A 47,603-nucleotide genomic window follows, 5' to 3' on the forward strand; every position below is an offset into this window, starting at 1 on the left:
GCAACGATTTTTCAATTTCTCACATTGAACCCCGTCTAATCGCTCAAAAAATTCAGGAGCTTTTATGATTGCCTATCGCCTTTTTTTAGCCGTGGATACCCTGTTGATGTTCTTTCCCCACCGGTGGCGCAAACGATTATTTACGGCTCTGGCTTCATTAGCCCATAAACTTGCCATCAAACGCAATCAGGTCATCCGCCAAAACCTCTCTTTCGCCTTTGAAGAAACCCTGAAGGAAACGGATCAACGGGAAATTGAAGAGTATTGCTACCGGAATCTGGCTCTCAATTTGCTGCAAGTGATGGAAAACCGCCGCAATACTCCCGAAGATTTGCACTCCAAAGTAACCTTCAAAAACCGTTCACCGGTCGATGCCATTTTAGCCAGAGGCGGGGGAATTATTTTTGTCTCCGCCCATTTTGGGAATTGGGAACTCGGCGGAGCTGCCCTCTCCTCGCTGATCACCCCCGTTACCTCGATCTACAAAGGGTTCAGCCGGAGCGAATTTGATCCCTATCTCCTAGAAGCCCGAACCCATCACCGAATGGAACTCGCTGAAAAAAACGGTGCCCTCAAACATATTGCCAAAGGGCTTAAAAACAACCGCTCCGTTTTGTTGATGATCGATCAGGCAAGCAATGAACGTTACGGAGTCAATGTCGATTTTTTCGGTCATAAAACCTACCACTCCTCTAGCGCTGCACAGCTGTCGGCAAAATTCAATGTTCCGATCGTCGGAGTTTACATTACCGGAGAGGATGAAGAGCACTACACGATCCGCTTTGAAGAACCGATCGAGGTAAAGAGTGGCGATGACGCTTCGATCCTTGAAGCGACACAGCGTCAGGTTGTGGGACTCGAAAAAGCGATTCGGGCAAATCCGGAACTGTGGTTCTGGTGCCACAAAAGATGGAAGGGAGAATATCCTGATATTTATGCGGGATAAGCTTTTTTCAGCACTTCATAGAGTGCCTCAGGTGTTAAATCGGGATCGTTTTCCCAGGCCAGTTTCATTACCGCGTTATCTTCTTGCCCGTTCCAAATTTTAATGTAATGTCCCTCCTTATACCCGTGATCTTGACGAAATTGATTAAGAATATTCTTCCCAACATACAAACGGTACAACTGGGTTATATTCAATCCCCCCAAATAAACTAGCTCAAAAAATTCTTCAATCATAGCGCCGATCATCTCAGGAGATATCGGAATCAGCGAAAGACGCATAACATTTTCGATTTTCACCATCAAAAGGTCATCACTCCCGAAAGAAAGCGATTTATCGGTGCTTAATTTCGTATACTCAGGGGTCTGTGAAATTCTTTTGGCCAGTTCCTCGATGGTTTCCGCACCGTTATTATGGGTAAACTCCAGAACCAAACTCATAATAAAATGCCACACATCGACAATTTCGATTTGTAAATTGTCATAATCGGTCGTCTGGGCAATACTTTTCCAATGTTTCCATCCGAAAGAGTCAATCATCTCGGCCGATTCCATCGTGATACAGCGGCGCCAGTTGATTTTTTTACCATGTTTGGTCACCCCTTTTTCCCAACCCTCGCCGTTGGTCGCATCATTAAGCTTCTGCTGAAGTTCAAGCATACATAAAAGTTTATTCATTATCTCTATCCTTTAAAAAGTTTCGAATTATACGTTAAATTAAAAAAAATGTTACGCCGCTCGCTGTTGATAGAGATATTTTTGAAAGTCGATAAACAGTGAGCTGATTGTTGCGACTTCGCCCAACTCCTCCTGCGCATCTTGCAGGGATTGGTATTTGTTCGTAAGGAGAATCGGCAGTTTCTCCTGATCGAGTTCATCCACCCCCGTCTCGATGTATTTGCTGAGGACGAATTCGATGAACTCTTTTTGTTTGTCGCTCAGAAGTGCAAAAATCGTCGCTTGGGCGGCGGCGACACGTGCTTCGCGTGACATCGGGACAGTATCGCTGTTAAAGACATATTCCAACACATCGAACAAATCGCTTTTCTCCGCATCGATGAGTTTTTGAAGCGTCCCCAACTCTTCTCGCCCGAAACCTGCTTCACCCAGTTTTTCGAGCAAAATTCTCCGCGTCAGAGGATTGCTCCACAGCGTTCGCAGCTCCTCTTCGGTTGTGAAAAACTCAGGGAGTGCGCCGAAGAGGTTTTCTAAAAACTCCTCCACTGAGATCGGCTTGCCATCCGCACTCCAAAACGAGGTGGACATCATGTGCTGAATTTCCCGCTCTTTGTCGTCGCGCAGTTTGATTTTGATTTTTGTGCGTCTCTCACCTGCTTCCCCCACATCAGCATTACCCGTAGATTCTTGAGGCTCACTCGGCTCTTTAGGAGGTTTAGGGACTGACGGAGATTCCGGTTCCAACGGTTCACCGTCCCATTCGGGATCGGCGAAATGGTGATACGCATCGACGAAATCATAAATCGTAAAAAACTCTTTCCCCTCAAACAACCGTGTACCCCGCCCGACGATTTGTTTGAACTCGATCATCGAGTTGACGGGACGCATTAACACAATATTGCGGATATTACGTGCATCGACCCCCGTGGAGAGCTTTTGGGAGGTGGTCAAGATGGTGGGGATCATTTTCTCGTTGTCTTGAAACTCTCGTAAAAACTGCTCGCCGATAGCTCCATCATTGGCGGTGACACGGACGCAGTAGTTCGGTTCTTTGCTCTTTTTCATCTGATTGACCAAATCGCGAACCGCAGCCGCGTGATCTTGGGTGGCGCAAAAGATAATCGCCTTTTCGTTTTGGTTCGCTTCGTCCATGTATATCTTAATTCGCTTCGCTTCGCGCGCGGTTATCTCGATAATCTTGTTAAAATCGGGTTCAGTATAGAGTTTCCCCTCTTCGATCTCCCCTTCGATGATTGTGTCGTCGCTCGTGTAGATGTAGTCATCGAGGGTCGTTTTGATCCGTTTGACTTTAAAAGGGGTGAGGAAACCGTCGTTGATCCCCTCTTTGAGTGAGTAGATATAGACGGGTTCGCCGAAATAGCGGTACGTGTCTACGTTGTCTTTACGTTTTGGTGTGGCGGTGAGTCCCAGCTGAACCGCAGGGGAGAAATACTCCAAAATCCCTCTCCAGTTCCCCTCATCGTTCGCACCGCCGCGATGACACTCATCGATAATGATAAAGTCAAAATAGTCTTTCGGATACTCCCCGAAATAAGGAGCCGCCCTCCCCTCGCTATCCGTTCCGCTCATGAAGGTTTGAAAGATGGTGAAAAAGATACTCCCGTTCGTCGGTGCGCGTCCATTGCGGCGTATTTCATCGGGTTTGATCCGCACGAGGGCATCGTCGGGAAATGCCGAAAAAGCATTGAACGCCTGATCTGCTAAAATATTACGGTCAGCTAAGAACAGGATGCGCGGTCGTCGGCTCCCATCACGGCGAAGATTCCAACGGGTTTGAAAAAGTTTCCACGCGATCTGAAACGCGATAAAGGTTTTCCCCGTCCCCGTAGCAAGGGTGAGCAATACGCGCGGTGCGTTGTTAGCAACCGCTTCGAGGGTTTTATTGACAGCAATCTCCTGATAGTAGCGCGCCCCCTTCGTCCCACCGACATTCTCAAACGGTACGGCACTAAACTTCTCCCGCCAATCGTTTTGCTCCGCGTACGTTTTATTCCAAAGCTCTTCAGGGGTCGGATAACGTTCCACCAGAGCTTCCGCACCGCTCTTCATACAGATGCTGTAAATCTCTTTGCCGTTGGTAGCATAGGTGGTGTCGAGTTTGAGCTTATCGGCGTACTGTTTGGCTTGCGCCACCCCTTCACCCACACTTAGTCCGCTTCGTTTGGCTTCGATAACGGCGAGTTTGATCCCTTTGTACGAGAGGACATAATCGGCGCGGAGCAGTTTGCTACGAGTGCCTCCCGTTTGGATTTTACCGGCAGTTATGGGATGATTTCTAAAAACTCGTGAACCTTCAACTACTCCCCATCCCGATGCGAGAAGCATAGGATCGATCAGTTCGGCTCTCGTTTCGTCTTCGTTCATCCACTTCCCTTTAGTTATTCTTTAAGAAGATTAATAAAACTTTTACAAGGAACATTTACTTCAGCCAAAGCACATACAGCAGGAATTTTATAATTTGATTTTTTTGGAGGTAATATAAGTTGTCTTGCTTCTTCAGTAATTAAAATGGAATTATAGATTTTCGCAATTGAAATAATAAAAAGGTCATTTTCACCAACACCTTTTGTATATGCTTCTTCTTCTATTTCTAATAATATTTTTATGGCTTGTGCGTGCAATATAGCATCAGCGGACAATGGATGTATCTCTGCATTATGACTTTTAAGCCATTCGCCACATTCTGGGATTTTATTATTTATTTCAACAAATGCAATTTGTGAAAAAACAAAGTTTTTTTCTTGAATTTGCTCTGCAAACCATTCCCATAAGGCGTTAAAATGTGGATTTTCAATTGGGTAGTTATCCCATGCATGAATCATTGACGATGCATCAAAGCTATACATATTGCTCCAGTTTTCGCACATCGGTAATTTTTAGATTGTCCAAATAAGTACTGGCTTTGGCTAGAGTAATAAGGTTATTGTGAAACGCATCAAGCACGGTACAAACATATGGCTTACCAAACATATTGATAGGTTCTCTGTGTCGGTACTGTCTTGGAATTGGTTTTGATTCAAGTTGTTGTATTTTTTCGCTTTGTTCTTTTTTGTAATTCCTGTAATCTTGATAAGCTTTTTGATGAATCATATTGTTCGTCAACAATCTCATTAAGATTGCCTCACCACTTACACACCACTTTTTTTTAAACCCATCCAAATAGCTATCATAACTTACTATTTCCATGCGCAAAAGCGTACCAATATCTATTTGATTTAAAAAGCTATCAGGTATTAATAGATTACCCGCAAATTCATTTGCCTCTTTTTCTCTTCCTTGGTAGTGGTAGAAGTTTTCTTCATTATCAATAGAACTCTCTTTGTGCAACAGTAGATGCGCTAGCTCATGCATGAGGGTAAATGCCTGTGCGCCGTCACTTTGCTTTTTGATAACAATGATTGGCATAACATCGTAGTAAAGAGAAAAACCTCGCACATGCTCGCTTTTTTCAATCTGCCATTTACCGTTATAGCCATTAGATACAAAAACCAGTATCCCTTTGTTTTCAACTGCGTGACGCAACTCATCAAAACCATATTTTAGAGGCAAATCTAGCCATTGGCGTATATTTGCACTGATTTGTTTTATATCTTTTGTATTTAACGCAAGTTTGGAATGCCAATTTTCTTCGACAGGTTCTTTCAGGTCTTCTAATAGATCGAGATAAACCCGTCTTTGTTTTTCAATACGCTCAATAAATGCTCTTAATTTAGGAGAATGTATAGGGGCTTGATTATTAATAGTGCGAAATTGGACAGAATAAATTTTCTCTTCTTGAATGTCGGATGGATCGATAAAAAACAATAAGCTTCGCTTAAAAAAATTAGCTATTTTTTCCAATTGCTTAACACTCAAAACGGCTTGGCTTGCCATAGCTTGTTCAAGTGTTTGGTGGGATATGCTGATATCTTTAGATAAACTATCAATATCTATGCCTAATGTATCACAGCACCATTGTAAACGCTTTGGATTGATTTGTATTTTTTCCATAATGTAAATTGTATCTGATTTTGGATAATTTACTTCTGTATTTCATCACAACTCCCCGTTAAACGCTTTTTGCAATATACTTTTTTTTAATTCCTCTAAGTTATCTATTTTCTGCTGATAAATCGCTTCGAGGCGTTTGGTTTCGGTGGAGAGGAGATCGAGTTTTTGGACGATGGTTTGTTGTTCAGATAATCCTGAAAGATTATATATTTTAAAAGCTCTGATGTCTTTCATATTAACATGTTCAACCGTTGCCCCTGTGGAATGAGACAGTAATTGTTCCTGCACATCCTTCGAAAGAATTAAATACGCTAAAAACTTAGATACCAATTTAGACTTTTTAGGTCTAATCAGTACGGTTCTTTGCCCTAAACATACTTTAATATTTTCTGGAATTACGGCAATATTTCCGGCTGGAGCTTCCCTTGCTAAAATCAAATCATCTGCTTGCGGTATTGCTCGCCTTGTCCATGCATTGTATGTTTCTTCAGACACCCTATTTACATTATCTAAAATTAAAACACCTTTACCAATATTTGGAGTTCGAATCGAGGGATAGCCAGTATCTTGAGTAGGTGCAGTTTTATGCTCACAATCAACTATTAACTCACAAAGACTATCCAATGTTTCAAATAGAGAACCATGTACTTTATTTTCAAACACACTTTGCAAATAAGAGTCGAAAAGCTCTTTTGCATTTTTAAGGTTCTGCTCTGCATTGGCTTTTGCACGCTCTATTGCGCTAAAGGCTTCATCTAAAATGGCGACGATTCGTTGTTGTTCGGGGAGTGGGGGAAGAGGGATTTCAATAGCTTCAATTTGTGCTTTATTGATCGAATTAAAAACTGCACCAGTATTTCCAATAATTTCATTTTCGTGTTTCAATAAAAAATTAAAGAGAAATTCTTTATCTATCAATTTTCCTGCTCTGATAGCGGCAAGACCACGACCGATACAAATTTTTTGAGTTGAAAAATTTATTGGACCAACTGGAGCACGAACAGACATTAAAATATCATTCGCTTCTGCTTCTTTTGTTATTTTAGTAGTCCATGTCGTTGGTTCACCAATAAATTTGTCAGAAAATTCTTTCTTGCCTTGATAAAATGCTAAGCCTTGCGCTTCAGAATTATAATATTTGCCCTCAGGCGATTGACCAGCAATTACCTTACAAATCTCACCCAGCTTTTTTACTTCCCACCCCTGCTTCATCCGCAACTCTTTACTTTTGAATAGTTTTGCGTTAGAATACTCTCATAATTTCCTTCGGGACGCCCTTTGGTTCTGCCAAGGGGAGAAAATCTACACATCTAACAAATCCTTGATTCTCAACTTTATGTTTTCAAAATCCTCTTTGCTTATCATGCCGATCCGGTTTTCTAATCTTCGCGTATCAAACAATCTCCCCTGAACAACCAAAGCAGTACTTTTTTCTCCGTTCAATTCAAAACCGTAAAAAAAGCTCCCCTCTTTTGGCTGAGTCGATAACGGAACACCAAAAAAGATATTTTTTGAAAATCTTTTTACGATCAAAACAGGGCGTGAAAAAATATCCCCTTTTCCATTTTGTTCAAAACCAATATTTTCACCGATACTAGCCCAATAAACTTCTCTCTCTTTTGGAGTAATATATTTCTCTTTGCAATCAAGTTGTTTTTTAACTTCGTTCCACTCGTTGAATTTTTTCATAGTAGTTCCAAAACCCTGCCCAAAATCTCCGCACTCTCATCATCGAGTGCTTTCATCTCTTCGAGTATCTCTTGCGGTTTTCGCAATGCCGCTTCTTCTTTTTTATTCGGATTTTTAGCACTCAGATCAAACGTGCTTTGGTCTATGTCGCGGACATCAACACTCCACGAGTTCTCAGACTCCCCGAACGACTTTTGAAGCTCCACAAACTCCGCCAAATCTTTCTCATTGAGCGCGTTCGTTTTCCCCAGATTGCGATCCAAATTCAGCTGATAAAACCACACCTTGCGTGTCGGAGCACCTTTTTCAAAAAACAAGACGACAGTTTTAACCCCCGCCCCCGTAAACGTCCCACCCGGCAAGTCGAGGACACTGTGAAGGTTACACTCTTCGAGGAGTTTTTTACGCAGTGCGACAGAGGCGTTGTCGGTGTTGCTCAAAAAGGTGTTTTTGATAACAACCCCCGCGCGACCCCCAGCTCGCAGAATCTTGATGAAATGTTGTAAAAACAGCGATGCCGTCTCTCCCGTTTTGATCGGGAAATTTTGCTGTACTTCGGCGCGCTCTTTTCCTCCAAACGGTGGGTTGGCGAGTACGACGTCGTAACGGTCTTTCTCTTGGATGTCATCGAGGTTGATCGCCAACGTGTTAGCGTGAACGATGTTCGGGGCTTCGATGCCGTGGAGGATCATGTTCATCGTCCCGATGATGTAGGCAAGGGATTTTTTCTCTTTGCCGTAGAAGGTCGTTTTTTGGAGGGTGAGCGTATCGCTCGTGGTGAGTTTTTTGCTGTGTTTTAGGTACTCGAACGCTTCGACCAAGAATCCCGCACTCCCTACGGCACCGTCGTAGATTTTTTGTCCGATTTCGGGGGCGACGACGCGGACGATGGTTTTGATGAGGGGGCGGGGGGTGTAGTATTCGCCGCCGTTGCGTCCTGCGTTCCCCATGTTTTTGATCTTGTCCTCATAAAGGTGGCTCATTTCGTGTTTTTCGGCATGGGTGCGGAAACGTAGCTCGTCGATGCGGTTGATCACTTCACGGAGGTTATAGCCGCTTTGTACGCGGTTTTTGAGTTCGCTAAATATCTCACCGATCTTGTACTCGATGGTGTCGGCACTCTCGGCGTCGACTTTGAACTTTTTGAGATAGGGGAAGAGTTTATGATCGACGAAATCTTTGAGATCATCGCCACTCAATGCGGCATGATGATCGAGTTTGCCGTCCGCATCTTTGGGAGCTGCCCAGACATTCCAAAGAAATTCCCCGCTGATGATAGGGGTATAACTTTTGCCGCTCAATGCGGCGGCGGTGGCTTTATCTTTTTCCAAATCGTCGAGGTATTTGAGAAACAACACCCATGAGGTTTGCTCAACATAGTCGAGTTCGCTCCCGCATCCGGCGTCTTTGTGGAGAATATCGTCTATATTTTTAAAAGTTTGTTCAAACATGAGTTAGCGGATCCCTATGGAAATTGGGCGTATTATACGCTAATATTCCACGTATGGAAAAGATAAATTGTCATAAATGTATTTACTATTTTGTCACGTGGGAAGCCCATCAGCCTCATGGATGCAGAGGGTACGGCTTTAAATCAAAAGCCATCCCTTCGCAAGTCGTACTCAGCAGCAGCGGCCGGCCCTGCACCCTCTTTAGTCCGAAAACTCCCGCCGCCACATAATCTTTTTCCCGAAGCCGAGGGTGTTGTCGGTCATCTTGCACCGATGAATCCGGATGCGCCACAGTATCGGGTCCATAATACGGGCATAGGGGTATGCCTGCAAATAAAGCTCCCGCTCCCGCCGATCAACGCTACGGCTCATTTCGCCTGCAAACTGTATTCCCTGTATCTTTCCGACCGTTTTCGTTTCCAAGGCAACCGTCCCCGCGACATCCGGGTGATCGGCTACATTTCCCATGTGTTCGGTTTGCGGATCCGAAGCGACGATAAAAGCAACCTCTTCGGGATCATAGGCATAAAAAAGGGAACAACACCATAGAGCCTCCCCCTGTGTTGCAAGGGTGAGAAGGTGGTGGTGATCGATAAAGCGCTCAATTTTCTCTAAGGTATCGCGCACGGCTACAACGACAATGCTATGGTCAAGGTTAAAAGAGAGAGGCCGCTGAGTGCGATCAAACTCATCCTCCCCGTTTTTGGCGATCCCAAAAAGAGTGCCGCAAGCCCCTTGAAAATATTATTGCTGGCGATGGCGATTAAAATCGCCGAAACTACCGCCTGTTGCGAAATCGCAAAACTTCCGTTAATCAGCGAAAGGATAAACGGGTCAATATCGGTAAACCCTACGATAAAGGCCAGAATATTGAGCCCTGACGTTCCGTAATCGGTAATAAAATAGCGTGTAATGACTGTCATCACGACGAACATTGCCGCGAATACCAAAGCTACCCCCAACTCCATCGGATTGACATTGCTCGGCTTTGTTTCGGATGACGTTCGGGGTGATTCTTGTTTGAGTCTTGAAATTCCGAATCCGGTCAACAAGGTGAGTCCGGCCAACGCTCCCAAGGGAAGAGCCAGCGACTGCAATAATGTAAAATTGAGAAAACCGATAATCGCCATTAACCGTAAATACATCATACCGGTTGCCAGAACGATTGCGGCAACAAACGTATATTCATTGCTCTGAAGCGTTTTGGATTGTCGTGCCAGAACCACCGTTGTGGCGGTAGAGGAGTAGATACCGCCGATCACACCGTTGATCAAAAACCCTTTCTCATGGAAAAAATAGCGCTGAAGAATGTATCCGATATAGGAGATTCCCGAGACAACAATCACCGCAATCCAAATCTTGCTCATCGACATCGGTATCCACGATGAGATCGGTGTTGTCGGCAAAAGGGGCCAGATTACGACACTGAGCAGTACCAGTTTAGAGAAGGTGACCAACTCGGTCGTGTCCACCGTCTCCATAATCATTTGCACCTGACTTTTTGCATTCACGACAAAAATGATGGAGACAAAAATCATGGCAGTAAACCAAAGGGGCTGCGTTATAATCAGCGGCGCATAGGTATAGACCAACAATGCCGCCAATAAACTGATAATCCCTTTTTGTTCCGCTTGAAGCTTTTGGTGGTAAAACAGGGCGAAAAAGATCGCCAAAACCCCCATCCCCGCTAAATACAGTTGCCACGTCGGGTCCAATTTATAGAGGATATATCCCAACATCCCTATCAGAATATACGTACGCACCGTTCCGATAAAATAGGCATTGCTCAAGGTATGTTTGTAGGCACGAAGCTCCAACCCCGTCAAAAAACTCAAGGCGACCGTTAATAGAAAACGAAAATATTCCATTTCGTAAAGACGTAAAACCGTATCATACATACCCACTCCTTTGTAAAGCGTTTTCTATCTTCTCCAATGCTTCCTCAAGAATTGCTGAAGAGACGGCGAAATTGAGTCGCATAAATCCCGATCCCTCTTTTCCGAAACCAAGTCCGGCACTCAGCCCCAATCCGGCTTCACGGGCAAAAAACTCCCGTAACTGCCGATCTCCCAGCCCCAGTGAACGGCAATCCAGCCATGCCAGATAACTCCCCTCGGGTGAGTAGTGGGAAATAGGAGGGATTGACGCACACCATGCGGCCATCATCGAGCGATTCACCCCCAAATGGAGCATCAGTTCCCGATGCCATGTTCCGCCGTCTCGGTACGCCGATTCAAAAGCGACATGCGAAAGTGCCGCACCGTCTCCGAAATGGACCCTCATGCGTTCGTGATTGAATAGATCGCGCATCCTCTCATCGCCGATACAGACGGTAGAGATCGAAAATCCCGCCATATTAAACGTTTTTCCCGGTCCCATCAACGTGACCGTAGAGGCAAAAAGCTCCGGGGAGAGAGAGGCGAAAGGGGTGTGTTTGTGCGGAGGGTAGACGATATCGCAATGGATCTCGTCGCTGACAATCCGGATCCCATGTTCCAGACACACCTCTCCCAAGGCCCTTAATTCCTCCGGGCTCCACACCCTCCCGACAGGATTGTGCGGTGAGCACAAAAGAAGGAGTTTGGTTTTGGGGGTGATTTTGGAACGAAGGTCATCGAGATCGAAACGATACATGCCCTCACGGTCGCGGTGAAGAGGATTAAGGAGTAATGTCCGTTTATTGATCCTCACCATATCGTAAAAAGGGGGATAGACCGGAGACTGGACGATCACCTCGTCCCCCTCTTCGCTAAAAGCGCGAATCGCGCATCCGATCGATGCGACGACGGAGGGGGAGTAGCTGAGCCATTCGGGCGAAATCTCCAAACCGTGATGCGATTTAACCCACGCACATTGGGCCTCAAACCCGCTGCGCTTCATGATTTCATACCCCATCACCGGGTGTTCCAACCGCTCTTTGAGCGCATTCAGGACACATGCCGGGGTTGCCAAATCCATATCGGCCACCCACATGGGGGTCACCTCATCGGTACCGAAAAGCTTTTGACGCAACGTATATTTTTCAGCGTTGGTGTTTGAGCGGTCAATAAATCTCCCTACCTCATCCACCGGTTTTTCTCCCTATCCACACGGCTGTCTCTCCCACTTTTTCGACCCCTATCATTTCAAAACCCTCCCCTTTTTCAAGGCGATCCGCGTCTGCCGAGATGACGACCAACCGCCCCCCCTGCACCAAGCGCTGCGACAGTTGGGGGAGGTGCTCTTGGTAGTGGAGGTTGTCGAGGCTATTATTGATCACGATCGTGTCGTACGCGGTAAAATGGGACTTCAGATTGGCAAGATCCCCCTGATAAAAGTTAACCCGCTCACGCGCATGGAGTGCATCAAGCGATCTCAGAAGCACACACGATTCTTCCTTGCCCGCCTGATACGTTACCCTGCCCTCCTGAAGCAATGCGGCACCGACACGGATCATACGCGCAGAGAAATCAACGGCATCCACCGCTTCAAACCAATTCGACAAACCGAAACTCAACCGCCCGGTTGCGCATCCCAGCTCCAGCACTCTCCCCTCTCTTCCGAAATAGCCGTCGAAACGTTCAAGAAGATCTCGAAACCACTTTCCATGGGTCTCGTATTGAAACCGGCATATCGCGCTCACATCCGCCTCTTTAATGACCGAAGGGGCACTCTCCTCCCTCCGCGCCTCACCCACGACATAGCGAAAACCCGCATGCTGGATAAAATGGCGCCGAAACGCATAGCGTGACGTCGTAACGATCTCGTTCCCCGTAGAGGCCCACGATCCCCCCTTGAGCAGATTATGTTTTCCGTCAAATGTCGGGAGCGAAAAATCATCATACCACGGATGGGGGGCGAATCCTTCAAATCCCGCAATCGGGGTCTGCGTCCACTGCCAGACGTTTCCGGCAACATCATAAAGCGAACCGTGTTTAAAGGTATCCACCGGAACCGAGGAGGCGTAGTGGGCGAAGTTGAGATTGGCATGCTGATCGTCAAAGATGCCGTTGCGTTCTCCCCCATACATCTGTGCCATCATTGCCCACTCCGTTTCACCGGGAAGACGGTAGCGTTTATCCTCTTTCGCACTTTTCCATCGGCAAAAGGCTTCGGCTTCAAGGGCGTTCACCTCGACCGGCCAATTGAGCGGCATCTCGATCTCTTCAGCCAGACCGCGATAGCGAAACGTCCCGTCTTCACATGCAACCCAGAACGGAGGTGCTTTGGCATGACGTATCGAGAGGTATTTCAGCCCCTCTTCCTCCCACCATTCATGCGATTCGTATCCCCCGCCCCGGACAAACTCCAGAAACTCCCCGTTACTCACCAGATACAAGGAGGCTTCGAATGGGAAAAGGGTTACGCTCTGCACCCCGTATTCATTATCCCATCCGTAAAGCCCGTGATCGGATTCCCCCTTGCCCAGGGTGATTTCTCCTCCCGGAATCGAAACCAGAGTGTTTTGAGGAGCATCCGCAAACTTCGGGCACAGGGGGAAAGCCTCATGGGGACGGACAAATTCAGGAGGCATCTGCCGATGCAGGACACTGGAGGTTTCGATATGGATCCGCTCATGTTCTATCCCCATCCAAAGTGCCCAGAAAGGGTCTTCCCGGGTCACCGGAAGGGTCATCGGAAAGGTGCGGATAAAATGGTCGACCACTTCACGGACCTGACCCCGATATTCACGAACCGCATCCACGCTCGGCCACTCAAACCGCCCACTCTCCTCATCCCACAGCATCTCGTCAACCCCCACGGCGAATAACGATTCAAATCCGGGATTAATGCGCCCCTTCAAGCCGTTTGCAAGGAGAAGCTTATTGATGTAAAAAACAGCGGTATGGCCGAAATAAAAAATCATCGGATGACGTGTCGGTTCAGACTGCCGGTAAAAAACGTCGTCGGATTTAAAAAGGTCAAATAACGATTCAAACAGCTCAAAACTCTGATGGAAATACTCAAGCAGCTCCTCCCGTTTGGCCTGAACTTCCCCTCCATCCAAACGTACCGAGACCATCTGACGCTTCATCACCTGCCATCCTTTAAACTGTATTGGGTGTATTGTAGCAAATTACCCTTACTGAGCCCCTTTATCACCTCTTTTGGACAATTACGTGCTGATGTTACGCACTTTGCGGGCAAAGCCCGCAAAGTGGCAGGGACATGTGTCCCTACAACCCCCTAAAGCTACCCGCATCTTTCGGATGCGGGAGATTACTGACCTATTTCGCCCCTTTTGAAAAAGGTACGTAAGGTCAGTTACATGTTCTTTTTTCTCGGTTTAATCTCACACTTTAACTTCGAAAAACATACACTATCTTCAAAAAAAGTAATATAATTAGACAACACAAAAATATCACATAGATGTTCTGCGCTCCTGAAAATCCGGAAATCGACAAACACAAGCAAACGTGTGATTTTTACCACAGATAAGGATTTTTATATGTTTGGCGAATCACTGCAAAAAATGAGTATTCGAAAGCGGATGCACTATCTTGTCGCCTCTGCTACCCTATCGGTTATCGGTGCTTCGATATTTGTTTTTTTTGCCTTCCAGAGCGTCGAAACCCAATTCGGCACCTTGCAGGAATTCTCCACAAGCGGAGCGCTCCAGGTTCTGGAGATCGAAAAAGATCTCAATTACGTCAGCCGCACGAGCCGGGACATCATCCTCGGCGGCGACTACGATCAAAACATGGTGAAACTTGAAGAAAATACCCAAACGATCAAGCACCTGTTTTCCGAACTCGAAACCCATTCCGATCCGGAAGCACTCCCCCTTATCAAAGAGGCAAAAGAGAGCACCTTTGCTTTTTTGGACACGACTCTGGTGATGATGCACTCCCTGGATAAAAATACCATTACCTCGCAAAGCGGCCCCATCTATGCCGAATACAAGAAAAAAATCACCCCCTATGCCGATGCATCACGCGATGAGTTCAAACAGGTTGTAGAACAAAAACAAAAAAATCTGACAGCCGCTTCCGAAAATCTTCACAACGAAATCGGTTTTTATAAAATTTTCGTCCTCTTTACCGGTATCGGTGTTGCGATCGTGATTTTCATCTTTGCCGCGATGGTACAACACTCCATTACCGGAGCCCTTGAGAAATTCACCTCTGTGATTAAAACCGTAGGGAGCGGAAATTTTTCCGACACGCACGTCGATACCGATCCGAAGACCGAATTGGGTGTCATGGGGGGAGCCTTGCAACAGTTAATTACCCAAATCGTAGGGTTTATCCATCAAATCAACACCTCCATTACCAACGCGACCCACGGCGATTTTTCTAAAGTGATCTCAGATCAGGGGATGCAAGGGGAGTTCGTCGATGCGATCGGACATGTTCGAAAAAGTATCGACATCATGAAAGAGCAGGAGATCAAGAAACAGCGCGATTCTCTTAATTCCGAACTCAGTAAACTCAGCGTTCAGGTAACGGAGAGCCTCTCGGTCATTCAGGACAATCTGACCCACAACATCCATGCACTCAAAGAGGTCACTTCGGCAACCAAAGATGCCGCTACCCTCGCCGACGACAGCCGCAAAACCATCGCCACGATTATTGACGAGCTCAATCGCCTCACCGAAAAAGTGGGGGGTAATAACGATGCCATTTCCCATATCGCCTCCCGAACAAGCGAAATCACCTCCGTTATCCAGCTGATTACCGATATTGCCGATCAAACCAACCTCCTTGCCCTCAATGCCGCAATCGAAGCAGCCCGTGCCGGCGAACACGGTCGCGGTTTTGCCGTCGTTGCCGATGAAGTGCGCAAACTGGCGGAACGTACCCACAAAGCGACCGGAGAGATCTCCGTATCGATCAAATCGCTCCAACAGGATATGAGCGATATCCAAACCAGCGCCGAAGAGATGAATGAAGTGGTCGAACGTTCCAGCGAGCAGATCAACAACTTCGAAGCGACCCTCATTCAACTCCATGAAAACTCCTCCGGAATCGTCACCTCATCGTATAAAATGGAGAATAATATCTTTATCGTCTTGGCAAAAATCGACCATATCCTCTATAAATCGCGTGCCTATAACGGTATTATGAATTGCGAATCGCATCTTGAACCCCAGGATGCCCATCAATGCCGCATGGGCCAATGGTACCAGAATGAGGGGAAACGCCGCTTCGGAAAAACACTCAATTACCCCCTTATTCTTGAACCGCATACGATCGTACACAACAAAGCCAATCAGAATCTTAATTTCGTCAAAAATGCAAAAGCAAACGAGTGCATAACCCGTGGAAACGAAATTATCAAAAATTTTCAGGAGATGGAAAACGCCAGTGAAAAGCTATTTGTTCTGATGGATAACATGCTGAGTGAAGTCTGATAGCCCATCTACGAAGATCGACCGTTACGCCGGGGAGTTTTGCTGAAGTACGGTATCGAGAATACCGATAATAGCACTGGGTAAAAGCGGCGAAGCAATCGGATAGATACGCAGATGCTCCCTATTCACATGATCTTCAGAGTGGGTAAACATCAGCACCGGCAACGCCGTATTCGGGAGATTTTTATCACTGCATACCAGCAGTGTCGCTTCTTCTGCCGTTTTAACCCGTTCCAGACCGAGAGCGTCCAGATATTTTTCCAGTAGTTTTATCGCGTTTACCGATAATGGGTCCAATAAGGGGTAGTACCGGAGCTCCGAGTAATGCCGATTCATTTGTACTGCCGGATTTTCAGTACATACAGGGAGCGGAACCTGAAAGACAAATGTGGACCCTTTCTGAGTCTGACTGCTCACCCGGATATCCCCACCCATCAGATCACTCAGCGATTTGCAGATCGCCAATCCCAGCCCCGTGCCTCCATATTTACGTGCGATTGACACATCTGACTGCTCAAAAGGGTGGAATATCTTCTTTTGCTCGTCTTCGCTCATGCCGATTCCGCTGTCGCGGATTGCAAACTTGAATGTACCGCTTTGATCCTCATAAACGATTTTGATTCGAATCGTCTCATTGTGCGGCGTAAACTTGATTGCATTGCTCAACAGATTGTTCATCACCTGCTTGATCCGTGTCAAATCCCCCATCAGACATTTGGGGATATTCGGATCAATAAAGGTCAGCAGATCAATTCCCTTCCCTTTTGCCGATGAGGAAAACAGCAGCATAATCTCCTCCATCTCTTCGCACGGATCAAAAGGGTACGATTCGATCAGAAGTTTTTGACCGTTAATTTTGGAAAAATCAAGAATGTCATTCACGATATCAAGCAACGAAAGGCCGCTCTTGTAGATCACCCCCAGATATTTTTTAGACTCGGAATCGGTGTTACGCTTTTCTAAAATAGGGATAAAACCGAGTATCGCGTTTAAGGGGGTACGGATTTCATGACTCATATTGGCAAGAAAATCCTGCTTGGCCCGGGTAGCGTTCTCGGCCTCTTTTTTTGCCTCTTCCAGATGGCGCGTACGCAGAGACACCAGATAATTGAGCTGCCGGTTATAGAGGACGAGCCCAAAAATCATTAAACCCATCAGTACGATTCCGCTTGCCACCTCTTTCCAGTATTTCCCGTACCGGCGCTCCGTAACATTGGGGTCATAGACGATCTCCTCCGCCAGTGCCTGAGCCTGTGCTTCTGATAATCGGCTATCCATCGTGCGGGCCATCGATGCCAGTTTTATCGGATTGACGGTACCGATCGGAATAAATTCCGATTCAATCAGATGTTTGGTAGTTTTGGCTTCATACGCCAGTTGATCCGCATTGAGCCGTGATTGCGTATTGTATTTTTCAAGGATAATCCGGATCGTCTCATCCGGATGGCTGATCGCATAGTGCCACCCCCGGATCGTTGCTTTTTTCATCGCTTCTACCCGTTTGGGGTGGGAAGTGATCTCCGATTCACTCGTAAAGAGGATATCACCGTACAAATCGATACCATAACTGAGCGGATTGATGATATTCAGCTCCACCCCCCTCTTTTGAATCCAGTGAGGCTGATCCGTAATGTACGCGGCGATGACGTCGATATCGCCGGAGATGAATTTTTCATAAGAGAAGTCCATAGGCACTTTCTTGATCTCATGAACGTTGATGTCGGCAAAGCGGAAAACATGGCTAAAGATCGCATCGTCTATCCCTTCCTGATAGCTGACTTTTTTTCCGATCAGTTCATACGGGCTGGTAATTCCGGAACTTTTCTTTGCGATCAGAACCATCGCATTGTGCTGAAAGATAGGGGCAAGAATTTTAACCGGTTCACCCCTCTCCCGGTACCCGAGGATCGATGAATCGGCAATGCCGTATTCGGCCTCTCCGTTGACGACCTCCATGATATTATCTCTGGAAGGGTCTCTCTCCAGGATCGTCACATCCAACCCGGCATCGGAATAAAACCCTTTCTCCTTCGCCATAATAATTCCGGCGAACTGATACTGATAAAACCACTTTAGGATAACGGTGACGTTTTGAAGGGGGCGCTCCTCACCGTACGATTCTACTCCGCTCAACAAAACAGATACGATCAGCAGACATTTGGTAACAATATTATCCATTTTCGAGATCCAGATTTTGATTCAGGCATTTACTCTGCCTGCAATCCATTATAACGACCAATTGAAAAAACAAAGCATATCACATCGTATTATGTTTGCATAAGACCACTTTGTGCCCGTTTCATTCATCGTCTCTTCTCCCACTCCCAAGCCGCACCGAAAAAAAGGGGAGTGCCGTTTCCCATCACCCCAACCGGTCCATTGCATGTAACAGCTCACCCATTTTACTATCTACGGTTCCGACGTACTGGGTCAAACGCATCATTTCATCCATATTGTTATTGAGCTCCTCACTGTTATCGTTGATGGCCTGGATCAGGACATTGATGGTTGCCGCCGTTTCAGTCAGACTTTTCTGGGTCCGTTCGGCCAGTTTACGCACCTCCTCGGCGACGACGGCGAATCCTCGTCCGTGTTCTCCTGCCCGTGCCGCTTCCATAAATACGTAAAAGACTGGATTTAGTAAATTATTCTGCCAATTCAGCAAATTCTCCTTTACCCACGCCACATTCAGGGCAAACCCAATCTTCAGGAAGATCTTCAAACGCGGTACCGGCAGGAATGCCGTTCTCAGGATCACCTAATTCCGGATCATAAATATATCCGCATACATTACATTCATACCTCACTCCACGACAGTATAGGAACGAAAATGGCTTAGAGAGTTGAAAAAGTGAGTTTGAGTGGAACATTTAGATCGGATGCAGAAAGTGTTTGAGCAATATTATGACTGGAGTTATCGGAGAATCGGGTTTTTTGGAAACTTGATCAGTTCAATTATACGGAGCCGAAGCGTAAATATGCAAAAAGTGGCAGAGAATATCGAAGGTAATGCGATGAGCGGATCGAATTATCGAAGAATACAGCGGATATTCAAAGATCAGAAAGTGGATATGGAGATGACGGCCAGATTGCTTTCAACGATTTTACCGGATAATGAGCCATGGGTATTGTGTATGGATAGGACCAATTGGCAATTGGGGAAGAACAACATCAATCTGCTAGTCCTTTCAGCTGCCTACAAAGGTATGGCGATACCGCTGATCTGGAGTTTTTTGACCACAGATGCAACGGGAGACGTAGGGAAAAAAGGGAACTCAAACGACATGCAAAGACGAGAATTGATGGAGCGGTTTGTTTCATTGTTCGGAAAAGAGCGGATCAAGACACTGACTGCTGATCGTGAGTTTATCGGTAAAGAGTGGTTTGGATGGCTGATGCAAGAAGATATTCCCTTTGTTATTCGTATCCGAAACAATCTCTTGCTCAATCAAGATCAGCTCGATGCCAGAACGGTCAATGACCTATTTGCGTATGTGCGCAAGAATGAGTTCTGTGGATTTGGAAAAACCGTCCTTTTTGAGCAGGAACTTCACCTTGGCGGTATTCGTTCCAGTAAGAGTGATGAGCCTCTCGTTGTTGTATCCAACCGCCCTATGGACAAAGAGACTATCGCTACCTATCGCAAACGCTGGGAAATTGAAACAATGTTCGGAGCCCTCAAATCCAAAGGATTCAATTTCGAAGAGAGTAAAATCCATGGTAAAGAGAAAGTCACCAAGCTCATGGCATTTCTCTCCATCAGCTTTATGTGGTCTATTCTCGCAGGTGAATACCGCCAAAATGATAAGCCCATTCCCCTCAAAAAAAAGACCGAATCAAAAAACCTACCCGATCAAGAGCCTTTTCAAACATGGTCTCGAGTGGCTCAAGAACGTATTAGTCAATTCAAAGCTCAAAAGGAAGGAGTTTTCCGTGTTGCTTAACCTTTTAAGGTGCTCTTTTGCTAAATCAACCAAACTCTACCCTACTACTGTCGTGGAGTGAGCATTCATACTTTTTCATTTTCTTTTCCTTTGTTAACTGTATTTATTCATCTCATCATTAAGCGCATGAAAATTAACCTGATGAGAATACAATGGAGTCTCATCCATCCGACTCTCAACTCTTAAGATCTCTTCCAATGTCATTTTAGGAGGGCTTTTATAAATAACCCCTATCGAAAACGGATGAGATTCCAACGCTTTTTCAAATGCTTTTACCTTATCCGAGGGGTCATAATTCTCCGGCAATACATATACATTATCCTTGAACCACTTAAAGGTATTGGTTTTATTGAACGTAACGCACGGCTGAAAAATATCGATCAAAACATACCCTTTGTGTTCAATCGCGATTTTGAGCATTGCTTTGCAGTGTTCTTTATTCCCAGAAAATGTTCGGATTACAAGCGATGCATCCAGAGAGATCGCAGTGGCTATCGGGTTGAAAGGTTCGACGTGCACCCCTTCGGTCTGTACCGGTGTTTTAAACCCACGCTGGGACGTCGGAGAGGCTTGACCTTTGGTAAGACCGTAAACCATATTGTTATGAACGATATTGATAATATCGGCATTACGGCGGATTGCACTCATAAAGTGGTTTCCCCCCTCCCCGTACATATCGCCATCACCCCCCTCGGCAATCACCGTAAGAGAAGGATTAGAAACCTTCAGCCCCTGCGCGACGGGAAGGGCCCTGCCATGAAGTCCGTTAAACATGTTGACCCTCATATATTGCGGTGTTTTCGCCGCCTGCCCTATCCCTGAAACCACTACGCTCTGGAGCGGGTCAAGCCCCATTTCATCCAACGCCTCTTTCAAATGGGCAAGAATCGAAAAATTTCCGCATCCGGGACACCATGCATTATCTTCAACGATTCGGTCAAATCGTGTAGTCATCGGATCTCCTTTAATACGGCTGCAATCTTTTCGGAGAGTTCGTCAGCGAAAAAAGGCAAACCATCGGATTTTAGTATCTGGGTATGAATAACAATATTGTGCAAATTTAGCATTTTTGCAAACTGCCCTGTTGCATTATTTTCGACCGAAATAATCTGTTTCGCTCGCCTTAACACTGATAGTTGAGTTTCACTCAGCGGAAAGACCCACGAAAAATGGATCGATGCGATATCCGTATCCTTTATTTTTTCGAGTGCTTCTTTGATTATATGCTTTGTGCTTCCCCATCCGACAATAACAATATCTCCTTCACCGTCACCTTCTGGAACAATCGCATCATTACGGATCAACTCACGCTTTTTAAGACGTTTGCCATTTTGCTCGTTACGGACAGACATACTCTCGGTGATTAGCCCTTCTTCGGTATGTTCATCCGAATCGACAAGCACGAATCCCTCTCCGAATCCGGGAATCCCTCGGGGGCTAATCCCATCGTTACTCAAAGAATAGCGTTTATAATCCACATCGGTTTTGACAATATGATGAACAGGTTGTTTCAGATCGATATCAAACCTCTCGACATGGGAATAACTGTCTGCCAAATACTGATCACTCAGCACAATTACCGGAACTTGATACAAATCGGCAAGTTCAAACGCCCTGCGCGCCAAATCAAAACACTCTTTCGGATCACCCGGAGCGAGAACAATACGTGGAAATTCTCCATGCCCGCTGTAGATGGCCAGTTCCAAATCCCCTTGCTCCGTCCGCGTAGGAAGACCTGTCGCGGGGCCGGGACGTTGCGCTAGATAAACCACCATCGGAGTTTCCGTAATCCCGCTAAGACTCATCCCTTCACCCATCAGTGCAAATCCGCCGCCGCTCGTCGTCGTGATTGCCCGCCCGCCGCCGTACCAGGCACCCATCCCCATCTGAAAAGCCGCAATCTCATCTTCCGCCTGCTCGACACAGATAGCGAAGTTTTGGCTCTGCTTCGCCAAAAAGGTCAGTACCCCCGTAGAGGGACTCATCGGATAACTACAGATAAAGTTGCATCCTCCCGCGATCGCTCCGAATCCGATCCCCTCAGTACCGCTTAAAAAGAGGTCGTTTGCAGATGCACCCGAGAGATTCGGCTCGATACAGTAACGGCAATTCCCGTTGTTTTCTGCCAGTTGCGCTCCAATGTCCAGCGCTTTGAGATTCATTTCGAGCATCTCATCTTGATACAGCTCCGATACAATCTCTTTTAATATACCGATATCGCACCCGAGGAGTCCGAAAACCAGTGCCGCGGCTATCGTATTGGAAACGATCGGGCTTCCGATACTTTTCGCCAGAGCCGGCACATCATGATCATAAAGCGTGCAGTCGCACTCAAAATCCCCTTTTTTAGCGATTAGAAATGTCTCTTTGGTTATCCGCTCTTGGGCATAATAGTACGAATCCGTGTCCAGCGGAACAAAAATATCTACACCGAAAACAGGTGCATTGACAGGGTACTTGGAAACGCGTATCAGCGTCGTATTGCTTCCACCACGAACTCTGGACATAAATTCTTTGGTTGAAAAAGTATAAAAACCCGCTCTCTTAAACCCTTTGGTTAAAAGTGTCTCAATACTCGCTATCCCCTGACCCGCACTCCCCCCGATCAATACCGAAACCGAATTTCTCATGTTCTTGCCCCCCATGTAATTTTCCCGCCGTAATACCCAACGATAGTTATCGAAATAACCGTGATAAATATAATGGCGTGATACGTTATTCCATCTAACCCTGCACTAAAAGGTACATCAGAATTGAAGTATTTTTGAATCAGTGGAATAAGTCCGATGGTGAGAGTAAAGAGCGCACCGATTAATTTAATAACAAATGCTCTGGACATTGAAAAATCGTAGTTTATCCACCAGCTAAAAACTCCCGTAATCAATGCGACAAATCCCATCACCGTAGCGATCAGAAATGATAAGAAAACAGATACTTCATACTCTGCAGATGGATTGTTTAAAAATAAAATATCTGCAACTGCACTAAAATAGTGTAAAGCAATCGGAAAATGGACAACCATAGGATGGGGATGATACATACTATACCATTGACGATATTGCTCTTTTTTTGACTCATTTTCATCGAGTGTTACTTCATTTACTGAAACGATTAATATCCCGATTTGAGGACAGTTTTGAAAAACTTCATCGCCATGCGGTGCATTCGCTAGTTCAGCTGCAAGATCATGGCCTGCAAAATGTTTTTTAAAATGGGTGCCATTTTTCCAAAATTTGGATTCACTGACGTCGTATACTTTCCCTCTAAAAGCGACGTATGAAGCTTGTTCGTCAATTCCATTGTATTTTATGAGTTCTTCTGTGCTAAATTCTATCATAACATCCTACTTAGATATTCTATACACAAATGATCATGCTTCACAGCTGTTAAATTTTTATGATCATGACTTATGATGTAATAATATTTTTAACCATTGCTTAAGTGCAATTGTAGATCATACTATTTTCGTAAGATTTTATTTTTATAAGTTAATATCACAACATAGTATTACAATTCAGGAGGATAGATTATGAAACATGTTCTTATGGAATTGCCCTATGAGCAATCTGCATTGGCTCCTTATATTTCAGCCGAAACGATCTCATACCATTACGATAAACACCACGCTGGATATGTTAATAAACTTAATGCCCTCGTAGAGGGGACAGAGTTTGAAAATAAACCGCTGGAGCATATTATCAAGTATGCAAATAACGCTATTTTTAACAATGCCGCGCAGGTTTATAACCACGATTTTTACTGGAAAGGACTAATCAACAATCCCACAACTCCTTCAGCAGAGCTTTCAGAACGGATTGAACGAGATTTTGGTTCAATTAAAGCATTTAAAGAAGCTTTTTTAGCGGCGGCGGCAGGATTTTTTGGTTCAGGCTGGATATGGCTTGTTATGACAAAAAGTGGAAAATTGGAGATTAGAATGACTACTAATGCCGATACACCGATACGCCATAACGATACACCGTTATTGACTTGCGATGTTTGGGAACACGCGTATTATATCGATTATCGAAATGTGCGTCCCGATTATCTTGCCAACTGGTGGAAATTGGTCAATTGGAATTTTGTATCCGATAACCTAGCACGTGTTGAAGCTGACCCTATTGCCGGCTATAATCAGTCATGCAATGACATAAGTGAAGTATGTGAATATGTTGATAGCATGCAAAAAAATGAGCGTACACCTTCATAATTTTCTAAAGATTGGTACAGCTCTGATAACTAAGTAAAAGAGAAGGAGTGAATTATGTTGCGTAAACTTTCGATATTAATATTATCCGGTATTTTAAGTTCAGCTACCCTTTACGGAGTCGATTATGACGGTGAAAAAAGCATGCTTATTGAAGTTCCATATACCATGTGCGTAATCCCACCACAAATGGATGAAGCTAAAGCACAAGGGATAAAAGTTATCAATTCAAAAAAAGCCAAAGCATTATATGACCAGAATGCTATTTTTTTTGATGCGCGTGAAAAACGGCATTATGCAAAAGAACATATCAATGGTGCATTTCCCGTCTATTTTGATGAATCCAAAGCTAAATATATTGCGCTGCAGCTACCTGCGGATAAAAAACAGCCTCTAGTTTTTTACTGCTACGGTGAATCTTGTGCAAACTCTTATGAAGCTGCTCTATCTGTACGAAAACTTGGATATCAAAATGTCAATTGGCTCTTAAACGGATACACAAAATGGAAAATGGCAGGATATCCTATCTCTTCGGAAAGTAAACATTCAAAATAAAAAAATAGCGAGAAAAAAGAAAGAGTGGATAATTGACATCTTTGAAGGATTGGGCGGTGGAAAAAAATGAAGTTAAAAAGACAGCTTCTTAAAATATAAAATCCCTATTTATAGGGTTTCCACATGGTCGGAGCGACCTGACTCGAACAGGCGACCTCTACCACCCCAAGGTAGTGCGCTAGCCAAACTGCGCTACGCCCCGACGTAAAAAGTGGAATGGAAGGATAATCGAAATTTAATTAATCCCACCTAAAAGAGTCACACGTTATACTCCTAACATGAAAACGATATCCTCCCCTCTTTTATCCTTGTTTAGCGATATAACGGCCCTCTTTACGACACGCCACGGCGGAGTTTCCAAGCCCCCTTTCACTACAGCCAATCTGGCCTTTCATGTAGGAGACGATCCGCGCGATGTTTTAGACAACCACGATATGCTCGCCAAATTCTCCGGGTATGATAGGACTAAACTGATCCATATGCGCCAAATTCATTCGGATCGAATAGTCCTCATCGACGAGAGGATAAATTTTGATACCCCGCCCGAATGCGATGCCCTCATCACGAATCGGCCGTACACCCCGCTGATGGTGATGAGCGCCGACTGTACGCCGATACTCGTGTATGATCCGGTGCAGCGTGTCATCGGAGCGATCCATGCAGGGCGTGCGGGAGCACTCAATGCCATTTTGCCCAAGACGATCGAACGGATGGGAGAAACGTTCGGCAGTAAAATAGAGGATATCCGCATCAGTATGGGCCCCTCCATCCACGGGTGCTGCTATGAGATCAACGGGCAAATCGGAGCGGAAGTGAAAGAGAAGGGGTACTCCGAAGCATTGAGAAAAGAGGGGGAGAGACTCTTTTTGGACGTCAATACCGTTTTACGGCAGCAGCTGGATGCCCTCAACCTTCCGCAGGAGCATCTGGAGGTAATCGCTGCGTGTCCCGCATGCAAAAGCGATACCTATTTTTCGTATCGCGCCGACCGGCAGCATACCGGACGCATTGCCGGGGTTATTTTCCTTCGCTGACCTTTTGGGCCAATTGTTCCGGGCGAAGTCCCAATGACGCTTCGACCAATTTGGTATTGCCGTGCTTGATAAACGCATCATCGTATTCGAAACTGACCAGACGGACATCGGTAATGCCCGATTCGCAGAGCCATTCCAAAAGGGCGCTTCCGACTCCCCCCATTTTTGCCGAATCGCTGAAGACGTACCATCGTTTGTGACGCTGTGCCATCCGTGTCAACATCTCACCGTCCAGCGGTTTTACAAACCGAAGATCAAGGAGGGAGGGTTTTTCCGCCATAAGCTCAATCGTTTGCGCCGCACGTCCTACGCCGTTACCGTATCCGATAAACAGCATATCCGAACTATTCGAGCTCAAAAGCTGCGATTTACCCGTCTCAAAAGGGAGCGATTCGGGTAAATCCGCTTCCAGAAATGCCCCTCGCGGATAGCGGATCGAACAGGGGTGATTGTAGGTCGCGGTGTAGGCTATGATCTGATGAAACGATTTTTCATCCCGGGGGGCACACAGCATCATATTCGGGATCAGGCGCAGAAAGCTGATGTCAAATACCCCTTGGTGGGTTTCGCCGTCTTCACCGACAATCCCCGCACGATCCAGGGCAAACACCACGGGAAGGTCCATTAGACACACATCATGGATCACTTGATCGAATCCCCGCTGCAAAAATGTGGAGTAGATCGTACAAAAAGGTTTAAACCCCTCTTTGGCCAATGCCGCCATAGAGGTCACCGCATGCTGCTCCGCAATCGCCACATCCCAAAAACGGTCCGGATATTTTTCCATCAAAGCACTCAGTCCGGTACCGCTGGGCATCGCCGCCGTGACACCGACAATTTTTGGATTATGATCCGCCTGATGCATCAGGGCATCGGCATAAATCTGTGTAGCGCTTTTAGCGGAACTTTTGGCATTGGCTGCCCCGCTTTTGAGATCAAAAGGGGAGACGCCGTGCCATTTTTCATGTTTCCCTTCGGCAATCTCGTACCCTTTGCCTTTGATCGTCTGGACATGGACCAAAACCGGTTTTTTCATGGAACGGGCTGTCTCAAACGTCTCAATCAACGATTTGAGATCATGGCCGTTAATCGGCCCGATATATTCGATCCCCATCTCTTCAAACATAATCCCCGGCGTGATCAATTTAAACGCCTCTTCAAACCGTTTGGCCAGATAGTGGGCCCCTTCTCCGAAATTATCGACGAATTGCTCGGTCTTCTTTTTAAACCGTTGATAAAACGGGCTTGCCATCGCGGAACTGAGCATCCGACTGATCGCCCCGATCGGCTTGGCGATACTCATTTCGTTGTCGTTGAGAATGATCACCATCGGGTATTTGCGATCTCCCAACTCGTTAAGCGCTTCATAAGCCATCCCGGCCGACATCGATCCGTCTCCGATCACGATGACCGGAATCCGGCTCCCCTCTTCGTTTTTTAAGGCAATGGCTTTCGCCGCTCCGACCCCGAGTGAAATGGAGGTGGAACTGTGCCCCGCAACAAAATAATCCATCGGGGATTCGGAAGGTTTGGTATAGCCGCTAAGCCCGCCGAACTGGCGAAGCGTCGCAAACTCTTCCCATCGCTCCGTCAACAGTTTATGGGCATACGATTGGTGGGATACATCGAAGATAAACGGATCATGGGCGGCATCAAACACTTTATGCATCGCTACGATAATTTCGGTAGCGCCCAACGTCGAACTTAAATGCCCTCCGTTTTGACTGACTACTTCTAAAATCCGCTCCCGTATTTTTTGAGAAAGTTCCTCAAGTTGCGGCAGGGTAAATGATTTAATATTCATAAAAATTCAATATCCTAACTTTAGATAAAACGCCCTCAAACGGATGGCCCATTATAAATAGGCATATTCGTAAAAAAGCTTTAAGATTCAAGCAAAAGGGATCGTTTAAGTCTCTCATACCTCTTTTTAATCTGCGAATCAACATTACCGACGTCACTGATCGCAACAACGCCTCCGGGGTTGATAGCGCGGTCGGAAAGGACCTCTACATTGGATAACGATCCCACTTTTTCGGAGATTTGTCCATGATCGACAGGATTGACCCGTAGTGTGATTTTTGACGCTTCCGCAAGCTCGTCCATCAAATCGGCCGACAATTTGGCCGCGATTCTAGCACTGTTCTCTTGTGTCTCAACTCCGATCACCTCTTTGGCGATCTCCAACGCCGTAAACGTGAGCTCTTTGTGGATCGATTCGAGTGCTTTGGCAAACTGTGCCGCCTGTTCGTCGAGTGTTTTGACCGAAATGGCCAGCTGATCCCGAGACTGTTCTTTTCGCCCCGCATCATTCGATTGCTCCTGAGCGACACCGGCAGAAAATCCCTCGTCGTAAGCCGCTTTTTTTGCCGCATCCATCGCGGCGGCATGCTCCTCCTGGATCGATTCAAGGCGCATCTGCATCTTAATGACATTTGAGCTCATATCATCCGCTTTTTTAAGGAGGGACTCCACCAATTCGTCCTTCGACGACAAAGAGTGATCTTCTTTGCGCCGGTTATGAGGGGTCTCGGACGTATGATGGTGCGAAAGTTCCGCTACCGCGTCATGAATACTGGAACCGGCCAATCCCGAGAGTATTTTAAACTGATACTTACTAATCGCATGGGCACCCGTGCGGTCCTGTGAGATAACCACATCCATAGGTTAATCGACCATCTCTTCGGACTCGCCCAGTTGCAATACTCCCTGTTCCGCCAATGCCTGCACGGCATCAACGATTTTTCGTTGCGCCCCTTCGACCTCTTTGACTTTAACGGCTCCCAGAAACTGCATCTCTTCCACAAACGACTCTTTCGCCCGTTGCGACATATTGACGTAAAATTTCTCTTTAAGCTCATCGGCAGAGCTTTTAAGGGCCAGCATCAGATCATTTTTATCGACCGATTTTAAAATCTCGCGGACACTGTTTCCATCCAGATTCACAATATCTTCGAAGGTGAACATCATCTCTTTAATCGATGAAGCCAGCTCTTGGTCAAGCTGCTCGATTTGAGACAACGTCGCTTTCGACGCTTTTGCCCCCAAACGGTTGAACACATCGGCAACCGCACGCGGCCCCCCCACTTCCACTTTGTAGCTTGCAAGTGCTTCGAGTTTGGATTCGAGAACCGCACTCACCCGCTTGATAATCGACGGAGAGATATCCCCTAGCTTTGCCATACGCATCGCCACTTCCGCACGCAGCTCATCCGAGAAAATATAAAGGGTTTCCGCTGCTGCGGAGGGGTCCATATGGGCAAGAATCAGCGCAATGGTCTGGGGGTGCTCGGTGGTGATAAAATCGGCCAGTTGCTGGGGCTTTATTTTAGACAAATAGGCAAAATTTTGACTGTTTTGCATGGTCTTGGAGAGACGTTCCAATATTTTTTTCGCCTCTTCGGGTCCCAACGCTTTGTAGAGAATCTCACGGGCATACTCCAGACCGCCGGTATTAATATACTGGTTTGACTGGATGATGGCATAAAATTCTTCCAAAACCGCCGCCGCAATATTTTTCTCGACCGAACGGTTGTTGGCAATGTATTTTGAAATCTGGGTAATCGCATCAACATTCATCCGGGAAAAAATAGCAGCGGTGCTGTCTTCCCCCAGTTGCATCAAAAGGATAGCAACTTTTTCAGCCATCCCCATTTCATCAAAATTGGTTTGCTGTGCCGGTGTAAGATTCATCGTATCCTCCTAGCGTTTTTGAGCTTCATTGGGGGTGGATTCCTCTTCGATCAACGCTTGAATCAAAGACGAGATCTCATCCGGGTGTTCTTCGGCTATTTCGCGCACTTTTTCAAGTATCACATCGTATTTAAGTTCCTCTTCGTTGAATCCGTCGCCAAGGCCCAATTGATTTTCCACTTTTTTACGCATCTGCTGTACTTTTTCAACCAAATCTTCATCCTGATCGTCCGCGATTTCCAAATTCGGTTTTTCCAATTCCTCTTCATCGCGGCTAAATTCGAGCATCCGTTCGGCAAAAGGGAAAATGATTTTTCGATACGCGACGAACAAGATAAGCGCAACCAGTAAATATTTAAATACCGGACTAAACGGAGCCAGGTACGTCGCCACAAACTCCGAGGTTCTGGAAGCGGCATCTTTCGGTTCCATCCCCGCTTTGGTGGTTTGAAATTCAAAATTTCGGATACTGACCAGATCGCCCCGCGCTTCGTCAATACCGATCGATTGTTTCACCAGCGAATCGATCGCATCCAACTGGGTCTGATCGAGGGCAACGTACTCCATCTCCTCCGTCGGCTTGTCGTCTGAACCTTTTTTGGGGACATACTTGCCGTCTACAACCACCGCTGCGGTGATCCGTTTAACCCGCGCAAACGCCAGTTTTGTCGTTGAGACGGTTTTGGAGATTTCGTAATTGGTCGTACCGGACGTTTTTTCGTATTTCTCACCGCTGCCGCTGTTGGCCAGCCCTTCAACCGGAGCGATATTGCTGACAGCTCCGGGAACCCCACCCACCGGGGCGGCAGAGCCACCCTCCCGTTTCTCTTCGAGGGTTTGTTCGCTTCGAACGACATTTTCCGGATCGAATTTCTCCGACGTGGAGCTTTGTTCGGAAAAATCGTAATCAACCGTTACTTTGGCGACAACCCGGTCTTTACCTCCGATAAACGGAGAGAGGACATTGTTGATCTTCTCTTCGAGCTTCTTTTCCTCTTTCGTTTTATAGAGCTGCTGCATCGAAGAGAGCTCCCCCATCGCGGAAGCAGCATCGTTATCCCCTAGGGTTTCCCCTTCTGAATTGATCAACGCCACATTCTCGGGTGTCAGTTTCGGTACCGCCGATGCGACCAGTTTTTTTATCCCCCGGATCTGCTTTGAGTTTAATTGCCGGTCGGCATACAGCTGTACCATAACTGAAGCCGAAGGGGGGACCGCTTCGGAGACAAACAGCGTCTCTTTAGGGAGGGCCAGTGAGACACTCGATTTTTCAACCGGTGAAAGCGAATCGATAGAGCGGGCAAGCTCCCCCTCTAAGGCACGCCGAAATTTGACCTCTTGATCGAAGCTTGTCGCACCGAACTCTTGCTTGTCAAAAAGCTCAAATCCGACATGCCCCTCTTTGGGAATCCCCATGGACGCGATGGTGATCCGCTCTTTGTACACCACCTCTTTCGGGACTTCGATCACATTATCCCGAACAATTCGGTACGGGATTTTATCTTTTTCAAGCTGATCGACCACCTGAGCCGCATCTTGCGCGCTCAGCTGATCGAATAAGACCTGATACCCCTCTTTCTCACTCTCCGGAGTATCCGACGTATAGACTATCAAAAAAATCAGAAATGCCACAATTCCCGCAACCGCTGCGCCGATTATTGTTTTTTGCGCTTGGGTCAGCTTGCCGTAAAAAACAACGAGTTGCGAAAAAAGTGCCTTGAAATCCATTCTTTTGAATGCCTACTTTACAATAAAGGTTCTACGAGTTCAAAAAAGCGGTCGTTCTGACTCTCCGTGCCGATCGTCACACGAATAGCGTTCAATCCGTAACTGCTTAAATCACGTACAATCATACCCTTTTTTAAGAGTTCTTGGGCTATTTTTGATGAATTTTTTTCTTCAGGTAAAGGTAAAGTGATAAAATTTGTATAACTTTCAATCACCTCGATCCCTTTGGAGCGGGCAAAAAATTCATAGCGGCGCATCTCTTTGAAGTTTTCGACGATACACTCCTCTACGAAAGCCTCATCCTCCAATGCAACCGATGCCGCTTCCAGAGAGAGGGTCGTAATATTAAACGGCGGACGCATTTTGTAAAGGGATTGAATAATATCATGCCGGGCGATCCCGTATCCGACCCGCATCCCTCCCAAGCCGTATGCTTTCGAAAAGGTCCCCAGAAAAATGACGTTGTCAAATCGGCTAATAAGGTCCTGCGGGTCGACCGCTTTCGAAGGATCTTTGAAACGGGCGTATTCCATATAGGCGCCGTCCACGATCACCAGCGTATCGCTGTCAATCTTTTCGATAAAGGAGAGCATTGATTCCGCGTCAATCGCATCCCCGGTCGGATTGTTCGGGGTACAAAGAAGAATGACCGAAGGTTTATGCTCCAGATAGAGAGCGTAAAACTCCTCCATATTGTGTTCGCGTGAAGAAGTTCGGATCGTCTGCGCCCCCACCTGTTTCGCATAAATTTCGTACATTGCGAACGTCACGCTGTTCATCAGCACTTTGCTCCCGCCGTGGGCTTTGGCATGAATCGCAAATTCGATCACCTGATCACTTCCCGATCCGATAATGAGTTCATTGGGGTCAATTCCGTATTTGGATGCTAATGCCGTTTTAAGCTTGATCATCGAATCATCCGGATAGTGGGACATGTAGTCAATCATACTGCAAACGGCCTCTTTCACCCTCGGCGAACACCCGAAGGGGTTCTCATTACTGGCCAGCTTGACAATCTGATCGGGGGATATCCCGTATTCTCGGACAACCAGTTCGATCGGTTTTCCCGCTTCATAGCTTTTAATGCTCTCTAAAACGCTGTTAAATTTCATAACTCTCCTTTTACATAACTGCCGAGCCATGTCACTTCATCGGCATGCTTTTGAATGATATTGTCTACTTTCGGCTCATCGATGTGACCGAAAAAATCCATAAAAAACCAGTACCCGAATCCGTCGTTATCACGGGAGGGACGACTCTCGATCTTGCTTAAATTGACCTCGGCATTATTGAAATCTTCTAAAAAGCTGACCAACGCTCCCGCTTTCTGAGCATCTTTGAGACGGACAAGGATGGAGGTCTTGTCATCGCCGCTGGGGGCGTTTTTAAAATCACTCAAGATAAAAAAACGGGTCGCATTGTTATGGGTATCTTCAATATTTTCAAACAACGTCGGTACACCGTAGAGTTTTGCCGCAATATGGCTGCATATCGCAGCCGCTTCAGGGTCTTTGGCCGCCAAAATTGCCGCTTTTGCCGTCGATTCGACGGGAATATGCTCAATACTCTCCAAACCGTGTTCCTGCAAAAAATCCCGGCACTGCCCAAACCCTTTGTCTTTCGAATAGATTCGCTTAATCTCCTGAATTTTCCCCGCTTTGGTTGCGAAAGCCATATGAATCGGCATATAGAGTTCGGCTACGATTTTAACGCCGCTTTTTCCCAGCAGATCCAGAGTTTCCCCCACAACACCGTCACGGCTGTTTTCGATCGGGACCACCCCGAATTTTGCGCGCCCCGCTTCGAGTGTTTTAAAAACCGCTTCAATCGACCCCAAAGAGAGGTAATCGCTCATGGCCCCGAAGCGCGACTCGGCGGCTTGATGGGTAAAGCTTCCCTCCGGTCCGAGATAGGCAATCCGCTCAGGCAGTTCCAGATTGCGGGCAACGGCAAAAATTTCTAAAAATACCGCTTCGATCGCCTGACGGTTCAATAAACCGCCGGTAGATTCGCTGATGCCGCTTAAGCGGTCAATGATCGCTTTTTCCCGTTCAGGACGATAAATCGCCGTATTGCTCTCATGCTTGATCTCGCCGACGCGACGGACAACCTCCATCCGGCGATTCAATAAAACCATCACTTCATTATCGATCTCATCGATTCGTGCTCGACACTCTTCTAATGTATTCATAGATTCTCCAATATCTCTTGCATGTCCTGATAGACCGCATTCGGATGTTGTTCTTTTGGGATTAAGGGGAGTATTTCATCTGCGGATTTGTATTTTCCGCTTAAAACAAAAATCCCTTTCATCCCCAATTCCTGTGCCCCGACAATATCCCCTTTGAGATCATCGCTAATGATGGTTACCTCATCAAACGTCCGTTCGCCGCCTTGAAGATTCAACCGCGCCAAGGCCTCCTGAAAAAATGCCGGGCTCGGTTTTCCTACGACATCGTAGCGGCACGAAGTGGCACATTCCAGCATTTTCAAAATCGCACCGACACCGGGATAGCGCTTGTGATTCTTGACGTACAGCGTCGTCTCATGCATTCCGATCAAACGTGCGCCCGAAAGCAAAAACTCAATCATCTGAGCATACTCGTCGGCTTTAAAATCCTCTTTAATCGCGATTAAAACGATTGAGGGCGTATTATAGTCCAAAGTGTAGCCCATCGTGCGAAGAACGTTTAAAAATGGTTCCGAACCGTAGGCTGCTATTTTCTCCCCTTCACCGATGTAACGCTCCAGAACCATAAGGGGATCGAGATAGCGCTCCTTGGGGATAGCCAGTCCGATGGAGTTAAGGTACCCTAAAAATTCGGCACTGGGATATTTCGTACTGTTGGTGATCACCATATACGGTATCTTCGCCTGATTCAAATGATCGATAAACGAGACCGCCCCGCGAACCGGAAGCTTGGTGTTGTCTTCGATCAAAGTCCCCTGTACATCCACAAAAAACATTAAAGGTACTCGCGCTCTAAAGCGATCAGATCGTCAAAGCTTTCTCGTCTGCGGATCAGACGGTGGACTCCGTTTTCAAGGGCCACTTCCGCCGATCTTCCCCGCGTGTTGTAGTTGCTTCCCATCCCGAATCCGTACGCTCCGGCACTGTGAACCACCAGCAAATCGTTATGTTCCAGAGGCGGAAGCGGATAATTTTTCGCCAAAAAGTCCCCGCTCTCGCATACCGGCCCGACAACGTCAACCGCACTCGCTTCCCCTTCATTCCCCAGCGATTCGATCCGATGGTACGCGTTGTATAAACTCGGACGGATCAAATCGTTCATCGCCCCGTCCACCACAACGAACCGCTTTTGGCCGTTTTGTTTTTCGTACAATACTTTGGTCAGAAAATAGCCTGCATTGGCTGTCAAAAAGCGCCCGGGTTCACAAATCACCGTTACGTCGATCCCTTTCAATGCCGCCAAAACCGCTTGCGCATACGCGTAAGGCTCAATGGTAGTCTCTTCCTTATAACGGACGCCGAGACCTCCCCCGATATCAAAAAACTTCAACTCGATGTTAATAGCGCTGAGGGAACGGAGCAAATCGGCAACAATCACCGCCGCTTCATAAATCGGTTCAAGCTCCGTCAATTGGCTCCCGATATGAAAATGGATCCCGACCGAATCAAGATACGGCGAATTTTTCGCCCGGATGTACATCCGTTTTGCCGCAGTGATCTCGACGCCGAATTTATTATCGTGCAGACCGGTTGAGATATAAGGGTGCGTTTTTGGATCAATATTCGGATTGACACGGATACTGATACGGGCTTTCGTATTCAGCTCTTGCGCAATCATCTCCACCCGTTCCAACTCGGCTTCACTCTCAAGATTGATGTACAAAATATCACTCTCGATCGCTTCGCGAATCTCATCGTCACGCTTCCCGACACCGCTGAAAATGACCCGATATTTGGGGACACCCGCCATCAATGCACGACGTACTTCACCGATAGAAACACAATCGGCACCTGATCCGAGCGACGCAAAATGTTTCACGACACTCAGATTGGAATTGGCTTTGACAGCATAAGCAAGAATCGATTTACGTCCCCGAAAAGCCTCTTTAAGAGATTCGAATTGAGCGCGCATCGCATCAAAATCATACACATACAGAGGGGTGCCGTACGTTTGTGCAAGTTCTTTAAACGGGATCACGGATTGACCTTTGAAATCTAATTTTGACGCGATTTTATCCTAAATCTGCTTAGACGTAGCGTCATAGCAGCAAGGAGTATGATGATCGGCACGATCACCCCGACTTCGGGCGAGAGGGTTTTATTGACCGATAGTTCTCCCATCATAAACGCAATCCCCCATATCATCAATGTGGCTAAAATCGCCCCGAAACTGAAGAAAGAGAGATTTAAAAAACGGGAGCTTACCGGAGCATAGGTAAAAAATATCACCATCAAAATCAGGGCAAACCACGGAGAGAAAAAAATCCGGTACAACGCACTTTTTATTTTTGCCACATCGACATTCTGGTTTTCCAGTAATTTCAGTGCATCTAGTCCGTCACCGATCGTAAAATTCACTTTCCCCTCATACACCTGATCGAGAATCTTCGGACGAAAATCGGGAAGAACTTTGAGGTTCTTCCGATCTTCTATGACAATCCCTTTTTCCCCAAGCCGGAGCGTTTTTGGAGTTTTGAGCAAATGCCCTTTTTGTATGACCCAGAAACCCTCTTGATACACCGCTTTCGTAGCGCTGAGCACTTCACGAAAACGCCCCTCTTTAAAGGTAAAAATACGGATATCTTCCGCCTTGCGCGTCAGGGGGTAGAGTGTTCCGAAATAGATATAGTTCCCCTCATGGGTAAAAAAAAGGTTACTCGTCGGACGAATCAGTTCCGAGGATTCACGCAGATTATCGGCATACTCGTTTGCTCTGGAAAAAGAGGTCGCATGCAATGCGACATAGAGAACCAGGATAACGGTTGCAACCGTTCCAAAAGGGGCAAATAGCCGTTTTTTAGAGTACCCGAGGGCATAATAGGCAACCATAGCATTTGAACGGACCAACTCAACCAACGATGCGATCATCGCAAAAACCAGCGATATCGGAAGCATCATGTCGATCGCATAAAAAATTTTATACGTAATATAGATGAGGACAAGATTCGCCGAACGGGGAAGCTCTGCGGCATACTCCATCAAATCAAATCCGACCATAAAACTGCTCAACGCAATAATAATGATCAAAAAATAGCGTAGATATAAAAAAGACAACGTATTAAAAAAGAGCATTTTTACCTATTCGTTGTAAAGATCGTCTATTGTAGCGTTAAAGCCTTGAGTGAACACTTTGAAGCTACCGCATCGTGCGGTAGACGCAAAAGCAGTTCTACCGCATCTGCGGCTTTTGCGATCCATCCGTCGATCTGCTTTTTTTCATCCGGAGAAAACGGATGCAAAACATAATCGGCTACCTGCGATTTATGTTCCGGTTTTCCAATCCCCATCCGGACACGTACATAATCGGGGCTGATTGCCGCATCGGTCGATTTGAGGCCGTTATGCCCGCCGTGACCGCCCCCTTTTTTTAACCGCAATGCACCGAAAGGGAGGTCCAGATCATCATGGATCACAATCACATCATCAATTTTATAGAAATTTTTTACGGAGGCTACCGAACGGCCGGAGAGGTTCATAAAGGTCATAGGCTTGAGAAGAAAATGTGTCCCCATTTTAAACAACTCCCCTTCGAAGGAGCTCTTTGAAACGGCGCTAACACTATGGCGACGGCATAACTCATCGATCACCATAAACCCGATATTGTGCCGGGTTTGACTGTACGCCGGGCCAGGATTGCCCAGTCCGACGATCAGCATGATTATTTCGCTTTAATGATACTTAAAATCGATACACGGTCCGAATCGGTAAACGTAACGTTTTCAATTTTTTCCAAATCGCGCAACAAAATAGAATCACCCAGATCAAGAGGGGCTACATTGATTTCAATCGCATTCGGAAGATTTTCGATCGCTGTTTTAACGCGAAGACGTTTTTTAGATACGTGCAACATCCCTTTGTTTTTCAAACCGATAGGGGTCCCTACAGGCTTGACAGGAATATGATAATGGGTTACGACACCCGCTTGTGCTACCATCAAATCAACGTGCAACAAATTGCCCGATACCGGATGAGACTCATACCCTTGAACAACAACATTCATCTCGTTCCCGGCAACATTGACACCGAACGCAACACTCTCTTTGTTACGAACAGTACGGATAAAATCGTTCATTTTGAACGCGGCGTGGATATTTTCAAGCCCTTTTCCGTAAATGTTGGCGATAAGATAACCATCACGGCGGTACGCTTTTGTTGAACGTTTGCCAATACTCTCTCTTACAATGCCTTCTAGCATAATCAAATCCTTCAAAATTAAAATGGGACGGATTATACTTAAAAAAATATTAAACCATCCTAAAGCATTACCCTTTTAAACCGATAAAATCGTCTTCTTCAAACTCTTTCGTAACATCGTTACTCCCAATCTTCTCTTTATCAATCGAACCGCCCAGCCCTTCCATTTTCAGTTTTAAATCGGACGCGGAGGTAGCGTTGGCGAAAGCATCGTCTCGACTGATCCGCTTTTTGAAGTAAAGGTCCAGAATCCCCTGATCGAATGTCTGCGATTTATAGAGCTGCTTCCCTTCCGCAATCGTATCGGGAATCTCGATATCACGATTTTCGGCAATCAGCTGCTCGATACGGGGCGTTCGGACCATCACTTCAAGAGCGGCAGTCCGTTTTCCGTCCACGGTAGGGATCAAACGCTGTGAAATCACCCCTCGGATAACGGAAGAGAGGGTCATTCGGACCCGATTTTGCTCCGCCGTCGGGAAAACCGAAACCACCCGGTTAATCGTCTCTTTGGCATCCAGCGTGTGTAGGGTGGAGAAAACAAGATGCCCCGTATCGGCAGCGTGAAGCGCAATCTCTATCGTTTCCATATCACGCATCTCCCCGACCAGAATGATATCCGGATCCTCACGCAAAGCGGCCCGTAACGCATTGCCGAAACTTTTGGTGTCCTGCCCGACACTGCGTTGATTGATAATACATTTGCGATCTTTATGGACAAACTCGATCGGATCTTCAATCGTGATAATATGCTTGCGCCGATTCAGATTGATTTCATTGATAATGGCCGCAAGGGTTGTCGATTTACCGCTCCCCGTCACCCCCGTCACAAGCACCAGACCCCGCTCCATCTCCGCAAACGTATGGATCACTTCCGGAAGGTTCAGCTCGTCGATGGTAAGGATTTTGACCGGAATCAGACGGAATACCGCCGATATCCCCTCCATCTGAAAAAAGATGTTGATACGGAAACGGGTATTTTCATCAAACGGATAGACTAAATCCAGCTCTTTTTTCTCTACCAGTTCAGGAAAACGGGTGCGCAAAAGCTCTTTTGCAAAGGTCAATGCATCTTTTTTGGAAAAAATTTCACCCGAAAGGGGGACAATCTCCCCATTGATCCGGGCCCGTACAATCGCATTGGCTTTAACATGCAAGTCGCTCCCCCCCGCATCCACCATCCGACGCAAATAACTCCGTATTTTTTTCAACACCTCAAAATCGAGTTCGCTTACATTGACCTGACTGTCCATCTCTTGACTCATGTATTTACTCCAATTCGCTCAAAATTTCACTGAACGCTATTTTAAAAGCGGCTAATCCTTCACGAATCTGTTCCTCAATAATTTGGTTCATATTGACACCGGCACCCAGAACAGCCTCTTTGTGTACCTCGATCGCATCACGTGACAATGGGAGTTTAATCCCCTTTTCCCCACCCTTGACAAAAGCATCGATTGTTGCAATCGGTGCGGTATTGACGCTGTTAAAAGCCAACAGTTCGTCAATATAATAGGAGGCTCTAAAGTCATCCCCTTTTACCCCGGTACTGGCGAATAATACACGACATTTGGGGACCCCGATGGCTTCAACCTCTTCGTAAATTTCAGCCGCGTTCATAATACCCATGAGCCCGACCGAAACATCGGCAGAGCGAAGTTGCTCATCAATTGCCCGATCGATCCGACTGACAAAGACACTGATAACGGTGTGGACAGGATCTGCTCCCTTATCCGAAGCTTTATGAAAAGCCTGAGCACTTTTTATCGCCTGCTCCAACGAAAAAATCAGGGTCGCATTGACCGGGATACCTTGGGATGCAAGGGTTTCCATGGCATGATATCCCGCTTTTGTAGCGGGAACTTTGATCATGACGTTCGGACGGCCAATCACTTGATGCAACCTAATCCCCTCATGAACCGTCCCCTCCGCATCATCGCATAAAAACGGATCCACCTCAATACTGACATATCCGTCATCTCCGGCATCGTAAAGCGGACGGAGAATATCCGCCGCCTTTTGGATATCGTAGATCGCCAGCGCTTCATATTTTTCTTTCGGTGAAAGAGCGCCCAGCCCGGCAAGCTGTTCTTTGTACGCTTCCGACGTCAGAATCGCACTCTTAAAAATAGAGGGATTGGAGGTAGCCCCGTTAATAATCCCCTGCTCGATCAACTCTTTAAACTCATTATCCAAAAAAGTGCGTTCAATAAAATCGGCCCATAAAGAAAATCGTGATTCAGGAATATACATATAATTCGGCTCCATCATAAAAAAAGTAACCGATTATGCCGAAAAAAGGTTAAAAGTAGAGGCTGATTCCGGCATGCAGACGATCTTCCCTTCCGGCTTGCCGATAAAGGTCATACTGAAAAAAGAGGGCTCCGTGGCTGCTCCACTGCCATCGGTGCGAAAAACTCAAACGGCTTCGATCACGCTGATCCAGATACACTATATGCCCCGTTTCCAGATAACTTTTCATCGCTTTTCCCCAATTGATCCCTCCCCCTGCGGTCAATCCTATTCCGGCATCGGGATTGAATCCGGCACGTACTTCCGGCTCACTCAGCAGATATCCGAATACGCGATCGTTCCCGATACTCGTACCGACACCGAGACGGGTAACGAAACTAAGGCGGTCCGAACCGTATTCTCTGTCCCAACCGATTTTCATCCGCCAGGAGAGCGGTTTGAAAAAATAGGACACCGGAGCGATCGAAGCCAGTGAGAGGAGGGTCAGTTTTTCTACGGTGAGGGTGTTGTTCTCGATCCCAAGCAGGGTGTCAAGAAATTCGATCTGCGCCCCGGTCAAATGTCCCGCATCGACTTCACCCAAATCATGAAAAGCCGGTCTAAACCCGATCATAAGCGGCGATCGATTCTCAAGCCACCCCTGCGCCATCTCTAGGCGTGCAGAGCGGTGGGCCGTATCGGGATTAGGTTTCGCTATCGTCGGGAGAACTTCCCCCTGACCCAGTGCCGCACGCTCCGATAAAAGGGTATGATACCGCTTCCCATACGCCTCTTTTGACATTTTTCCTTCAATAAAAACAAATTCCGTCAATTCGGCAGCCGCTTCCAATCCGTACCGTTGATCCTGAACGGATAAGGGGAGCTCTTTGATTGCGGCAGCTTCCATTTTCCCCGATGCGAGTAGTTGAACGGCCCCTATTGCCGTGGGATTGAGCTCCCCTTCATAGGCCAAAAGCTTTGAACGTTTTGACGCTCTAAAATGTTTTTCACCGACAACCCCCTCCTCTTCAAAGGCCCGAACCGTATCCGGGGGGATAACGTAATACCGGAAATACTCGCGCAAATGGAGACTCGGACGGGCAATTTCACTCAGCCACAACATATGATACGAACAATTTTCATCAAAAAAATAGTACCGCGAATTGATCCGCTGGAGCTCCCAGATATGGCGTACCATCGCGCGAACCTCATCGGGCGTCAGATTCAAATCGTACTCCCAGACATCCCGAGATTCACTGTCGCGGTACTCTTTGAGTTTTTCATAATAGGGGAGCATCGAATAAAAACCGAAATATCCGCCGAAAAGCCCCTTATAGGCAAAAAGGAGCCCGTTGGTTTCGGCGGTTTGTGCCGCATAATTGATCGCATACGACATCAGCTTGCTCTCCATCGACGAATCGATCCGTAAAAACGTATGTCCGAACATCGATGCGGGGGAGTTGATATGAGCACTGGGGAAAACGAGCGTCACTTTTTTGGGATCCATTTTGGTTAAAAGGGCTTCGTATTGACGGCATTCACCCTCTCCAAAAGAGATCCGAAGTTCCTTTTCAAGCCATGCTCTTCGGGCGGGAAAGCGGCAAAAGAGGCTCTCGTCACTCCGATTCACATCGTCATTCAAATGGCGAATCGTTGCGTTTAACTCTCCGCCAAGATTATATTTTCCATCGGGAGCCATAAAAAAAGCGTCGTCATCAATTTCACTCTCCCCTTTGGGGGCATGCATCAATAAATGCCAATAACGGGAGTTTTCCAGATGTTGGGAAGTAGCTTGTGCAATCAGTTCATCGGTCGTAGCAGCAAAAATCGATAAACTCAACGCACCTAATAAAAGAAAAAATGGCAAAAAAAACCTTACATACCGTCATTCCCGACTTGCTCGGGAATCCAGCTTTATTTTAGAGATGGATACCCAAGTACGGGAAATGATGGGGAATGAATATTATCCGGCGATAGTAGAAACGTTATCCAATACTGTTGCCATATCGGCTTTTTCATTGGCATAAATCGCATTATAATTCGCTTGCAGCGCCGAGGCGAAAGCCGCTTTATTCTCAACGTTCAATAACTCGGCCAGCGTTTCAACACTCTCTCCCTTCCCAATCGCAATCTCACGAGAGAGCTGATCCATATTGGACGCAACAAACGCGGCAGCCCGCTCATTCAAAACGAGTTGTGAACGCTTACAACCTGAAGTCCCGGAAGTAACTCCGAATGTTTGATTTCCTGACGTACCGTTTGTTGTCGCTTGCAGCGCCAACATGACTGCCGAACTGTCATCTTTGATAATTTGTGATCCTAATCCACATCCGGTTTGATTATTAACCGTTGCAAATCCTGCTGTGCTAAGTGCTGCAACCGCTACCATGCTGAGAATAATTTTTTTCATTATGACCCCTTGTTTTATAGAATTAAAAGAGTATAAGAGAAAATTACTTAAGATTAACCCAGATTCAAAAACCAGTCGTATTCATTGTAAGACTCATTGGCCAGGGCGAGGCGATTTAAAAACTCCTCCCTTGAAACCTCTTTTGCCCCTAAACTTTTCAAATGTTCCGTCGGTACCTGACAATCGATAAAATCGTAGCCCCACCCTTTCAAATGATCGATTAAAACGGCAAAAGCGACTTTGGAAGCATCCGATACCTTGGCAAACATCGATTCGCCGCAAAAAACCTTTCCGACACTTACACCGTATAAGCCGCCGACCAGCACCCCCTCTTGATATGCTTCAACACTGTGCGCATATCCGAGCGCATGAAGCTCTTCATACGCTTCAATCATCGCCGGGACGATCCAACTCCCACTCTGCCCTCGCCGAGGCATCTGCGAACATTCACGAATCACTTCTGAAAAAGCCGTATCAAACCGAATTTCAAATTGCGGTATTTTTTTACGGAGAGATCGGTGAAGTCTAAACTCATCCAATTCCAGAATCAGTCTCGGATCCACGGACCACCACAAAATAGGATCCCCTGCACTGTACCACGGGAAAATCCCCATCCGATAGGCCAGCATAATACGCGAAGGGGTAAGATCACCGCCGTAAGCGACAATCCCCTCCTTACTTGCCGACCCTGGATCGGGGAAAATCAATGAAATCGAAAGTTTGGGAATCATTCGTTAAAAGAGAACCTTAATTCCGTATCATAATCGATACTCACCGTACCGCCGTTTGCCAAAGAGCCAAAGAGCATTTCATCCACAAGCGGATCTTTGATCTTCTCTTGAATAACCCTTCCCAACGGCCGTGCCCCCATCGCTTTATCGTATCCGATTGCCGCCAGATACCCTTTGGCTTTTTCACTCAGCGAAAGGGTAACTTTTTTCCCTTTGAGCTGCTGATTCAATTCACGAATAAATTTATCCACCACTCCACGAACTACCTCTTGAGATAACGGACCAAACTCGACCACCGCATCCAACCGATTACGAAATTCCGGAGTGAAAAAGGATTTCAGCGCCTCATTACGAGAGAGAGAACTGTCGGCATTAAATCCCATCACGTTTCGTTCGGTTGCACCGACATTGGAGGTCATAATCAAGATAACGTTCGAAAAATTGGCTTTGTACCCGTTGTTATCGGTCAATGTCGCATTGTCCATTATCTGCAATAATACATTTATGAGGTCAGGATGGGCTTTCTCTATCTCATCCAACAGTAATACCGTATAGGGGTGTTTACGGATCGCTTCGCTGAGCAATCCCCCCTGTTCAAATCCGACATATCCCGGAGGAGCCCCGATGAGCCGGCTCAGCGAATGTTTCTCCATATATTCTGACATGTCAAACCGTTCAAAATGGATCCCCATGCAAGATGACAGCGATTTGGCCAATTCTGTTTTTCCCACCCCAGTCGGCCCGGAGAACAAAAACGAAGCGATCGGCTTATGCAATCCACCTAAACCGGCATAAGAGCGTTTGATGGAACGGACTACCTGAGTGACGGCTTGATCCTGCCCTATCACCTGAGCTTTTAACTCCCCATCCAGTCCAATCAGTTTGGCACGGGCATCTTCTCCCATTTTTGAGGTGGGTACTCCCGTCATTTTAGAGATAATGGTCTCAATGTCCATCGGCGTAATCGTCGTCCGTTTATGCTTTTTAAGATGAAAAGAGGCCCCCGCTTCATCGATAAGGTCTATCGCCACATCGGGTAAAAAACGGTCGGTGATATATTTTTTGGAGAGTTCCACCGCACTGCGCAAAGCCTTATCGGTATATTTCACTTTGTGGTGGTGTTCATACCGTTCCCGAAGCCCTTTAAGAATTAAAAAACTATTTTCCATCGAAGGTTCCCCGACATCGATACGGGCAAACCGCCGGCTTAGAGCACGGTCTTTTTCAAACACATTCCGGTATTCGGCATGCGTCGTCGCCCCCATACATTTGAGCCGGCCCGAAGCAAGCGCCGGCTTGAGCTGATTAGAAGCATCCATACTCCCTCCCCCTACAGCACCCGCACCTACAATCGTATGAATTTCGTCGATAAACAAAATAGCATTGGGATGTTCCTGTACTTCGTCGATGACCGCCTTCAGCCGCTTTTCAAAATCTCCCCGATATTTTGTACCGGCCAGCATCGCCCCAAGATCGAGGGCAAAAAGTTCGGCATCGCGTAAAAGATCAGGGACATCCCCTTCCACCAGTCGCAGAGCCAACCCCTCCGCAATGGCGGTTTTTCCGACCCCCGGTTCACCGATAAGAAGAGGATTGTTTTTTTTACGTCGGCAAAGGGTTTGGATCGTCCGCTCTATCTCGTTTTCACGACCGATTACCGGATCAATTTTCCCTTTTTTTGCCTGAACGATCAAATTGATCGCATATTTATCCAAAGCCCCTTCTGCCCTTTCGGTATCTTTCGGCGTCTCAAGTTCACGATGCGAAATGGCTTCGAGCAAATCAACACGGGTAATTCCGGACTCTTCAAGGAGGATACACGCATACGAATGGTGTTCTTCATAGACGGCGGCAATAAAATCACCGACATCGGCATGCTGTTTCTGGGCGCTTCGAACATGACGCATCATCTCATCAATCATTCGGGCCAACGCAACCGTTTCAAAAGGCTCCTGCTGTACTTCATCCGGAAGCGGTTCCATCGTCTGTATCAGATAACGGCCCAACGCTTCGCGCATCATTTCAACATCTCCACCGCACGCCCGGATGATTGCTTCACCGTCCGAAGTCGCCAAAAGGGCAAGCATTACATGTTCGATTGTTAAATATTCATGACGCTGATGCCGTGCAAATGCAACCGCTTTTTGAAAAATCGTATTGAGCTCCGAACTAACCATTACGCCTCCTCCATCATCGCTTTAAGCGGAAACCCGCTCTCCCGGGCCAAAGAACTGACTTGTTGAACTTTTGTCTCGGCAATTTCATAGGGGTAGCTTCCGCATAATCCCCTCCCTTGTTGATGAACCTGCATCATGATCGTATAGGCATCCGAATAATTTTTACGAAAAATACTCATCAAAATATCGATAACAAAATCCATCGACGTATAGTCATCGTTTAATAAAAAAACGTTGTACCGTTTAGGTTCACGGAGGGCTAATTCACCCTCATAGTGTTCTTCAATTTTTGTACTCAAAAATAGTTTCCTGTCATTTGAAAAAAATAATGTAACAATGATTACGTATTGTTTGGCTTAAAAAGGAGGATTATATTTAAATGGGACCCTTTATCACCCTCGAGCGGTGATAAAGTCATTAATAATATCGTCGGGATTTTCAAGCCCGATAGAGATACGGATCAAACCGGGGGTAATCCCCAAAAATTCCCGCGTCGATTCATCAAAATCACGGTAGATTGTCGATGCCATATGAAGCCCCAGTGTTCGGCTGTCACCGATATTTGCAGTAATCGTGACCAACGCGGAACGGTTTAGAAATTCGAATGCACGCTCTTTGCTCCCCATATCAATCGTCAGTAACGTTCCGCACCCCTTGCCAAACTGAGTGCGATACCGTTCATGATGGGGATGGGTAGACAACGAAGGGTGATTAATCACAAATCCCGCTTCATATAAAGCGTTCGCCACTTTTTCAACACTCGAAACGACACGATCCATCCGCAGCGGAAGCGTTTCAAGTCCCAACAGGGTCAAATAACTCCCGAAACCGTTGGCGGACATCCCGAAATCACGTAGAGCACGCTTCTTTGCATTGGCAATCAATGCCATCGGTCCCATTTTTTTGATGAACGGATGAACATCACCGTAGCGCTCACCCTTGAATTTATCGTCTCCCTCGCAAATCGGACGAAAAACAACGGCACCTCCAAGGGAGGAGGCATTTCCGGTAATGATTTTTGTTGTCGAATAGACTACGATATCGGCACCCAAAGCAAGCGGTGCGATACTAAGAGGGGTGATAGTATTGTCCACTATCAATACTACGCCATGAGTACCGGCTATCTCTGCGATTGCTTTAATGTCGGGCAAGCGCATGTTCGGATTGCCGACGCTTTCCAAAAAAATAATTTTGGTTGCATCGCGAATCGCCCCCTCAATCGCTTCCAATTCATCTACGTCAAAAAAACTCGTCGAAATCCCGAACCGGCTTAATGTCTCGGTAAAATACGAATAGGTCCCTCCGAAAAGCCCTCCGATACTGATAATATGGTCCCCCGATTTCAGCAGGCTCAACGTTGCCATCGCCGTTGCCCCCATACCCGAAGCAGCGGCTACCGCACCGATACCGCCGTCCATGGATGCTAAAATCTGTTCCAACTGTCCCGATGTCGGATTGCCTACACGCGCATACAACGGTTTTTTTACCGATCCCTCAAAGATCCCTTCCCCCGTTTCGCTGTCACCGTATCCGAAAGAAGCGGAATTAATCATAACCGGACTGACCGGCCCCTCTTTTTTCCCGATTTGCTGTACAAATGCGGTTGTAAAATTTTCAAAGCGATTCATCATCAAACCTGTATTAAAATTAGACCAATTATAACCAAAAAGAGATTTCATTGGCCAAACGTATTTTCATCACCGCTACCAATACCGATATCGGAAAAACCTACACCTCGATACAGTTGCTCCATGCATTTGCTAAAATGGGGTTGCGCGTCGGTGTTTATAAGCCGATAGAAACAGGGGTAGTGGAGATACCTGCGGATGGAAGTCTTCTTTTCCAAACGGCTTTACACTTAAACCCCTCTCTAAAATCCTTATCCGTATCCGATATCGTTCCTCTCACTTTTTCTCTGCCGGCGGCACCTTTTGTCGCCAGCGGCGGCCAAAAGATTGATCTTTCCTTATTTGATGCTCCGCTGCATAAAATCGAAGCACTTTGCGATGTTATCATTATCGAAGGGGCGGGGGGGTTACTGGTTCCGATTGATGCAAAGAGTATGATGCTTGATCTTCCCCGATACTTTAAGGCCGTAACGCTCCTTATCACCCATTGCAGACTCGGCTGCATCAACGATACGCTTCTGAGTCTGCGTCTCTTGAACGATACGAAACTTCCTCATGTATGGGGACTAAACTGCAAAGAGGCCAGAGAAGATTTCAATCTCACCTCTCTCCCCTATTTCATCCATCACTTTGCCCCTCTTTACTTTATTGATCACGATATTAATGCTATTGCACACGCACTTTTAGATACAATTACAGAATAAATTCAGCCGCATCCGTGGCAGGCATAAGAGAAGAAAGAAATCCTCTTCGTCTATGTTAAACAGGAGAAAGA

42 protein-coding genes, 1 tRNA gene and 1 pseudogene are annotated in these 47,603 nt (G+C 46.5%); 7 read left to right on the plus strand and 37 right to left on the minus strand.

Annotation, left to right across the window (positions count from 1 at the left end; genetic code table 11):
- The first annotated feature begins 64 nt into the window (after nucleotides 1–64).
- A complete protein-coding gene (locus tag M0P91_RS09925) occupies nucleotides 65–946 on the plus strand; it encodes a lipid A biosynthesis lauroyl acyltransferase (RefSeq protein ID WP_295066744.1) in 882 nt (293 codons plus the stop codon).
- Here M0P91_RS09925 and M0P91_RS09930 read toward each other — a convergent pair.
- From M0P91_RS09930 to ovoA, 11 genes are all read right to left on the minus strand, one after another.
- The gene (locus M0P91_RS09930) at nucleotides 934–1,620 is read right to left on the minus strand and encodes a dUTP diphosphatase (protein WP_295066745.1); all 687 of its coding nucleotides are present in this window, start codon (nucleotides 1,618–1,620) and stop codon (nucleotides 934–936) included. The genes M0P91_RS09925 and M0P91_RS09930 overlap by 13 nt on opposite strands.
- Before the next feature lie 51 nt (nucleotides 1,621–1,671).
- Entirely contained in the window at nucleotides 1,672–4,005 is a 2,334-nt protein-coding gene (gene hsdR, locus M0P91_RS09935; RefSeq protein WP_295066747.1) for an EcoAI/FtnUII family type I restriction enzme subunit R, read from the minus strand.
- 14 nt (nucleotides 4,006–4,019) lie between these two features.
- The gene (locus M0P91_RS09940; RefSeq protein ID WP_295066749.1) at nucleotides 4,020–4,463 is read right to left on the minus strand and encodes a DUF4411 family protein; all 444 of its coding nucleotides are present in this window, start codon (nucleotides 4,461–4,463) and stop codon (nucleotides 4,020–4,022) included.
- Nucleotides 4,464–4,479: 16 nt separating this feature from the next.
- Nucleotides 4,480–5,631, minus strand: coding sequence for an ImmA/IrrE family metallo-endopeptidase (locus M0P91_RS09945; protein WP_295066750.1), 1,152 nt, complete (start codon nucleotides 5,629–5,631; stop codon nucleotides 4,480–4,482).
- A 45-nt stretch (nucleotides 5,632–5,676) separates the two neighbouring features.
- The gene (locus M0P91_RS09950) at nucleotides 5,677–6,843 is read right to left on the minus strand and encodes a restriction endonuclease subunit S (RefSeq protein ID WP_295066752.1); all 1,167 of its coding nucleotides are present in this window, start codon (nucleotides 6,841–6,843) and stop codon (nucleotides 5,677–5,679) included.
- Between the two features lie 90 nt (nucleotides 6,844–6,933).
- A complete protein-coding gene (locus tag M0P91_RS09955; protein ID WP_295066753.1) occupies nucleotides 6,934–7,320 on the minus strand; it encodes a type II toxin-antitoxin system PemK/MazF family toxin in 387 nt (128 codons plus the stop codon).
- Entirely contained in the window at nucleotides 7,317–8,771 is a 1,455-nt protein-coding gene (locus M0P91_RS09960; RefSeq protein ID WP_295066755.1) for an N-6 DNA methylase, read from the minus strand. The genes M0P91_RS09955 and M0P91_RS09960 overlap by 4 nt, the downstream gene beginning before the upstream one ends.
- Nucleotides 8,772–8,972: 201 nt before the next feature.
- Nucleotides 8,973–9,398, minus strand: a complete 426-nt coding sequence (locus M0P91_RS09965; RefSeq protein ID WP_295066756.1) for a hypothetical protein — start codon at nucleotides 9,396–9,398, stop codon at nucleotides 8,973–8,975.
- Nucleotides 9,399–9,400: 2 nt separating this feature from the next.
- Nucleotides 9,401–10,669, minus strand: a complete 1,269-nt coding sequence (locus M0P91_RS09970) for a DUF4010 domain-containing protein (RefSeq protein WP_295066758.1) — start codon at nucleotides 10,667–10,669, stop codon at nucleotides 9,401–9,403.
- The gene (locus M0P91_RS09975) at nucleotides 10,662–11,840 is read right to left on the minus strand and encodes a pyridoxal phosphate-dependent aminotransferase (RefSeq protein ID WP_295066760.1); all 1,179 of its coding nucleotides are present in this window, start codon (nucleotides 11,838–11,840) and stop codon (nucleotides 10,662–10,664) included. The genes M0P91_RS09970 and M0P91_RS09975 overlap by 8 nt, the downstream gene beginning before the upstream one ends.
- Complete coding sequence (gene ovoA, locus M0P91_RS09980; RefSeq protein ID WP_295066761.1) at nucleotides 11,833–13,785, minus strand: 5-histidylcysteine sulfoxide synthase; 1,953 nt, start codon at nucleotides 13,783–13,785, stop codon at nucleotides 11,833–11,835. The genes M0P91_RS09975 and ovoA overlap by 8 nt, the downstream gene beginning before the upstream one ends.
- Before the next feature lie 414 nt (nucleotides 13,786–14,199).
- Between ovoA and M0P91_RS09985 the strand changes: the two genes are divergently transcribed.
- Entirely contained in the window at nucleotides 14,200–16,104 is a 1,905-nt protein-coding gene (locus tag M0P91_RS09985; RefSeq protein WP_295066763.1) for a methyl-accepting chemotaxis protein, read from the plus strand.
- Nucleotides 16,105–16,128: 24 nt separating this feature from the next.
- Here the strand turns inward: M0P91_RS09985 and M0P91_RS09990 are convergent, their stop codons facing one another.
- The 3 genes and pseudogenes from M0P91_RS09990 to rd form a co-directional block, all read right to left on the minus strand.
- Complete coding sequence (locus M0P91_RS09990; protein WP_295066765.1) at nucleotides 16,129–18,282, minus strand: ABC transporter substrate-binding protein; 2,154 nt, start codon at nucleotides 18,280–18,282, stop codon at nucleotides 16,129–16,131.
- A 184-nt stretch (nucleotides 18,283–18,466) separates the two neighbouring features.
- A pseudogene (locus M0P91_RS09995) lies at nucleotides 18,467–18,721 on the minus strand (methyl-accepting chemotaxis protein); the annotation flags it as partial.
- A gap of 28 nt (nucleotides 18,722–18,749) precedes the next feature.
- Complete coding sequence (gene rd, locus M0P91_RS10000; RefSeq protein WP_295066767.1) at nucleotides 18,750–18,911, minus strand: rubredoxin; 162 nt, start codon at nucleotides 18,909–18,911, stop codon at nucleotides 18,750–18,752.
- A 171-nt stretch (nucleotides 18,912–19,082) separates the two neighbouring features.
- Here rd and M0P91_RS10005 point away from each other — a divergent pair, with 171 nt between their 5' ends.
- Nucleotides 19,083–20,048 carry an IS4 family transposase gene (locus M0P91_RS10005; RefSeq protein ID WP_295066769.1) on the plus strand — a complete coding sequence of 322 codons (966 nt, stop codon included), beginning with the start codon at nucleotides 19,083–19,085 and terminating at the stop codon, nucleotides 20,046–20,048.
- 93 nt (nucleotides 20,049–20,141) lie between these two features.
- Here M0P91_RS10005 and M0P91_RS10010 read toward each other — a convergent pair whose 3' ends face one another.
- From M0P91_RS10010 to M0P91_RS10020, 3 genes are read right to left on the minus strand one after another with little or no spacing between them, the layout of a single operon-like run.
- Nucleotides 20,142–21,002, minus strand: a complete 861-nt coding sequence (locus M0P91_RS10010; protein WP_295066770.1) for a thiamine pyrophosphate-dependent enzyme — start codon at nucleotides 21,000–21,002, stop codon at nucleotides 20,142–20,144.
- On the minus strand, nucleotides 20,999–22,678 hold the full coding sequence (locus tag M0P91_RS10015) for a 2-oxoacid:acceptor oxidoreductase subunit alpha (protein ID WP_295066772.1): 1,680 nt from the start codon (nucleotides 22,676–22,678) through the stop codon (nucleotides 20,999–21,001). The genes M0P91_RS10010 and M0P91_RS10015 overlap by 4 nt, the downstream gene beginning before the upstream one ends.
- Complete coding sequence (locus tag M0P91_RS10020) at nucleotides 22,675–23,385, minus strand: DUF2231 domain-containing protein (RefSeq protein WP_295066774.1); 711 nt, start codon at nucleotides 23,383–23,385, stop codon at nucleotides 22,675–22,677. Before M0P91_RS10020 ends, M0P91_RS10015 begins: the two co-directional genes overlap by 4 nt.
- A 192-nt stretch (nucleotides 23,386–23,577) precedes the next feature.
- On the opposite strand from M0P91_RS10020, the gene M0P91_RS10025 reads away from it, so the two are divergent.
- Together M0P91_RS10025 and M0P91_RS10030 are read left to right on the plus strand one after the other, a co-directional pair.
- Entirely contained in the window at nucleotides 23,578–24,258 is a 681-nt protein-coding gene (locus M0P91_RS10025; protein WP_295066776.1) for a superoxide dismutase, read from the plus strand.
- A 54-nt stretch (nucleotides 24,259–24,312) separates the two neighbouring features.
- Nucleotides 24,313–24,810 carry a rhodanese-like domain-containing protein gene (locus M0P91_RS10030; protein ID WP_295066778.1) on the plus strand — a complete coding sequence of 166 codons (498 nt, stop codon included), beginning with the start codon at nucleotides 24,313–24,315 and terminating at the stop codon, nucleotides 24,808–24,810.
- Nucleotides 24,811–24,934: 124 nt separating this feature from the next.
- Here the strand turns inward: M0P91_RS10030 and M0P91_RS10035 are convergent.
- Nucleotides 24,935–25,012 (minus strand) — tRNA-Pro (locus M0P91_RS10035).
- A 76-nt stretch (nucleotides 25,013–25,088) separates the two neighbouring features.
- On the opposite strand from M0P91_RS10035, the gene pgeF reads away from it, so the two are divergent.
- Nucleotides 25,089–25,844: a peptidoglycan editing factor PgeF gene (gene pgeF / locus M0P91_RS10040; RefSeq protein ID WP_295066779.1), complete on the plus strand. Its 756-nt coding sequence runs from the start codon at nucleotides 25,089–25,091 to the stop codon at nucleotides 25,842–25,844.
- On the opposite strand, the gene dxs is transcribed toward pgeF, so the two are convergent.
- The 19 genes from dxs to M0P91_RS10135 all read right to left on the minus strand — a co-directional run bounded on the left by dxs (nucleotide 25,828) and on the right by M0P91_RS10135 (nucleotide 46,831).
- Nucleotides 25,828–27,648, minus strand: a complete 1,821-nt coding sequence (gene dxs, locus M0P91_RS10045) for a 1-deoxy-D-xylulose-5-phosphate synthase (RefSeq protein WP_295066781.1) — start codon at nucleotides 27,646–27,648, stop codon at nucleotides 25,828–25,830. The two genes, pgeF and dxs, sit on opposite strands and share 17 nt — an antisense overlap.
- An 80-nt stretch (nucleotides 27,649–27,728) precedes the next feature.
- Entirely contained in the window at nucleotides 27,729–28,508 is a 780-nt protein-coding gene (gene fliH, locus M0P91_RS10050; protein ID WP_295066783.1) for a flagellar assembly protein FliH, read from the minus strand.
- A 3-nt stretch (nucleotides 28,509–28,511) separates the two neighbouring features.
- Entirely contained in the window at nucleotides 28,512–29,537 is a 1,026-nt protein-coding gene (gene fliG, locus M0P91_RS10055) for a flagellar motor switch protein FliG (RefSeq protein ID WP_295066785.1), read from the minus strand.
- Nucleotides 29,538–29,546: 9 nt separating this feature from the next.
- Nucleotides 29,547–31,265: a flagellar basal-body MS-ring/collar protein FliF gene (gene fliF, locus M0P91_RS10060; RefSeq protein ID WP_295066786.1), complete on the minus strand. Its 1,719-nt coding sequence runs from the start codon at nucleotides 31,263–31,265 to the stop codon at nucleotides 29,547–29,549.
- A 17-nt stretch (nucleotides 31,266–31,282) separates the two neighbouring features.
- Nucleotides 31,283–32,377 (minus strand): histidinol-phosphate transaminase, encoded by a 1,095-nt coding sequence (gene hisC, locus M0P91_RS10065; protein ID WP_295066787.1) that lies wholly within the window; start codon nucleotides 32,375–32,377, stop codon nucleotides 31,283–31,285.
- Nucleotides 32,374–33,456 (minus strand): prephenate dehydratase, encoded by a 1,083-nt coding sequence (gene pheA, locus M0P91_RS10070; protein ID WP_295066789.1) that lies wholly within the window; start codon nucleotides 33,454–33,456, stop codon nucleotides 32,374–32,376. Before pheA ends, hisC begins: the two co-directional genes overlap by 4 nt.
- Nucleotides 33,453–34,232 (minus strand): HAD-IIA family hydrolase, encoded by a 780-nt coding sequence (locus M0P91_RS10075; protein WP_295066791.1) that lies wholly within the window; start codon nucleotides 34,230–34,232, stop codon nucleotides 33,453–33,455. Before M0P91_RS10075 ends, pheA begins: the two co-directional genes overlap by 4 nt.
- Nucleotides 34,232–35,434 carry a diaminopimelate decarboxylase gene (gene lysA / locus M0P91_RS10080; RefSeq protein WP_295066793.1) on the minus strand — a complete coding sequence of 401 codons (1,203 nt, stop codon included), beginning with the start codon at nucleotides 35,432–35,434 and terminating at the stop codon, nucleotides 34,232–34,234. The genes M0P91_RS10075 and lysA overlap by 1 nt, the downstream gene beginning before the upstream one ends.
- 17 nt (nucleotides 35,435–35,451) lie before the next feature.
- Nucleotides 35,452–36,528 (minus strand): LptF/LptG family permease, encoded by a 1,077-nt coding sequence (locus M0P91_RS10085; protein WP_295066794.1) that lies wholly within the window; start codon nucleotides 36,526–36,528, stop codon nucleotides 35,452–35,454.
- A 26-nt stretch (nucleotides 36,529–36,554) separates the two neighbouring features.
- Entirely contained in the window at nucleotides 36,555–37,112 is a 558-nt protein-coding gene (pth, locus tag M0P91_RS10090; RefSeq protein WP_295066796.1) for an aminoacyl-tRNA hydrolase, read from the minus strand.
- 2 nt (nucleotides 37,113–37,114) lie between these two features.
- Nucleotides 37,115–37,651 carry a 50S ribosomal protein L25/general stress protein Ctc gene (locus M0P91_RS10095; protein ID WP_295066798.1) on the minus strand — a complete coding sequence of 179 codons (537 nt, stop codon included), beginning with the start codon at nucleotides 37,649–37,651 and terminating at the stop codon, nucleotides 37,115–37,117.
- Between the two features lie 67 nt (nucleotides 37,652–37,718).
- Nucleotides 37,719–38,915 carry a type IV pilus twitching motility protein PilT gene (locus tag M0P91_RS10100; RefSeq protein ID WP_295066799.1) on the minus strand — a complete coding sequence of 399 codons (1,197 nt, stop codon included), beginning with the start codon at nucleotides 38,913–38,915 and terminating at the stop codon, nucleotides 37,719–37,721.
- A gap of 4 nt (nucleotides 38,916–38,919) precedes the next feature.
- Nucleotides 38,920–39,903 (minus strand): transaldolase, encoded by a 984-nt coding sequence (locus M0P91_RS10105; protein ID WP_295066801.1) that lies wholly within the window; start codon nucleotides 39,901–39,903, stop codon nucleotides 38,920–38,922.
- Nucleotides 39,904–39,952: 49 nt separating this feature from the next.
- Nucleotides 39,953–41,749 (minus strand): DUF4105 domain-containing protein, encoded by a 1,797-nt coding sequence (locus M0P91_RS10110; RefSeq protein ID WP_295066803.1) that lies wholly within the window; start codon nucleotides 41,747–41,749, stop codon nucleotides 39,953–39,955.
- A 96-nt stretch (nucleotides 41,750–41,845) separates the two neighbouring features.
- Nucleotides 41,846–42,292, minus strand: a complete 447-nt coding sequence (locus M0P91_RS10115) for a DUF3015 family protein (protein ID WP_295066805.1) — start codon at nucleotides 42,290–42,292, stop codon at nucleotides 41,846–41,848.
- Between the two features lie 53 nt (nucleotides 42,293–42,345).
- A complete protein-coding gene (aat, locus tag M0P91_RS10120) occupies nucleotides 42,346–43,023 on the minus strand; it encodes a leucyl/phenylalanyl-tRNA--protein transferase (RefSeq protein ID WP_295066807.1) in 678 nt (225 codons plus the stop codon).
- Entirely contained in the window at nucleotides 43,020–45,200 is a 2,181-nt protein-coding gene (gene clpA, locus M0P91_RS10125; RefSeq protein ID WP_295066809.1) for an ATP-dependent Clp protease ATP-binding subunit ClpA, read from the minus strand. The genes aat and clpA overlap by 4 nt, the downstream gene beginning before the upstream one ends.
- Nucleotides 45,200–45,499, minus strand: coding sequence for an ATP-dependent Clp protease adaptor ClpS (locus M0P91_RS10130; RefSeq protein WP_295066811.1), 300 nt, complete (start codon nucleotides 45,497–45,499; stop codon nucleotides 45,200–45,202). The genes clpA and M0P91_RS10130 overlap by 1 nt, the downstream gene beginning before the upstream one ends.
- 93 nt (nucleotides 45,500–45,592) lie before the next feature.
- Complete coding sequence (locus tag M0P91_RS10135; RefSeq protein WP_295066812.1) at nucleotides 45,593–46,831, minus strand: PLP-dependent transferase; 1,239 nt, start codon at nucleotides 46,829–46,831, stop codon at nucleotides 45,593–45,595.
- Nucleotides 46,832–46,878: 47 nt separating this feature from the next.
- Between M0P91_RS10135 and bioD the strand changes: the two genes are divergently transcribed.
- A complete protein-coding gene (bioD, locus tag M0P91_RS10140) occupies nucleotides 46,879–47,532 on the plus strand; it encodes a dethiobiotin synthase (protein ID WP_295066814.1) in 654 nt (217 codons plus the stop codon).
- Nucleotides 47,533–47,603 lie beyond the last annotated feature (71 nt).

It is taken from the genome of Sulfuricurvum sp., assembly GCF_023229695.1.
Taxonomy (GTDB): Bacteria; Campylobacterota; Campylobacteria; order Campylobacterales; family Sulfurimonadaceae; genus Sulfuricurvum.

Coding starts and splice junctions, on each gene's coding strand:
- dxs (WP_295066781.1), bottom strand. CDS start 27,648: ATGAATATTAAATCATTTACCCTGCCGCAACTTGAGGAACTTTCTCAA.
- M0P91_RS10030 (WP_295066778.1), top strand. CDS start 24,313: ATGTTGCGTAAACTTTCGATATTAATATTATCCGGTATTTTAAGTTCA.
- M0P91_RS09985 (WP_295066763.1), top strand. CDS start 14,200: ATGTTTGGCGAATCACTGCAAAAAATGAGTATTCGAAAGCGGATGCAC.
- M0P91_RS09925 (WP_295066744.1), top strand. CDS start 65: ATGATTGCCTATCGCCTTTTTTTAGCCGTGGATACCCTGTTGATGTTC.
- M0P91_RS10115 (WP_295066805.1), bottom strand. CDS start 42,292: ATGAAAAAAATTATTCTCAGCATGGTAGCGGTTGCAGCACTTAGCACA.
- M0P91_RS10005 (WP_295066769.1), top strand. CDS start 19,083: ATGCAAAAAGTGGCAGAGAATATCGAAGGTAATGCGATGAGCGGATCG.
- M0P91_RS10105 (WP_295066801.1), bottom strand. CDS start 39,903: ATGTATATTCCTGAATCACGATTTTCTTTATGGGCCGATTTTATTGAA.
- M0P91_RS09955 (WP_295066753.1), bottom strand. CDS start 7,320: ATGAAAAAATTCAACGAGTGGAACGAAGTTAAAAAACAACTTGATTGC.
- clpA (WP_295066809.1), bottom strand. CDS start 45,200: ATGGTTAGTTCGGAGCTCAATACGATTTTTCAAAAAGCGGTTGCATTT.
- M0P91_RS09950 (WP_295066752.1), bottom strand. CDS start 6,843: ATGAAGCAGGGGTGGGAAGTAAAAAAGCTGGGTGAGATTTGTAAGGTA.
- M0P91_RS10010 (WP_295066770.1), bottom strand. CDS start 21,002: ATGACTACACGATTTGACCGAATCGTTGAAGATAATGCATGGTGTCCC.
- M0P91_RS10085 (WP_295066794.1), bottom strand. CDS start 36,528: ATGCTCTTTTTTAATACGTTGTCTTTTTTATATCTACGCTATTTTTTG.
- M0P91_RS09940 (WP_295066749.1), bottom strand. CDS start 4,463: ATGATTCATGCATGGGATAACTACCCAATTGAAAATCCACATTTTAAC.
- pheA (WP_295066789.1), bottom strand. CDS start 33,456: ATGAATACATTAGAAGAGTGTCGAGCACGAATCGATGAGATCGATAAT.
- M0P91_RS10095 (WP_295066798.1), bottom strand. CDS start 37,651: ATGCTAGAAGGCATTGTAAGAGAGAGTATTGGCAAACGTTCAACAAAA.
- aat (WP_295066807.1), bottom strand. CDS start 43,023: ATGATTCCCAAACTTTCGATTTCATTGATTTTCCCCGATCCAGGGTCG.
- M0P91_RS09990 (WP_295066765.1), bottom strand. CDS start 18,282: ATGGATAATATTGTTACCAAATGTCTGCTGATCGTATCTGTTTTGTTG.
- hisC (WP_295066787.1), bottom strand. CDS start 32,377: ATGAAATTTAACAGCGTTTTAGAGAGCATTAAAAGCTATGAAGCGGGA.
- M0P91_RS10020 (WP_295066774.1), bottom strand. CDS start 23,385: ATGATAGAATTTAGCACAGAAGAACTCATAAAATACAATGGAATTGAC.
- fliF (WP_295066786.1), bottom strand. CDS start 31,265: ATGGATTTCAAGGCACTTTTTTCGCAACTCGTTGTTTTTTACGGCAAG.
- M0P91_RS10075 (WP_295066791.1), bottom strand. CDS start 34,232: ATGTTTTTTGTGGATGTACAGGGGACTTTGATCGAAGACAACACCAAG.
- M0P91_RS09930 (WP_295066745.1), bottom strand. CDS start 1,620: ATGAATAAACTTTTATGTATGCTTGAACTTCAGCAGAAGCTTAATGAT.
- ovoA (WP_295066761.1), bottom strand. CDS start 13,785: ATGAAGCGTCAGATGGTCTCGGTACGTTTGGATGGAGGGGAAGTTCAG.
- M0P91_RS09945 (WP_295066750.1), bottom strand. CDS start 5,631: ATGGAAAAAATACAAATCAATCCAAAGCGTTTACAATGGTGCTGTGAT.
- M0P91_RS10135 (WP_295066812.1), bottom strand. CDS start 46,831: ATGATGAATCGCTTTGAAAATTTTACAACCGCATTTGTACAGCAAATC.
- M0P91_RS10100 (WP_295066799.1), bottom strand. CDS start 38,915: ATGAGTCAAGAGATGGACAGTCAGGTCAATGTAAGCGAACTCGATTTT.
- M0P91_RS09960 (WP_295066755.1), bottom strand. CDS start 8,771: ATGTTTGAACAAACTTTTAAAAATATAGACGATATTCTCCACAAAGAC.
- M0P91_RS09970 (WP_295066758.1), bottom strand. CDS start 10,669: ATGTATGATACGGTTTTACGTCTTTACGAAATGGAATATTTTCGTTTT.
- M0P91_RS10015 (WP_295066772.1), bottom strand. CDS start 22,678: ATGAGAAATTCGGTTTCGGTATTGATCGGGGGGAGTGCGGGTCAGGGG.
- hsdR (WP_295066747.1), bottom strand. CDS start 4,005: ATGAACGAAGACGAAACGAGAGCCGAACTGATCGATCCTATGCTTCTC.
- M0P91_RS10025 (WP_295066776.1), top strand. CDS start 23,578: ATGAAACATGTTCTTATGGAATTGCCCTATGAGCAATCTGCATTGGCT.
- fliH (WP_295066783.1), bottom strand. CDS start 28,508: ATGGATGTGGTTATCTCACAGGACCGCACGGGTGCCCATGCGATTAGT.
- pgeF (WP_295066779.1), top strand. CDS start 25,089: ATGAAAACGATATCCTCCCCTCTTTTATCCTTGTTTAGCGATATAACG.
- fliG (WP_295066785.1), bottom strand. CDS start 29,537: ATGAATCTTACACCGGCACAGCAAACCAATTTTGATGAAATGGGGATG.
- pth (WP_295066796.1), bottom strand. CDS start 37,112: ATGCTGATCGTCGGACTGGGCAATCCTGGCCCGGCGTACAGTCAAACC.